41 protein-coding genes (1 of these 41 running past the window's edge) are annotated in these 57,671 nt (G+C 53.0%); 16 read left to right on the top strand and 25 right to left on the bottom strand.

What is annotated here, in order from left to right:
* Positions 1-359, bottom strand: the start of a protein-coding gene (locus ACN0YN_RS27885; RefSeq protein ID WP_417388230.1) for a serine hydrolase domain-containing protein. 769 nt of this gene lie to the left of the window's left edge; the window shows 359 of its 1,128 coding nt (coding positions 1-359); the start codon lies at positions 357-359; the stop codon falls past the left edge of the window.
* A gap of 145 nt (positions 360-504) precedes the next feature.
* On the opposite strand from ACN0YN_RS27885, the gene ACN0YN_RS27880 reads away from it, so the two are divergent.
* Complete coding sequence (locus tag ACN0YN_RS27880; RefSeq protein ID WP_417388229.1) at positions 505-1,572, top strand: DUF2920 family protein; 1,068 nt, start codon at positions 505-507, stop codon at positions 1,570-1,572.
* 32 nt (positions 1,573-1,604) lie between these two features.
* Here the strand turns inward: ACN0YN_RS27880 and ACN0YN_RS27875 are convergent, their stop codons facing one another.
* The 4 genes from ACN0YN_RS27875 to ACN0YN_RS27860 all read right to left on the bottom strand — a co-directional run bounded on the left by ACN0YN_RS27875 (position 1,605) and on the right by ACN0YN_RS27860 (position 7,923).
* Positions 1,605-3,506, bottom strand: coding sequence for a heavy metal translocating P-type ATPase (locus ACN0YN_RS27875; protein WP_417388228.1), 1,902 nt, complete (start codon positions 3,504-3,506; stop codon positions 1,605-1,607).
* Between the two features lie 125 nt (positions 3,507-3,631).
* Positions 3,632-4,348 carry a ZIP family metal transporter gene (locus ACN0YN_RS27870; protein WP_417388227.1) on the bottom strand — a complete coding sequence of 239 codons (717 nt, stop codon included), beginning with the start codon at positions 4,346-4,348 and terminating at the stop codon, positions 3,632-3,634.
* Positions 4,349-4,518: 170 nt separating this feature from the next.
* Positions 4,519-5,778, bottom strand: coding sequence for a cytochrome-c peroxidase (locus tag ACN0YN_RS27865; RefSeq protein WP_417388226.1), 1,260 nt, complete (start codon positions 5,776-5,778; stop codon positions 4,519-4,521).
* Positions 5,779-6,030: 252 nt separating this feature from the next.
* A complete protein-coding gene (locus tag ACN0YN_RS27860; RefSeq protein ID WP_417388225.1) occupies positions 6,031-7,923 on the bottom strand; it encodes an ABC transporter ATP-binding protein in 1,893 nt (630 codons plus the stop codon).
* 510 nt (positions 7,924-8,433) lie between these two features.
* Here ACN0YN_RS27860 and ACN0YN_RS27855 point away from each other — a divergent pair.
* Genes ACN0YN_RS27855 through ACN0YN_RS27845 form a run of 3 tightly spaced genes read left to right on the top strand, consistent with a single transcriptional unit; the run spans position 8,434 to position 13,899 of the window.
* A complete protein-coding gene (locus tag ACN0YN_RS27855; protein ID WP_417388224.1) occupies positions 8,434-11,514 on the top strand; it encodes a PSD1 and planctomycete cytochrome C domain-containing protein in 3,081 nt (1,026 codons plus the stop codon).
* The gene (locus ACN0YN_RS27850) at positions 11,507-12,964 is read left to right on the top strand and encodes a DUF1501 domain-containing protein (RefSeq protein ID WP_417388223.1); all 1,458 of its coding nucleotides are present in this window, start codon (positions 11,507-11,509) and stop codon (positions 12,962-12,964) included. The genes ACN0YN_RS27855 and ACN0YN_RS27850 overlap by 8 nt, the downstream gene beginning before the upstream one ends.
* Complete coding sequence (locus ACN0YN_RS27845) at positions 12,961-13,899, top strand: alpha/beta hydrolase (RefSeq protein WP_417388222.1); 939 nt, start codon at positions 12,961-12,963, stop codon at positions 13,897-13,899. The genes ACN0YN_RS27850 and ACN0YN_RS27845 overlap by 4 nt, the downstream gene beginning before the upstream one ends.
* Before the next feature lie 3 nt (positions 13,900-13,902).
* Here ACN0YN_RS27845 and ACN0YN_RS27840 read toward each other — a convergent pair whose 3' ends face one another.
* The 5 genes from ACN0YN_RS27840 to ACN0YN_RS27820 form a co-directional block, all read right to left on the bottom strand.
* Positions 13,903-15,018 carry a prenyltransferase/squalene oxidase repeat-containing protein gene (locus tag ACN0YN_RS27840; RefSeq protein ID WP_417388221.1) on the bottom strand — a complete coding sequence of 372 codons (1,116 nt, stop codon included), beginning with the start codon at positions 15,016-15,018 and terminating at the stop codon, positions 13,903-13,905.
* Positions 15,019-15,228: 210 nt separating this feature from the next.
* The gene (locus tag ACN0YN_RS27835) at positions 15,229-16,617 is read right to left on the bottom strand and encodes a DUF1501 domain-containing protein (RefSeq protein ID WP_417388220.1); all 1,389 of its coding nucleotides are present in this window, start codon (positions 16,615-16,617) and stop codon (positions 15,229-15,231) included.
* A gap of 39 nt (positions 16,618-16,656) precedes the next feature.
* A complete protein-coding gene (locus ACN0YN_RS27830) occupies positions 16,657-19,209 on the bottom strand; it encodes a DUF1553 domain-containing protein (RefSeq protein WP_417388219.1) in 2,553 nt (850 codons plus the stop codon).
* 35 nt (positions 19,210-19,244) lie between these two features.
* Positions 19,245-20,183, bottom strand: coding sequence for a sugar phosphate isomerase/epimerase family protein (locus ACN0YN_RS27825; RefSeq protein ID WP_417388218.1), 939 nt, complete (start codon positions 20,181-20,183; stop codon positions 19,245-19,247).
* Positions 20,184-20,218: 35 nt separating this feature from the next.
* A complete protein-coding gene (locus ACN0YN_RS27820) occupies positions 20,219-21,316 on the bottom strand; it encodes a LacI family DNA-binding transcriptional regulator (RefSeq protein ID WP_417388217.1) in 1,098 nt (365 codons plus the stop codon).
* A 441-nt stretch (positions 21,317-21,757) separates the two neighbouring features.
* Between ACN0YN_RS27820 and ACN0YN_RS27815 the strand changes: the two genes are divergently transcribed.
* Positions 21,758-22,234: an MgtC/SapB family protein gene (locus tag ACN0YN_RS27815; protein WP_417388216.1), complete on the top strand. Its 477-nt coding sequence runs from the start codon at positions 21,758-21,760 to the stop codon at positions 22,232-22,234.
* 62 nt (positions 22,235-22,296) lie between these two features.
* Here the strand turns inward: ACN0YN_RS27815 and ACN0YN_RS27810 are convergent, their stop codons facing one another.
* From ACN0YN_RS27810 to ACN0YN_RS27795, 4 genes are all read right to left on the bottom strand, one after another.
* Entirely contained in the window at positions 22,297-23,364 is a 1,068-nt protein-coding gene (locus tag ACN0YN_RS27810) for a sialidase family protein (RefSeq protein ID WP_417388215.1), read from the bottom strand.
* A 35-nt stretch (positions 23,365-23,399) separates the two neighbouring features.
* Positions 23,400-23,825: a hypothetical protein gene (locus tag ACN0YN_RS27805; protein WP_417388214.1), complete on the bottom strand. Its 426-nt coding sequence runs from the start codon at positions 23,823-23,825 to the stop codon at positions 23,400-23,402.
* A 150-nt stretch (positions 23,826-23,975) separates the two neighbouring features.
* Positions 23,976-24,887: a DUF1559 domain-containing protein gene (locus ACN0YN_RS27800; protein ID WP_417388213.1), complete on the bottom strand. Its 912-nt coding sequence runs from the start codon at positions 24,885-24,887 to the stop codon at positions 23,976-23,978.
* Positions 24,888-25,088: 201 nt separating this feature from the next.
* Positions 25,089-25,829 carry a FadR/GntR family transcriptional regulator gene (locus ACN0YN_RS27795; protein ID WP_417388212.1) on the bottom strand — a complete coding sequence of 247 codons (741 nt, stop codon included), beginning with the start codon at positions 25,827-25,829 and terminating at the stop codon, positions 25,089-25,091.
* Positions 25,830-26,147: 318 nt separating this feature from the next.
* On the opposite strand from ACN0YN_RS27795, the gene ACN0YN_RS27790 reads away from it, so the two are divergent.
* On the top strand, positions 26,148-27,200 hold the full coding sequence (locus tag ACN0YN_RS27790) for a threonine synthase (protein WP_417388211.1): 1,053 nt from the start codon (positions 26,148-26,150) through the stop codon (positions 27,198-27,200).
* Between the two features lie 24 nt (positions 27,201-27,224).
* Positions 27,225-28,139, top strand: a complete 915-nt coding sequence (locus ACN0YN_RS27785) for a dihydrodipicolinate synthase family protein (RefSeq protein WP_417388210.1) — start codon at positions 27,225-27,227, stop codon at positions 28,137-28,139.
* Positions 28,140-28,156: 17 nt separating this feature from the next.
* Here ACN0YN_RS27785 and ACN0YN_RS27780 read toward each other — a convergent pair whose 3' ends face one another.
* Positions 28,157-29,569, bottom strand: coding sequence for a neutral/alkaline non-lysosomal ceramidase N-terminal domain-containing protein (locus ACN0YN_RS27780; RefSeq protein WP_417388209.1), 1,413 nt, complete (start codon positions 29,567-29,569; stop codon positions 28,157-28,159).
* A gap of 541 nt (positions 29,570-30,110) precedes the next feature.
* On the opposite strand from ACN0YN_RS27780, the gene ACN0YN_RS27775 reads away from it, so the two are divergent.
* Together ACN0YN_RS27775 and ACN0YN_RS27770 are read left to right on the top strand one after the other, a co-directional pair.
* The gene (locus ACN0YN_RS27775) at positions 30,111-31,082 is read left to right on the top strand and encodes a DUF1559 domain-containing protein (RefSeq protein WP_417388208.1); all 972 of its coding nucleotides are present in this window, start codon (positions 30,111-30,113) and stop codon (positions 31,080-31,082) included.
* An 89-nt stretch (positions 31,083-31,171) separates the two neighbouring features.
* Positions 31,172-31,552 carry a hypothetical protein gene (locus ACN0YN_RS27770; protein ID WP_417388207.1) on the top strand — a complete coding sequence of 127 codons (381 nt, stop codon included), beginning with the start codon at positions 31,172-31,174 and terminating at the stop codon, positions 31,550-31,552.
* Positions 31,553-31,608: 56 nt separating this feature from the next.
* On the opposite strand, the gene ACN0YN_RS27765 is transcribed toward ACN0YN_RS27770, so the two are convergent.
* From ACN0YN_RS27765 to ACN0YN_RS27720, 10 genes are all read right to left on the bottom strand, one after another.
* Positions 31,609-32,514: a hypothetical protein gene (locus tag ACN0YN_RS27765; RefSeq protein ID WP_417388206.1), complete on the bottom strand. Its 906-nt coding sequence runs from the start codon at positions 32,512-32,514 to the stop codon at positions 31,609-31,611.
* A gap of 180 nt (positions 32,515-32,694) precedes the next feature.
* Positions 32,695-35,709: a PQQ-binding-like beta-propeller repeat protein gene (locus tag ACN0YN_RS27760; RefSeq protein WP_417388205.1), complete on the bottom strand. Its 3,015-nt coding sequence runs from the start codon at positions 35,707-35,709 to the stop codon at positions 32,695-32,697.
* Positions 35,710-37,169: 1,460 nt separating this feature from the next.
* On the bottom strand, positions 37,170-37,604 hold the full coding sequence (locus ACN0YN_RS27755) for a hypothetical protein (RefSeq protein ID WP_417388204.1): 435 nt from the start codon (positions 37,602-37,604) through the stop codon (positions 37,170-37,172).
* A gap of 397 nt (positions 37,605-38,001) precedes the next feature.
* Positions 38,002-39,105: a sialidase family protein gene (locus tag ACN0YN_RS27750; protein WP_417388203.1), complete on the bottom strand. Its 1,104-nt coding sequence runs from the start codon at positions 39,103-39,105 to the stop codon at positions 38,002-38,004.
* A gap of 12 nt (positions 39,106-39,117) precedes the next feature.
* Positions 39,118-39,534, bottom strand: coding sequence for a carboxypeptidase-like regulatory domain-containing protein (locus ACN0YN_RS27745; protein WP_417388202.1), 417 nt, complete (start codon positions 39,532-39,534; stop codon positions 39,118-39,120).
* A 67-nt stretch (positions 39,535-39,601) separates the two neighbouring features.
* The gene (locus ACN0YN_RS27740; RefSeq protein ID WP_417388201.1) at positions 39,602-40,510 is read right to left on the bottom strand and encodes a DUF1559 domain-containing protein; all 909 of its coding nucleotides are present in this window, start codon (positions 40,508-40,510) and stop codon (positions 39,602-39,604) included.
* A gap of 271 nt (positions 40,511-40,781) precedes the next feature.
* Positions 40,782-41,942, bottom strand: a complete 1,161-nt coding sequence (locus ACN0YN_RS27735; RefSeq protein ID WP_417388200.1) for a sialidase family protein — start codon at positions 41,940-41,942, stop codon at positions 40,782-40,784.
* Positions 41,932-42,651 (bottom strand): GntR family transcriptional regulator, encoded by a 720-nt coding sequence (locus tag ACN0YN_RS27730; protein WP_417388199.1) that lies wholly within the window; start codon positions 42,649-42,651, stop codon positions 41,932-41,934. The genes ACN0YN_RS27735 and ACN0YN_RS27730 overlap by 11 nt, the downstream gene beginning before the upstream one ends.
* A gap of 206 nt (positions 42,652-42,857) precedes the next feature.
* A complete protein-coding gene (locus ACN0YN_RS27725; protein ID WP_417388198.1) occupies positions 42,858-43,919 on the bottom strand; it encodes a hypothetical protein in 1,062 nt (353 codons plus the stop codon).
* A gap of 34 nt (positions 43,920-43,953) precedes the next feature.
* Entirely contained in the window at positions 43,954-44,667 is a 714-nt protein-coding gene (locus ACN0YN_RS27720; protein ID WP_417388197.1) for a FadR/GntR family transcriptional regulator, read from the bottom strand.
* Positions 44,668-44,768: 101 nt separating this feature from the next.
* Between ACN0YN_RS27720 and ACN0YN_RS27715 the strand changes: the two genes are divergently transcribed.
* The 7 genes from ACN0YN_RS27715 to ACN0YN_RS27685 all read left to right on the top strand — a co-directional run bounded on the left by ACN0YN_RS27715 (position 44,769) and on the right by ACN0YN_RS27685 (position 57,341).
* Entirely contained in the window at positions 44,769-46,652 is a 1,884-nt protein-coding gene (locus ACN0YN_RS27715) for an FAD-dependent oxidoreductase (protein ID WP_417388196.1), read from the top strand.
* Between the two features lie 69 nt (positions 46,653-46,721).
* Entirely contained in the window at positions 46,722-47,585 is an 864-nt protein-coding gene (locus ACN0YN_RS27710) for an alpha/beta hydrolase (RefSeq protein ID WP_417388195.1), read from the top strand.
* Positions 47,586-47,754: 169 nt separating this feature from the next.
* Positions 47,755-50,064 (top strand): SGNH/GDSL hydrolase family protein, encoded by a 2,310-nt coding sequence (locus ACN0YN_RS27705; RefSeq protein WP_417388194.1) that lies wholly within the window; start codon positions 47,755-47,757, stop codon positions 50,062-50,064.
* 435 nt (positions 50,065-50,499) lie between these two features.
* The gene (locus tag ACN0YN_RS27700; RefSeq protein ID WP_417388193.1) at positions 50,500-51,030 is read left to right on the top strand and encodes a sigma-70 family RNA polymerase sigma factor; all 531 of its coding nucleotides are present in this window, start codon (positions 50,500-50,502) and stop codon (positions 51,028-51,030) included.
* A complete protein-coding gene (locus ACN0YN_RS27695) occupies positions 51,027-52,766 on the top strand; it encodes a FecR domain-containing protein (protein WP_417388192.1) in 1,740 nt (579 codons plus the stop codon). Before ACN0YN_RS27700 ends, ACN0YN_RS27695 begins: the two co-directional genes overlap by 4 nt.
* Before the next feature lie 34 nt (positions 52,767-52,800).
* On the top strand, positions 52,801-55,875 hold the full coding sequence (locus tag ACN0YN_RS27690; RefSeq protein ID WP_417388191.1) for a PSD1 and planctomycete cytochrome C domain-containing protein: 3,075 nt from the start codon (positions 52,801-52,803) through the stop codon (positions 55,873-55,875).
* A 14-nt stretch (positions 55,876-55,889) separates the two neighbouring features.
* Positions 55,890-57,341: a DUF1501 domain-containing protein gene (locus ACN0YN_RS27685; protein ID WP_417388190.1), complete on the top strand. Its 1,452-nt coding sequence runs from the start codon at positions 55,890-55,892 to the stop codon at positions 57,339-57,341.
* Positions 57,342-57,671 lie beyond the last annotated feature (330 nt).

Raw genomic sequence — 57,671 nt, 5'->3', positions numbered from 1 at the left:
TGATGTACCAGGATGGATTCTTTATGGTGTGCTGCAAAGTCGGGGATATAGTGTGTGACGGGGAGTGAAAGAACCAGTTCGCCTCGCTCCACCAGTCGCAGTGCACTCATGTAAACAATCGGCTTGGTAATGGAAGCGAGCAGAAACATCCCGTCACTGCGAATCTCTTCCGCATTTATTTCAGGCCCCTGTTTTCCAAAGAATTGAGGCTCGACCATCTTTCCGTATCGCCCGACGACAATCGCGGCACCGGGAACACTGCCTTCTGCAGTCCACTCTTTCAGCAAACTTCCCGCCTGTTGCAGTCGTTGCGCGTCGAGTTTGATTTCCTCTGGTTTAGCGATCGGCAGCGAAGTCATAGGCTTGTTCCTGATCCGGTAATCTCAGTGTTGACTCTGCGAGGTTCATTTACCATGATCGATTGTCAAGGGAGCGTCAAGCGATCGATTGTTGAATTCTCCTGATTCTGTTTCTGTGTCGTTGTATTCAGTGAAGGCCCTGTACATGCATCGGTTTCTGTTGACTGTTTTGATCCTCGTTCTGTCCGGATTTATTTGTACGGTATCAAAGGGGGCAGAGCTGCCGGAACATGATGGCAGTTTTTCCATCCCCACACAGGAATGGCCGTTTCAACCCGGTCCACGGTCGGTCAAAGTCTATATTTATTATCCGGGAAAAACGCTGAAGAATGTGAATGCCGAAACCGGGCTCATGCTCAATCTGCATAACTGGGGAGGCACGAATACGACAGGAGCCGGAAATCCAGCGGTCCTCACAAAAGAGTTAAATGTGATTGCGATTTCTGTGGATTATGTGCAGAGCGGGTCCTGGAAAGATCAGTCGGGGGCTCCCTATGATTTTGGATATCTGCAGGCGATTGATGCGTTGCGGGCACTTTCCTATGTTTTCCAGGCTTTAAAGGAACAGAAGATCTCTTTTAATTCGCGTCGTATTTATTCCACCGGCGGTTCGGGTGGGGGAAACGTGACGCTGATGTGTAATAAGTTTGCGCCACATACCTTTACCTGTGTCGTTGATATTTGCGGGATGCCACTCCTGTCGGATGATATCGCCTTTGATCTGCCGGGAGGCAGCAGCCTGAATGCCCGTTACAGTCAGGATAAAAGTGCCCCCAATTATCTTTCACCGGGGGCACAGGAACTTCGTTTTATTGGTAATCCCGATCATCTGAAAGCCATGAAAACGATGGGGTATGCCGGGAAAATTGTGATCATTCACGGATCAGGTGATACAATCTGTGCTTATGAAGATGCACGCCAGATGTTTCAGAATATGCAGGCAGCGGAACTGGATGTCGACGCAAAATTTGTGACAGAAGCGGATCTGGATGGCGTGATATTCAAATCTACGGGACATTCACTGGGAGACCGGACGAAGATGATTGTTAAATATGGTGGTCCCTATATTATTCCCGGTAAAGAAAAATTTCGCCTGCGTCAGTCGCCGACCGATTTTGAATTACAACAGGATGTGGTCTACCCGACTTCCGATGGTCGCTATGTGATTTCCTATACAAACGGAATTCCTGCGGTACGATTTGAAGCGAAGTGACTCACTGCCCGGGTTTCGTTCCAATCATCACTTTAAGCCGGTCGTTCGGGGTTAAAATCGATGAGTGCTTGTGGCGGTATGGCAACGCGCAGTGCATTCAAAACAGCGAGCACATCGATCACTTCCTGCGACAGCGCACCAGCTACGGGAGGGAGAAATCCAAAGGCTGCCAGCAGCATGCCGAACATGCTTAATGCCATGCCTCCGATGGCGCTTTGCAAAGCGATGCGCCGCATGCGGCGGCTGATGTGCAGGAATTCATCGATCTTCTGCAGCGAACTGTCCATGACAATCACATCGGCGGCTTCGGTTGTGACATCGCTGTTTTGGCCAAATGCCATGCCGATCGTCGCAGCAACCAGGGCAGGCGCATCGTTGATACCATCTCCGACAAAGATGGTATTTGCCTGACTGGTTTCCGCATTCACTATATCCAGTTTCTGTTCGGGGCTTTGACTGTAATAGACATTTTCGATTCCGACCTGCTCAGCCAGGTAACGTACTTCTGATTCCCGGTCGCCGGAAACCAGCATCGTTTTCTGAATCTGATGGCGTGGGGACAGGTGTGAAATGAAAGACTGGCCGTCGGTTCGCGGGGTATCTCGAAATCGATAAATGCCGGCATATTGATCGTCAATCAGGATCACACATTCCAGGCCTCCCGCCTGCGGGGGAAGCAGTGTTTCCAGCTCGGGTTGTTGTTTGAGCAGCTTTTTACGACTGGTGATCTGTACCGAATGTCCGTCGACAGTCCCCTGCATGCCCTGTCCGGGGGGCTCACTGATTTCCGTTGCATCATGCTTGACCGCATTTTCTTTTTGCATCGTCTTCAGAATTGCGACGGCGAGAGGATGCTTGGAAAAACGTTCCAGGCTGCCGACGAGAGAGAGGACTTCATGAGGATTGAAACCCGGTGCGCAGAGTTGATCGGTGAGATGCGGTTCCCCATAGGTCAGAGTTCCCGTTTTATCGAAGATAATCACGCGACAGGTATCTGCTGTTTCCAGAGCGGTGGGATCACGAACAATGATGGCTCTCCGCGCGGCCAGAGAGATGGACCCGATGATGGCGACCGGAATGGCAATCAGTAGCGGACAGGGAGTGGCGACTACCATTACCGCCAGGAAGCGAACGGGATCGCCGGACAGGCCCCAGGCAGCCAGTCCAATCAGCACTGCCAAAGGCGTGTACCAGGCACCAAGTCTGTCTGCCAGTCGTCGCATGTGCGGGCGATGCTGTTCGGAAGTCTGCATCACCTGCATGATTTTGGCATAGCGGGAGTCGACAGCGCGCTTTTCTGCGCGGATGACCAGAGCCGCTTCGCCGTTGATGGCACCAGAGAGAACCTGGGAACCTGGCGTTTTAGACATCATGTAGGGTTCGCCGGTGAGATAGGATTCGTCCATGACGCCATGCCCTTCGACTACGATTCCATCGACGGGACAGATTTCATGCGGGAAGACGGCTATCGTATCCCCGATGGCGATCTGATCCAGAGTGATATCTTCGATGTCGGAGTCTGTCTTTTTATGAGCGACAGCAGGCATGCGATTACTGAGTGCCTGCAGGACAGAAGAGGCGCTGCGGACAGCATACGCTTCCAGGGCTTCTCCCCCAGACAGCATCAGCACGACGAGTGAACCTGCCAGGTATTCGTCGAGAAGTACGGAAACGACAATGGAGATTCCTGCCAGCAGGTCGGAACCAAACTCCCGATGAACCATTTTGACCAGCAGTCCCCAGACCAGCGGTGTCCCGCCCAGAGCCAGTACGGCCCAGAGGGGCAGATTTTGAACGAATTCAGAACAGTCTGTTCCATAGCGCAGGAATAAATGGGCTGTGATCATGATGACCGTAAAAACGGCAATCAATGTTTCCAGAGATTTCCAGACAGCGGAACCCGGTCTCGATGGATTGGAGTTCGACACACTCATCCCTTAATTTTTACTGATCCAGTAACAGTTGTATGTAGATGCTGACAATCCACTATAGATTGGAAATTCAAAGAGTAAACAGTTGGAATCCCGGAAGCGGCACATACAGGGAGATTCGCCGCTGGTCAGGCAATGATCATTTGAGCAACCAGACCGAACACAAAACCGATCACGGCCCCCAGTGAGGGGGCCCAGCGTTGTTCAATTTGTGCCTGTGGCGCGATGTCCTGAAATGTCAGGTAGAGAATGCCTCCCGCTGCGAAGAGCATGATCAGGCCGACCAGTCTGGGGAATAACGCCAGTACGAAATAACCAGTCAGGCCTGAAACCGGTCCCAGGATCACCAGCAGGCAAAAACCAGGCAGGATGACGGACTTTCTCATCGTTGACGAACTGGCGAGTTCGCGATAGGCATTAAAGCCTTCGGGCAGGTTTTGTAAGCCGATCAGGATAGCCAGGAGCAGGCCGACTGACTGGCCGTCTGTGGCAAAGGATGCTCCTAACGCCATCGATTCAGGAACAAAGTCAAGCAGCATCGCGAGCAGCTGCGCAGCAGAACTGCGATGGGTGGCCAGGAAAATGTCGCAAAACATAAAACAGATGCCGCCCGTCAGAATGGCGAGGGAGGCAATCCAGGGGGGCTGTTCGGTAATGCCTTCCGGCACCAGCACCAGAGCGACCGCAGCCAGTAATACACCACCACCAAAGGCGATGACGGAGTGTCGGAACTCGTCTTCCAGCCACTGGGGATGTATATGTTCGATCTTAGCAAGAAAGCCACCCAGAGGAATAGTGATCCCCGCGAGTGTGGTCAGTACAACGACTTCCAATACACCTGACAAAGCGAATCTTTCTCAACAAGAGCAAAGCGATGAACTACAAACGATTGCGTTCAAGGATAACAGACTTGAGGAAAACGAAACATACAACAGGAGCTGTCAAATACCTGGGATGTAAAAAAAACAGCCCGGTATGGAAACCGGGCTGTAAAGCAATTGTTAATTCAGTCGATTTATTGAGGCAGGCGTCCCGATTCCACTTTCGTAAAGGGACCACTGCAGGCTTTCATAAAAGCAACCAGGTCTTTTTTGTCCTGGTCAGAAAGGTTCAGCTTAATGATCTTTTCGCTCAAATAAGGATTAGGGTCACCGCCCTTATTGTAGTGCTCGACAACTTCTTCGAGTGTATTCAGAGAGCCGTCGTGCATGTAAGGGGCACTGAATTCAACGTTACGAATGGTCGGCGTTTTGAAAGCACCTTTGTCTTTTTCTTTTTTCGTCACTTCATAACGTCCCAGGTCTGGTTTTTTGGCAGACATTCCGATTCCCAGGTTATGATATTTTTCATCAGCCAGGTTAGGCCCCAGGTGACAGGCGGCACAGTTGACCTTCTCGCTGAAAAAGAGTTCGCGCCCCCGTTTGGCACTTTCTGACATCGGGTGTGCTTCAGCCAGCGACAGAGCAGCCGTATATTCTTCTTTGAAGTCTTCCAAGTCTTCTTTGTCCAGTTTCAGGTATGGAAGTAACTGCTCGTAATAATCAAAGGGAGAAGGGCCGGAGACCAGAGTGCGTTCGAAAGCAGCAATGGCTTTACCGATGTTGTCGATGTTGACTCCATCGTTAAAAATTTTATGGAATTGAAGTCGGTAGCCGGGGATCTCTTTAATCGATTTGACAACCGCTTCATGAGTATGTCCCATCTCAATCGGGTTGGCAATCGGACCAACGGCCTGTTCTTCCAGTGTGGCAGCACGACCGTCCCAGAACTGCGGACCACTCAGAATCCGGTTATAGCTGACGGGAGAGTTACGTCCCCCTTCGAGGTCTCTGATCCCAATACCGAATTGGGTGTGTCGACCAAATCCTTCGTCGGGATGATGACAGCTGGCACAGCTGACGGTGTTATCAGCCGAGAGACGCGTGTCGAAATACAACTGTCGTCCCAGTTCGATTTTTGCGCGTGTGAGCGGATTTTCTATGAGTCCTACCATCTGGGCCGCCCCGGCGTTTAATCCCAGTGGGAGTGTGATTTCCAGTACTTCATGGTTTGCAGGATCACTCAGCCAGGTTTTGATCTCTGTTTCTGTCAAAGGCCCTTTTCCAGGAATTCCAGCTGTCAGCTCTGCTGTTCCCAGCATGACTTTGTTTGATTTTTCAGCAGTTTGTTTTTCTGCAGATTGCAGATTGTTCTGTGGAAGGATGCCGGCCAGCATTCCGCACAGGATGCTGAATTTGAGGATCGAGTGACAGTGTCGGAGGACCATAGGTTTCATTGGGCTGTGTTCCTTTCCGGGATCGTCCCGGGATTATCTCACAAAATGATTCAGGTAATTGAATTGTTGATTTTAGATGAACGTGTTTGAACCGAGGTTATCGCATTCTTTTCGCGTCTGGTGGGATCGTGTTGTTATCACGATACAGGTGTGATACATAAAATTGTAAACATGCGAGAAGGCGATTTCAATTTGGAAAAGTGATCTCGATGTCCAGAATTCAAAAAAATGGATCTGACTTACAAACGCTTCTCAGGGAACTCCCGCCGGACTGGTTTGCAGCAGCACCATCTCTTTATATTTTCCACCGGTTTCCATTAATGCTTCGTGTGTGCCACTCTCGGTAATGCGTCCCCCTTCGAAAACGATGATGCGGCTGGCATGCGTGATCGTGCTCAGGCGGTGTGCAATGACAAAACAGGTGCGATTCTGCATCAGCGTTGTGAGGCTGTCCTGAATGAGGCGTTCGCTTTCCGTATCCAGATTGCTGGTGGCTTCATCGAGAATTAATATTTTGGGATCGGCAAGAATGGCGCGGGCGATTGCCAGTCGTTGGCGTTGTCCACCACTCAGTTTGACGCCGCGTTCCCCGATGAGAGTCTGATACCCGTTCGGTAATGTTCTGATGAATTCGTCCGCGTTTGCAATTTCTGCCGCGTATTGAATCTGTTCGATGGTTGCTTTTCTGTCTCCGTATCCGATGTTATCGGCGATTGATCCATCAAATAGAAATACATCCTGTTCGACGACGCCGATATGATTCCGATAGCTTTCCACATCGAGATCGATCAGATTTCGACCATCGAGCAGAACATGCCCCGAAGTGGGATCGTAAAAGCGGGCGACCAGATTGCAGAATGTCGTTTTACCCGCGCCACTTGGACCGACCAGTGCGATGGTTTCACCGGGAGCAATATCGAGTGAGACTTCCTGTAACGCATATTGGGTTGAGTTCGGATATTGAAAGCTGACATTTTCAAATATAATCTGCCCTTCAATTTCCTCTTTTGTGATGGTACGCGCGGTGGCCGATTCCATCTCGCGCGGTTCAGCCAGTAGATCGAGCACGCGATCAAAGCCGGACAGACTGTTCTGGAACTGGGCTGCACTCTGTGCGAGTACCGCGAGGGGGCCCAGCAACATCAGCAGGTAGGCCAGAAACATGACCAGGTCTCCGAGTGTTAACTGACCCTGCAGCACCTGCCAGCCGCCGTATAACAGCAGGCAGGCGGAAGCGACGGGTATCAGTGTTTCCCAGACGATTTCAATAAAACGCGACCACCACCAGGCGTAAAGTTCCTGTCGCCCCATTAAATGATTTCCGCGTAAGACGCGACTGGTTTCTGAACGCTGGCGTCCGAATGCGCGGACGACGCGCATCCCGCCAAAAGATTCTGTTGCCAGTGCGTCAACGGCGACACGTTGCGCCCGGATTTTTCGATGTTGCGGACGAATGCGGCTGATCCAGGTCCGGTGTGACAAGTAAACCAGCGGGACGAGAAACAGCGCGCCCAGCAGCAGACGCCAGTCGACCCAGGCCAGGATCATCAGGCTGCCCAGCAACTGGATGATGGCACGACAGGGATTGTAGAGCATACCGAAAACAAGTTCACCCACGCTGCCGGCATCTTCGCGTAAAATACTGGCGGCGCCTCCCGATTTGAGTTCCTGTACGCGATGCAGAGGCAGTCGGACTGCTTGCGCGAACACATCTTTGCGAACTTTCATCTGAATCATCTTAGTCACGCGTGTCGCGTGCCAGCGCCCCCAGATCTGTAATCCGATCCGTACCAGTGAAATCAGGATGACGATGATCGTGATCGTCACGAGCAGAGGCCACGGTTCGTGCGGTACCCATTTCGGTAAAGAGGCGGGTAGCGGCTTTTTGTCGAGTACATAATCGACGACAAATTTGGTTGCCGCTGGTGGAATCAAAGCGAGTAACGTTGCGAAGGTCAGTGTCATCAGTGACAGGATCACAGACCAGCGATGAACTTTGAGCAATCCCAGAAAATTTTTTACCAGTTCCCACGATGAACGGTCTCGTTTTGAAGCAGGTTTTCCCTGAGCGGAATTTTGTGATTCCAGGAATTCTTCCTTATACTCTTCAAACTGTTGGCGACTGGATGTCGGATTTTTGCTCATGAAGGTTCTTTTGTATGGGATCTTAAAAAGGCGCGTATTTAATGAAGGGGGATTGGATGGTTGACTACCTGCTCACTGTCATTATAGAGCATTTATTATGGTGACAAGTAACGTTTGAATTATATTGAGGTCTCTGGGGGATAGCGACTCGAAACAGAGCTTTCGTCGAAAACAGCTTATTTCAAAGGCGAATCCAATCTGGAGCCCGGCAAAAATTCTTAGACAGTTATATGATGAACTGAGTGAAAGATAAGTTGATTTCTACTGGACATCAGACAGATAAGGCGTGAGATCCTTTTATAGGGAGTCCAGTGTACATTGAGTTGACGTTATTGAATTCGATTTAACTACATCTGAATCAATGTCAGAAGACACCGGTTTATCACCCTCCACCAGTGGTTTCTCTGGACTTCGCCTGGATCCATAAGTAACATTGAAATTGAGTGTATATTGATAATGTATACTCCTCCCCGCGGATTTCTTTCCTTCAGAAAAATCTTTTGATTCCTCATGCGCGACCTGTCCAGGCTGATCATTCTGTTATTGTGCTTTATCTTCGCGAATGAAGTATGCGCAGCGGATAAGATCAACTTCAGTCATGATATTCTGCCGATTCTTTCAGATCGTTGTTTTCATTGTCATGGTCCCGATCCGACGCATCGGGAAGCTGATCTCAGACTGGATCTGGTCGAAGCGGCGACAGAGAATCGGGATGGGACATTTGCGATTGCACCAGGCAAGCCCGAGTTGAGTGAAGTTCTGACGAGGATTACGACTTCCGATGCGGATCTGGTGATGCCGCCTGCAGACTCGCATCGCAAGCCACTCACTAAAAAACAGATTGCAACTATCCGTCAATGGATCGCAGAAGGGGCACAATGGGGGAAGCACTGGTCGTTCGAGCCACCCGTTAAAGTCGCGTTGAATGAAAAGGAATCAAAGCTCAATCCCATCGATGTTCTGGTTCAGCGAAAGCTGTCTGAAGAGCGACTGACGTTTTCAGAACCCGCGTCCCGGCGCACTCTGATTCGTCGACTCTCCTTTGATATAACGGGGCTGCCGCCGACGGCTGAGGAAGTGGAAGCCTTCGTCAACGACGAAACATCTGATGCAGACCGAAAACTGGTTGACCGCCTGCTCAAGTCAAAACATTATGGCGAGCGGATGGCCATGTGGTGGCTGGATCTCGCGCGGTATTCGGATACCGATGGTTTTCAGCAGGACTCCACCCGAACCAACTGGCCGTGGCGGGACTGGGTGATCCAGTCATTCAATGAGAACAAACCTTTTGATCAGTTTACGATTGAGCAGTTTGCCGGCGATCTGTTACCGAATGCAACGGATGAGCAGAAACTGGCGACCTGTTTTCACCGCAATCATATGACCAACGGAGAAGGGGGCCGCGATCCCGAAGAGTCGCGCGTCGATTATGTGATTGACCGGGTCAATACAACGGGGACGGTCTGGCTTGGATTGACGCTGGGCTGCTGTCAGTGTCATTCTCATAAATTCGATCCGATCTCTCAGACCGACTACTACAGTCTGTACGCGTTCTTCAACAGTATCGATGAGGATGGTAAAGCCGGCAGTCGGGCGAAGCCTTATTTAAAATATCAATCGCCACTGGTGGAGCGTGCTGTGAAAGAAGCACAGCAGGTCGTTGACCAGCGCAAACCACGGGAAGCAGTGGCGCTGCAGCAGGCGAAACAGGAATTTGAACCGTGGCTGGTTGAGCGGATCCAGCAGGTACACAACGGGTTTACCGCGTGGCGTCTGCCGGAACTGCGCTCCGTCAAATCGGTTGAAGGAACCGTGTTGACCACAGAGAAATCAGGTGTGATTCAAAGCAGCGGTCCCCGACTCAGGCAGGATGATTATCGACTGGTGGCTGCCACAGACTTACCGCGCGTGACCGGGTTACGGCTGGAAGTTTTTCCACATGAATCGCATACGGCAGGCAAGTTGAGTCGTGGCGACAGTGGCGAATTTATCCTGACCGATGTGAAACTGCAGGTCCGCCGTCAGGGGAGTTCCCAACTGAAAGACATTGATTTCGTCTCCGCGATTGCCGATGTCGAAAAAGATGTCAAAGGCCGCAACTATGGCAAAATCAAAGACACGCTTGATGACGATCCCCGCAACGGCTGGACGACCGAGTCTCATGATCCATTGAAAAAACATGTCGCTGTCTTCGAACTGGCAGAGCCATTAATCCTGGATGAAAACGAAGAGCTGATCTTTGTGATGCTGCATCGATCCACAGAAGGCGACGCCAATATTGGTCGTTTTCGAGTCATGCTGACCGATCAGCCAGGCCCGGCTGTTCGTTCGCTGGAGCCCATGCCATTAGAAGCACTCGCATCTGCAAAGGTGACAGAACCTGAAAAGCTTGATCCGAAATTGAAGCAGCGACTGCTGGATCAGTTTCTGGTCGATCACGAGATTTATCAGCAGCGCAAAGCAGAGCTGGACCAGGCGAATGCGCAACTTGCTCAAGTCAAAAAAGCGGCCGGCGAACTGAATGTGATGGTACTGGCAGAACGCAAGGAACCCCGTAAAACATTTGTGCTGGAACGGGGCGTCTGGGACAAGCATGGCAATGAAGTTTCCCGGGCTGTCCCCGCTGCGGTGCTCGCATCTCCTGCCGAGAAGACGAAAGACCGGTTGGATCTGGCAAAGTGGCTGGTCGCACGTGAAAATCCCTTAACGGCGCGGGTTGTCGTGAATCACTTATGGCAGAACTGTTTTGGAACAGGACTGGTTCGCACCCCTGGAGACTTTGGTTTACAGGGGGAGTTACCCACACATCCAGCTGTCCTTGACTGGCTGGCAGTTGAGTTAATGGAACATGACTGGAACCTGCAGCACATACTCAGGCTGATTGTCACCAGTCGTACCTATCAGCAGCAGAGCAAAGTTACTGCGGAACTGCTGGAACGCGATCCGGAAAATCGGTTGCTGGCACGCGGGGCCCGTTTCCGGCTACCCAGCTGGATGATTCGCGATGCAGCGCTGCAGGCGAGCGGGCTGCTTAACCCGGCGCTGGGAGGACCTCCTGTCATGCCTTATCAGCCCCCCGGTGTCTGGACCGAAATGTTTATGGGCCGTTTTCGCTACGAACCCAGCCAGGGAGCCGCCCAGTATCGACGCAGCCTGTATGCCTTCTGGCGTCGTTCGAGTGCACCGACATTCCTGTTTGACAGTGCCCAGCGGCGTGTGTGTGAAGTACAGCCCCGACGAACCAACACTCCTTTGCAGGCGCTGACGCTGCTCAATGATCAGAGCATTCTGGAATCTGCGCGGGAACTGGCACGCACGGCGATTCAGCAGAAGAAAACCGTGGAGGAACGCCTGGATTTCATCGCACAGCACATTCTGTCACGGACATTACAGGCGCGGGAGTCGGACGTTCTAAAAGGGGAACAGCAGAAGTCGTTGGCTTATTATCACCAGAAACAGGATGAGGCTTTGAAACTGATTTCCAGTGGACAGCCTCCGGCGGAAAACCAGGTTTCGCCCGATGAGCTGGCCGCTTATATGGTCGTGGCCAGTATGGTCTTTAATCTGGATGAGGCGATCACCCATGAATAATCCACTTGAAAATGTTGCTCTGCAGGAGACCCGCCGCTATTTTCTGGGACGGGGCGCCGGTGTCAGTCTGGGGGCGATGGCCCTGGGGCTGCTGGAAAGCACCCGTCGTGCTGCTGCGAAACCAGATCAGACGATCGGGTTGCCTGATCTGCCTCACAAACCACCGCGGGCGAAGAATGTGATCTTTCTGACTCAGTCGGGAGGCCCTTCGCAGATTGAGTTGTTCGATCATAAGCCTGATCTGATGAAGTGGGCGGGAAAGGAACTGCCGGAGAGCGTGCGCGGCGGACAGCGGCTGACAACAATGACCGCCAATCAGAAGCAGTTAATCATGCCGTCCCGCACGAAGTTCAAACGGTACGGTGAAAGTGGCGCGACACTGGGCGAGTGGCTGCCTTTTCATGGAGAAGTGGCCGATGAACTCTGTTTCATCAAGTCGATGGTTACCGATCAGATCAACCATGCGCCCGCGATGACCAAATTTCTGACCGGACATCAACTGCCGGGTCGACCTTCGATTGGTGCCTGGAGCAGTTACGGACTGGGGAGCGAAAATCAGAATCTGCCGGACTACCTGGTGTTGATTTCAAAAATGAAACGCCCCAGCGATCAACCACTGTATGATCATTACTGGGGGAGCGGCTTTCTGCCGTCACGTTATCAGGGGGTTAAACTGAGGAATGCGAAAGAGCCGGTACTCTACCTGCGCGATCCGGATGGCATGCCTCGCAGCATCCGCCGGGGGATGTTGACCGGCATTTCCGAACTGAATCAGATGCGACTGGAACAGACGGGCGATCCGGAAATTGAAACGCGGATTCGTCAATACGAGATGGCGTGGCGGATGCAGTCCAGTATTCCCGAACTGAATGATCTGAGTGATGAACCGGAATCCACGTTCGAATTATACGGTCCCGATTCCAGGCGTCCCGGGAGTTATGCCGCGAATTGTGTGCAGGCCCGGAGGCTGATTGAACGGGGAGTGCGGTTCGTGCAGCTGTTTCACCCCGACTGGGATCATCACAGCCGTCTGAGCTCCTGGTGCGTGGCACGCTGTCGTGATACAGACCAGGCCAGTGCCGCGCTCGTCAAAGATCTTAAACAGCGTGGTCTTCTGGATGAGACACTGGTGATCTGGGGCGGTGAATTCGGACGCGGTGTTGCCGGACAGGGGAAGTGGGACAGTCCCGAAGGGGGCCGCGACCATCATCCACGCTGCTTCACCACCTGGCTGGCGGGAGGTGGTGTCGAAGCAGGGCTGACCTACGGAGCCACCGATGAATTCAGTTATAACGTTGCCGAAAATCCAGTGCATGTAAGCGACCTGCATGCGACCGTCTTGCATCTGCTGGGCATCGATCATGAGCGATTCACTTATCGACATCAGGGATTAGATTTCAAACTGACGGGCGTCGAACCGTCAAGCATCATCAAGGAGATACTGGCATGAGACGGTTCCACAAAACATGGTTGTACTTATTAATAACAGGCTTGAGTTTCAGTTCACTGGCCGAAGCGCGCGAGCCGGACGCCGTGATTGATCTCTGGGATCAGAACGCACCGGGAGAAACGACCCGTGAAACAGGTGTGAAACTGGATCGCCGGGCGAACGAAAATCCGCCAGCGACTCGTATCAAAGAGATCACGCGACCTCAGTTGCATCTGTTTCAGCCACCGGCAGAGAAACGAAACGGGACCGCAGTCCTGATTTTTCCAGGCGGTGCCTACAATTACGTGGTGGCTGACAAAGAAGGATCTGAAACAGCAGAGTGGTTGAATTCTCTGGGGATCACCGCATTTGTTGCGCATTATCGCACGAAAGAACCAAAGCCGCGCGCGCAGACGGATGCCAAATTGCCTCCGTTTTCGGAGCGACCTTTACAGGATGGGCAACGCGCTGTCAGCCTGGTGCGGAAACGGGCAGCGGAATGGGGGATTAAACCCGACCAGATCGGCGTGATCGGTTTTTCTGCCGGTGGTCAGGCTGCGGCTCTGATTACAACCCGTTTCAATGAACGTGCCTATGAAGCCAATGACGATGTGGATCAGGTTTCGTGCCGCCCCGATTTCAGTCTGCTGATTTATCCCTGGCGACTGGTCGATGAAAAAACTGGGGAGCTGAACGAGGTATTGACGATCAATAAGACCACGCCGCCGACACTGATGATTCATGCTCACAATGACCATGCAACGCCGATCAGCAGTATTCTATTTTATACGGCTTTAAAGAAAAATGGTGTGCCCGGCGAGCTGCATATTTATGAGAATGGCGGTCATGGCTATGGGATGCGACCCGTGGATGATTCGTACGTTGATACCTGGCCGGATCGCGCCGCAGACTGGTTGCGACAGCGATCGCTGGCAAATCCGGATAAAAAGGACTAAGCGTCAGTCTGCCTCCGGTGTGGGCTCACAATTCTTTAATGCAAGCAGAGTGTAAGCGGTAACGAGATTCGGGTCTCCTTCAAACCAGCGATTGGATTTGGAGTTGACCCAGCTGCCGTTATCCTGCTGGATTTTAAACAGATGATTGGCCAGTTCCTTGCGCCAGTCGTGTTCCTCCCCTTTGCTGTCTTTCACCTGTTTCAAATCCGCGGTGTCGAGGGCTTTGGCAAACAGCTGGTAATAGTAGTAGAGGCCGTTATCGCCCATTCCGGGATTGTTTTCGACGGTGTAGTTTTTCTGAATCCAGTCGAGGGCAGCTTTCACACGCGGATCTTTGGGAGTCAGTCCTGCGTAGATCATGCTTTTGAGACCGGCGTAAGTCATACTGCCGTAGGAGCGGAGACCGCCGTCTTTATTTTTTCCGGAAGGTGATGCACCACCGGCTGAGACATTATAGTAGAAACCTCCATCATTGACTTTGGCGGCGGCAGGTGACGTGTTGAATTCACTTTCGAGATTCTGGCAGCGGGAAACGAAAGTAAGTGCTTTCTGAATATCAGGGTCATCTGCTTTAGCGCCGGCTGCTTTGAGGGCCTCAATCATGAACACGGTATTGGACAGGTCGGGACGGCCTCCATCGGGTCCGTAACCTGCACCGCCATATTCCAAATCGCTGGGTTTCACATCTTTGCTTTCGTCAAACTGCAGGCTGCGCAGGAACTGTTCCGCTTTTTTGATCTGAGGTGTGTACTTGCCTGACTGGTTGGCATCTTGTAATGCCATCAATGCCACGGCGGTTTCGTAACCGGAGTGCTGACTGTGGGCAGAACAGATCCGGCCATCTTCCTGACAGAACGAGACGAGTTTTTTTAAAGCCTTGTCCACGGTCGGGTCAGTCACAGGGACACCTGATTCAATCAATGCCGATGTCACCAGAGCCGAAATCCCGGCCGCTTCGTTGAAGGTCCAGGTGCCATCGTCGTTCTGTGAGTTTTTCAGGAAGTTGATGGCCTTGTCGCGGGACGCTTTCAACTCTGCTGCATCCGGACCCGCTGCAGAGAGAGAAGTGACGTTCCAGCAGAGACAGCCGATGATCATCAGGCGTAGAATCCAGTTCATTTTAAATCGCTCCTGAATAGGTATACTGAGAGGCTTGTTGTCGATAAGAAGTCGCAAAAGCGGTACCGCTTTATGATGTGCGAGCACCTGTTTCAGTATAGGCAGGTTTGCTTAAAAAGTCTGTGAATTTGTTGTAGAAGAGGCGTTGAAAAAAACACCAGTGCTGTCGAAAAAATCGCCAGTCTCTGCCTGATTTGCTGAAATGAGGCTTTATGTGTAGAGGATTTCTTTGACGACGTGTCCATGCACATCGGTCAGTCGAAAATCCCGTCCTGCATGGCGGTAAGTCAGTTTTTCGTGGTCGAGGCCCATGATATGCAGGATTGTGGCGTGAAAATCGTGTACGTGAACCAGATCTTTTACGACATAGTTGCCGATGTCGTCGGTCTGACCGTGAATCACGCCGCCGCGCACATTGCCGCCGGCCAGCCAGCAGGAGAACGCATCGGGATGATGAGTGCGCGATTTGGTTCCTTTGCCATCCTGTGCCCAGGGAGAGCGTCCGAATTCAGTGCAGAAGACCAATAGGGTATCCTGCAGCAAGCCGCGCTGTTTCAGATCCTGCAGTAAAGCAGCAACCGGTTGATCGACACGGCGGGCGTATTTTTCGTGGGACGCGATATCGCGGTGTGCGGCATCCCAGTTATCGCGGCAGGCACCGACGGCGTCGATGATCTCGACAAAGCGGACTCCCCGTTCCACCAGTCGACGGGCCATAATACATTGAGCCGCGTAGCTGGACTGGTCTTTTTTGTCAGCACCATACAGCTTGAGTGTGGCTTCGCTCTCCTTTGACAGGTCGAGTGCTTCGGGAGCCTGTTTCTGCAGACCGGCGGCTGCGGTAAACGTCGACATGCGGCCTGCGAGTTGGGCGTCCCGGTTGCGCTGGCTGAAGTGACGTTGATTCATTTTGTTTAACAGCGCAAGTTCCAGCTGCTGCCGCGATTGAGAAGTGGGAGACTTGAGAAACGGGATTGGATCATCGCCGGGAACAACGCGGACACCTGTGTTGGCGGCAGGCAGGAAGTTGGAATCCCAGAGCTGAGGGCCGTTATAGGGACGATGTTCTGAAATCACGACGTGCGAAGGCAGGTTCGGATTGAATGATTTCAGCCCGTAGCTTAACCAGGCGCCGATGCCCGGCATGGCGGCTGTGGTGCTACCTGTGTGCAACTGCAACGTGGCTTCCCCATGATCGCGGTGATCGCAGTTCATCGAGCGGATGAGAGCCGTTTCATGCATGATCGTGCGAATGTGGGGAAACAGATCGCTGACTTCAGTGCCGCATTCCTGATTAGGGCGAAACTTCCAGAGAGGGGCTTTCAGGTAACGTTCGACGATCGGCTGTCCGGAGACTGCTGCTTTGCTTTCATCACCGATTGACTGGTCGTGCCGTCGTGTTAACTCGGGTTTGGGATCGAACGTATCGACGTGTGAATATCCGCCCGACATGTAAAGCATGATAACATGTTTGGCAGCCGGTCGGTGATGGGGCAGATCGAGACCCGCGGGAAGTGCTTTCGGCAGAGCAAGTCCGGCGGCTGTTCCGAGTCCAGCCTGCAGAAGCTGACGACGTGAGAATAAGGATGAGTCGTGCATAGGTTTGAACCTGATTGTTTGCATTCCAGACGTTTAATGTTAATCGATAAAAAAGAACTCGTTGCTGGTGAGCAGAACTTTCGCTAATCCAGACCAGGCAAGCTGGTTCGTGTCCCTGTCTTTATCTGATTGTTCTGTTTTCAATTCTTCACGATAATATTCCAGAAACTGAGAGGCATCTGAGAGCTCTTCTGCCGTCGGATTGCGACAGAATGCGAGCTGGTATGCCTGGATAATCTGGTCTTCTTCCGTCGTTGCGGACTGTTGAATCCGTTTGCCAAAGGCTGCTGCCAGTTCGGGAACCAGGGGTGCATTCATCAGGTACAGCGCCTGTGTGGGGAGATGGGAGCTGTCACGGGTGCCCGAAGTTTCGTTGGTTTCCGGGCCATTGAATCGACCCAGGAACGGGTGTTTATAAAGTCTCTGCGTCATCAGATAGACACTGCGTTTATTGGTCGGGTAGTCCTGGTGAAAGGGAGCGTTCAGGCTATACCCTTTTTTGTGCCAGGGGATAAACGGATGCGGTCCCCCCTGTTCGCGGTCCAGTTCGCCGGAAACAAACAACAGGGCGTCGCGAATGGATTCGGCATCAAGGCGTCTGCGGGAATATTTCCAGAGAAACACGTTGTCCGGATCACGGTTGGTGTTCTCTGCAATCTCCTGGCTGTCGAGCCGATAGACGCGGCTTAACATGATCTGGCGATGCAGGGCTTTGAGCGACCATCGCTGTTCGATCAATTGACCGGCCAGATAGTCGAGCAGTTGCGGATGTGAAGGAGTATCTCCGAGTACGCCGAAGTTGTCGACCGTTTTGACGAGTCCCTGACCGAAGTGATGGTACCAGAGTCGATTGACAATGACGCGTGAGGTCAGGGGGTGAGCCGGGTCGGTGAGCCAGTCGGCCAGTTCTAAGCGACCGGATTCGGTTTTGTCGATCTCCGGCTTTGATTTTGAGATCACGTTGATGAACTGTCGCGGGACGATGTCTCCCGGATTTTCCGGATTGCCGCGTCGATGCAGTCGGGAGTGGTGAGGCTTGCCATCAATGACGGCATACAGCATTTCTGCCGGAGGCTCTTCTACCAGTCGGGCTTTTTCGGCTTTGAGCCAGGGTAAACCATGCAGCATGAGTTCCCGGAATTTCCCTTTGTGTGCTGCCAGCAGTTTCTGGCGTCGCTTTTCGAGTTTGTCGGTCGGTTTTCCGTTTTTCTTCGCTGCTTCGATTTTGGCGGTGATTTCTTTAAATTCTGCGAGCGTCGGCTTCAACCAGGGACGGAAGTGATTTCGAATCTGATGCTGGTAATAACTGAGCAGGTCCCAGTATTCGTTGATTTTCTGCTGAGAATCCGGATTGTTTTCTGCAGAGACGAGTTGTGCGGGTGAGGGTTGATTGGATGCTCCCATACTGGGATAGAGGGTGCTCTCAAAAATCCCGTAGAGGCCGTAGTAATCGGTGGCCAGCATCGGATCAAATTTATGATCGTGGCAGCGGGCACATTTTAAAGTGACGCCCATAATGCCTCGCCCGACGGTGTCGATGGTATCGTCGATAGTCAGGTTCTGGTCTTCATAACGCGTGTTACCGAAGCGTCGAGATAAAGCAATGAAGCCGGTGGCGATTTTAAGTTGCCGTGCCTGTTCCGGATCGGCTTCACGTTCCGCCAGGATGTCCCCGGCAAGCTGTGCTTTCAGGAACTGGTCATAGGGGAGATCGGCATTGAGTGCATCGATAACCCAGTTGCGGTAGAGATAAGCTCCCGGAATGGGAAAATCTCCGACGTCACCCTGGGTGTCTGCATAACGAGCGACGTCGAGCCAGTGCCGACCCCAGCGCTCGCCATATGCGGGGGAAGCCAGCAGTCGATCAATCACTTTAGCAAAAGCGACCTCATCCGTTGCCGGATCGTCCTGGAACGCTTTGACTTCCTCTGGAGTTGGAGGCAGTCCTGTGAGGTCGAAGGTGGCGCGGCGGATTAAGGTTCGCCTGGGAGCGAGACCGACAGGTTTGAGTTGTTCCTTTTGCAGTCGTGCGTAGACAAAGCGATCGATGGGAGAAGACGACCAGTGGGGATTGTCGACGGCAGGGGGAGTGACTGCGGTTCGCGGCAGAAAACACCAGTGTGAGGTTGTCAGTTTTTGTGCTTTGTTTTTTTGTGATGTCGCGACCGGCCTGGATTTTTCAACAGGCCAGGGGGCGCCCCATTCAATCCAGCGTTTGAAATGGGCGACGGTTTCCGGTTTGAGTTTGTCATCCGCATCAGGGGGCATTTTCAATTCTTTGTGAGTTCGCAGAATGGACTGATACAACAGACTCTGTTCCGCGTTACCGGGAAGTATTGCTGGTCCATAATCGCCGCCTTTAATGAGGGCAGCACGGGAATGGACGGCAAGGGGGCTTTCGGCATCAGTATCACCGGAGTGGCAGTCGGCACATTTTTCAATCAGCACGGGTCGGATATGCTCTTCGAAAAATTCGAGCTGGCTGGCATCCGGGCTGGCTGGTTCTGCTGCGCGCAGGGACTCGGGCAGGTTGGATGATACGGCCAGCAGCAGGATCAGAACGAGTTGTGGGATTCGTTGGGATTGAGTCATTGGCGAATCAATTATGCTCGGGGTCTGAAAATGGTTTAACCTCGCTTGATTCCCGCTGCTTTGAAAGCAGGGGCCAGGTTCTGATAGCAGGTTTTGGCAGCAGCTACGGGATCGTAGCCTTTCTGGCGGAAGACCATGCTGCTGACTTCACAACAGATATCTCCCCGATAGCCGCCTGCAACTGCCAGTTTGAGCAATTGGACGTAGTCAATCTCGCCACTCTCACCGGGCAGAGCGAAACTGACTTTTCCGTTTTTCATTACGGTATCTTTGACCTGGATGAAACTGGTGTAAGGGAGCATGGTCTGCAGCGATTCTTTCAGTGAAATATCGCGATGGGTGAAATGGCTGTAGTCATAGTCGAGACGAATCCAGGGGCTGTTGACCTGTTCGACCAGCCAGACTCCCTGATCGGGATGATCTACCACGCCCCCCCGATGCGGTTTGACAGCGATGACCGTTTTCGTGCTGGCAGCGACTTTGGCCCATTCTCCCAGGTTGTCGCGCATTTCGTTTTTGAGGGCATCCCATTTCCCACTTCCGGCGACTGTTTCGATCAGTGGAGGATGGTCGGGGCGCAGATCGTGTCCCAGTTCGGCGGCCTGTTTGAGGCGTTCGAGCACTTTCTGTTGACTGGCTTTCGAGCCGGTCAGGTTACAGTGTTCCATTAAAGAAGTCAGTTTCAAGCCGGTCTCGTCCAGTGTTCTGGAAACCGCTGTGCGACGTTCGGCATTCAGTTTGGCAGGTGTGGCGTCCCAGTCATCCATCAGAGTCAGTTCCACCGAGTCGTAACCGATGTCGGCGACGATGCGAAGGGCCTCTTCTGTTTTCATGTGAGGCATACCATACAGGCTGAAGCCGAGTGTGAGATCCGGCTCAGCTGATGTTTCTGCCTGCAGGCTGTTAAGCCCCAGCAGGCCGACTGTGCCGATACTGGCGGTGGTGAGAAACTGACGTCTGGTGAGCGACTGCATATCTGGTTTCCTATTCTGGTGGCGAGTGGTTCAGGCTAGTTGTTGATTTGGCGAACGGATTCACCCGGAGTCAAATGTGGTTCGAGGGTCAAGTCAACATTGGCAATGGCGTTGTTCATTGACAGGCGGGTTTCCAGTTGTCTGACGGCGAGCCGGCCGATGTCGTGGGCGTGAATGTCAAACGTGGTCAGCTGTGGGTAGAGGCCGGTGATAAATGCATGGTCGTTGTTGCCGGAGATGACGCTGATCTCTTCACCGACTTTGATCCCGCGACGAGCCAGCGATCCATAGACGACTGCCGCAACACTGTCTGCCCCTGCGAAAATGGCTGTCGGCCGTTTGTCGGCGTTTAATAACTGGTCGACCAGATGCTGCACGGCGTCTGTTGAAAGCGGGGGTTTGATCGGCAGCTTCCAGCCTCGGGAGGGAGGATCGACGAAACGTTGAATATCCAGACCGCGCCGCATCGCCTGCGAGACAAATCCGGTTTCGCGATTTGTCATGATCAGGTGATCGGGCTTCGGACTGAGGAAGGCGACACGCTGATGTCCGTGATCGGCGAGATAGTCGGCGGCCTTTTCGCCCAGGAGGACATCGTTCGCGCCGACGCAGTCCCCCCCACAACCTTGTGGTCGGCCGAGGAGCCAGACCGATGGAATGTGAGCAAGTCGTTCCATGAATGGTTTATTGGATTCGAGCAGCATCTTACCCTGCAGGGCACCGATGAGGAACAGGCCATCCATCTGATCGAAATCCAGATGGGCGGGGACCGCTTGCAGATCGGGGATGTGGGCAATTTGAAAACGGACACCCAGTTCGGAGAACGCATCTTCGACTCCGCTGATGGCAGAGCTGACGACCGGGAGTGAGATCAGCGATCGATCCAGTCCCAGGGAGAGAACGAGCAGTCGTTTTCCGGCCAGGATACTGCCTGGATTCTGGCTGCTGACTTTCCTGGGACGCCGACGTCTGAGGGGACGATAGTCTAATGATTCGGCGACCTGGCGAATTCGTTGTTTGGCTGCTTCGCTGATGGAAGGATCGTTCCGCAATGCGCGGCTGACTGTGCTGACTGCACAGTCGGCTGCTTCTGCGACGGTTTTTACTGTGACGAGTTCAGCAGTTTTACTCACAGCAGGCCTCGCTGGTGTCTGGCTCAGAGATACTGATTCAATGCAAGTCAATGCATATAAGTGTAAGTTGCATAATCGAGAGTGTATTGTTTGCTCACTCTATTCTTGTTGATAAACGATCAAGTGAAAGATGTAAAGCAGAATTAGTTTATATCTATTAAGTTTGATGAAAATCGAGAGAAGTGTGATTACACAGCATATGTTATGCAAATAGTTCTTATTTGCGTAATATTGAGATTGAGATGCCTGATTCATTCGTAGTTTGTTTCATAGAACTGGTAATTAATGTCTGAATGTAACTTCTGATATCCAGTTATATTTGACACTGTATAAACCTCCCGTTTTATTGATCTTATCGCAATATCGGCGACCCAATAAGATAGCTGTGCGATCTGAGTGAAGTTGTGGCATATCGTCAACACAAATCGTCAGGCAGGGAATATGGACTGGAAATTGGAATTGATGTTCGCAGTACGTGTACTCGTTGCTGCGGTCCTGGGTGGTTTTATCGGCTGGGAACGGGAATGGCATGGTCGGGAAGCCGGGATACGAACTTACGCCTCGGTCGCGCTGGGTTCATGTGTCTTTGCGCTGATCTCATCACATATTCCAGGCGCTGATCCGTCGCGTCTTGCTGCAAACATTGTGACCGGTGTCGGTTTTCTGGGGGCTGGTATCATTTTGCGGGATCGTGGTCGCACAGTCGGTCTGACGACTGCAGCGACGATCTGGGCGACTGCCGCGGTAGGGACTGCGGTCGGATTCGGAATGTATCTGCTGGCGACGCTCACATCTATCATTGTTTTCGGAGTGCTGGCCGCACATCATTTGACCGACTGGAAAAAGTTATCGGGAAAAGGTGTCGAAGATAACACGGCAAAGAATGAATTGAGCAGCAGAGAAGATTCAGACGATTAATAAACAGGGAATGTTAACCAGCGGGTAGAACCCGAGATTTTTTCTTTGATGTTGCAGGTGATTTATTTTGCGATGAAATCGGTTTCTTTCAAGCTGAGTCTGACGGGGCCCTGCATGGTGGTAATCCATAGTTCACCGGGAGTGATTTCCATCACATAAGGATAAGAGACACGATTTTCATGTTTCTTGCCAGCTGGTGTCAGGTCGCGGGCGATGACTGTCGGATCGCTCCAAGTCTTGCATTCATCGTCTGAAAAAGCGATTGACAGTTCTTCGCGTCGACCGAGTTTGCGTTCCGGGTCACGGAAGCGGTTCCAGAGCATCACAATCCGTCCGCTGTCGAGTCGTTGCAGAATCGCGGGTGAACTGCTGGCAGGAATCTCTGAAGGTTGGATGGTTCTCCAGGAGGCGCCTTCGTCGGTGGAGAAGGCTTCCCAGAAGCGTCCGAATTTTGTGCGGATCAAAGCATAAATGCGACCATCCTTCAGTTCCACGATTGTCCCTTCCATAGCGCCGTCATGATCGCCTGAGCCGCCGAGATCAATCATGTTGCTGTGGTTCCAGGTGGCCCCTTCATCATCGGAGTAATAGGTCAGCATGACGTGTCGACCCGGATTGGCAATCGCCTGAGAGACGACGACGATAATGCGACCGGACCGGGTCTGGATGATACTACGAACCGCGCCGCACCAGCCATGATCCTGCAGAATCTGCGGGGGGAGCCACGACTTTCCGTTATCGGTACTGCGGACAATGTAGACCGGCAGATAACAGTCTGACTGCGGCCCTCCCAGTTTATCGTTCCAGTTGAATTTCCGTTCCGCCAGGTTCATGAATGCCAGGATGATGGTTTCTTTTTTAGTTTGAATCAGTGCGCGTTCATTGCTGGTCTGAAACTTTGCAGGCTCCTGATACAGAGGCGTTGACGACCAGGTTTTACCCTGATCAGTGCTGATGAGAGACTGCTTTGCGTCTGGAGCCAGCAGGCTACCATCCTGAAGTTTGATGAAGGGGCCCAGATGCTGATGTGGGAGCTTTTTGGTCTGGGAATGATTCCACTCTGCCCGGGCAGTGGTGAAGGAAACTGTGAGAATAATGAAGAAGCAGGATATCGTGAAGCGCGTTAACATTTCTGTGGGCCTTGATTTAATATTTTCGTAGTGAATCAGTCTTTCAGTTCAAAGTCGACCTGAAACGGCTCGCTTCCCGCTTCGACTGTCGCTTCCAGTTGAGAGTCTTTGTAATATTTTTCGGGTACGTCGATGGCTGGTTTGGTTGCTGCATCGATTTCACCGAGAGACATACCGGTAGTGTCGTCAGGTAGAATGGGCGTGCCTTTGATTTCAACTTTGTGTTTTCCGAGAGGGACCCCTCCTTTATTTGTGACTTCGTATTTGCCATCACGAATTTTTCCCGCAGCAATGGGACCGGTGGGTTGGGGAAGAAAGCGTATGACGCCTCCCTCAAGCGGTGTGCCGTTGAGGGTGACGTTTCCCGTGACAACACGGCGGTCGGGAGCATCGCTGATTCCGCCACAGCCGACCAGCAGCAGGCTGGTCAGCATGCATAATATCATTTTCAGTTCAGGCATTTCTGCCTCCTTTCAATAGGGGGATCGATTCTGTTACTCCCTGCCTGAAAGTCTGCTAGAGAAGATCAAATCGCGGCTCCCTCAAAACGGGGCAGGCTGCGAATTGAACTGCCGATCAATCAAACTGCAGAAAGTAACCGTAGATTCGATTTAGAATTCGCCTACAACTTCACGTCCATTGCGGGTGGTGATTGCAGATAGTGTGCCCTGATCAATGTTTTCCGAGATGAAGCGGACGGATCCATCGCCGAGGACGAAGTGAGCACCACCAACGTGAAAACTGGAGAAGCCCTGTGGGCGAAAAGCGAATGACCCACCGCCGGGAACCGTATCGATGCTGTTGATCCCATTACTGGTGTCAAAAACATCGTAGCCCGTGTAGGAATTACCGTTAAGTCCGGATGAGGAGAGTGACCCTGTGACTTCTCCGACCATCAGGGTATTGCTGGCACCATCGATGATGTCCCGCATTTTGATACGCGAGATGGCAAACAGGATGCCATTCCCAACTGACGTGGGACGTACTCCTGCGCCACTGTTGCACTTCCAGCTGATCGAATCGGCAACCCCTCCCATATCGGTTCTCCCCATCCCATCCGGTAGTGCGCCGGCAAAAGCGCCTGCTTTGTTGACGATGGTATCGGGTTGGGGATTGCTGGGGCAGAGAAAAGGCATCACGGGAGCGAGGCAGGTGCTGGAACTGAAGTTCGCAGGTACGAATGGGGTCGATCCGGAAAAGTTGAGGTTGTTATAAATGTTGGTCTGATCAAGGTACGGGAGAATTCGTACGCCCCAGGAAAACATATGGGCTCCCGAGTATCCACTGCATCCTCCACTGATTCCAGCTCCAATCGGAAAGGCAGTGAACGTGTCATGGTAGTTGTGTAATGCCAGCCCGACCTGTTTGAAATTGTTTTTACAGGATGAGCGGCGGGCTGCTTCCCGAGCCTGCTGGACCGCTGGCAGTAAGAGAGCAATCAGGATGGCGATGATGGCTATCACCACCAGCAATTCAATCAGAGTAAATCCACGATGGCGTTTTTTGCTAGTATTCAGGAACATTGAACCGTCTCCATCAAACGAAACTCAGAAAATATAAACGATATAATCACCCTGGCACACAGGTGCATCTTCTAAAGCGGGACAGAACTTGAATCGTTCTGTCTAAGTTTTGCAGGAATCAAATTCATCAAACTGAAGTTGTTGTATTTGTTTCGATATCCGCGCCTGAGGTATCGTAGTTTTCGTTTCTGTATTCTGTTGTCAGAGCGACTCGTTCGTCTCTGTGGGAGCTTTTAATTGTGGTTTCAGGTGGTCCGTCAAATATCTGGTTGCCAGGTCGGTGTCCCGGTCGGCAATCGCGTTTGCAATTTGTTCATGTTGCCGGAGTCCTTTCGTCGTGGGGGGATGACCATACAGGTCACCTGCATGAAAGTAATCCAGCAGCACGCCATGAAACTGTTTGACAAAGTTGCCGTGTGAGGCTGCGAGAATCGTCTGGTGAAACAGGCAATCCATTTCTTTATATGCTTTACTGGCTCCCTTGGGATCCTGCTTTATTTTTTTCATCACGCGCTTCATTTCAGAGACAATGGTCTGCAGGCGAATGATTTCTTCTGAGGTAATCGATTCGACGGCCAGAGCAATGGAGCCGATTTCGATCACCGCGCGTAACTGCTGCAGTTCCCTCCAGCCCTGGGGACTGGCAACCTGGGGGACCAGCGCTTTTCTGAGAACATCTGAAAAATTATCTGCTTCCGCGACACAGAGCCCGCGTCCCTGTCGACCAACGACGACACCCAGCCCTCTGAGTGAACCGACGGCTTCACGTACAACCGTTCGAGAGACACCAAACTGGTCAGCCAGTTCCGCTTCGGTTCCCAGTCGATCGCCAGGAGCCAGGCGTTTGCTGCGAATGCGTTCACAAAGATGGTCAGCGAGTTCAGCGCTCAAAGTTCGTGATTCCGTTGAAGAAATCGAGATATCGTCACGCGATACTTCCATTGATTCACTGCTTTCCTGCGAGCGCCATAGATGGCAGTTGAAATGCGGTTCAGAGTGAAAGCCGGCGGCCAGATTAAATTTGGCATGAATTTCCAGAAGAGGAGTTCATTGTCGCTGCATTCACATTATATTATAAATCAATAGATTGTATGACAATCTGGTTTATTATCATATAACCGCTTATTTAGTCGTCAAGATAATTCATGAAGTTTTGCTGAAGATTGCTGATGTTGAGAACGGGATTGTGATCTAATGTCTGATCATGGAGTCTGTCATTCAGGCCGAATCTCAATGGAAATCTCTGGTAGAGGAAGCGTTATGGAGTCGGCGTATTTCACGCTGGGAGAAGGGCATACGCCTTTAATCAAATCACGTCGGATTGGTCCTGAAGCGGGGCTGTCTCATTTATATTTCAAGCTGGAAACGGTGAATCCCACCGGTTCTTACAAAGACCGTTTTGCAGCCGCTGCCATCACAGACATGCTGGCACAGGGAAAGAAGAGGGTTGTCACCTGTTCGAGTGGAAACGCAGGTTCTGCGTTGGCAGCTTACTGTGCAGCAGCAGGAATGAGTTGTCAGGTTGCTGTGTTTATTGGCGCTCCTGAAAATAAACTGAAACAGATGCTGGCTTATGGCGCGGCCGTGTGGCGAATTGAGGGGTTTGGTGCCGATCCGGAAATTTCAGGAAAAGTATTCAAGTATCTGAAGCAACTGGGATCTGCTGCTGATACGGAGTTGCAGGTCAGCAGCTATCAGTTCAATCCGATCGGGATGGCGGGAGTTGAATTCATCGGACGGGAACTGGTTGAACAGATTTCCGAAGAGCAGGGGAGGATCGATCATCTGTTCTGCTGTGCCGGCGGAGGCGGATTGTTACTGGCCGTTTATCGTGGCTTTCAGTCAGCCTGCCAGGAAGAGAAGATCGACCGACTGCCGGCATTTCACTGTGTACAGCCGGCGGGAAACAATACGATCGCCGGCCCGTTACAGGCGGGGACCGATCGCGCGCAGACCTGTCAAAGTACGACGAAAATTGGTGGCCTGCAGGTAGCCAGTGTGCTGGATGGAAATGATGTGATCGCCGCCTGCCGGGAAACCGGTGGGAATGGATATCTGGTGGAAGACGAATATGTATATGAAGTCCAGGCGCTGCTCGCGCGTCAGGAAGGCATTTTTTGTGAACCTGCTGCCGCAGTTTCGCTGGCAGGAGTGTTACAGGCAGCCGCCGAGGGAAAAATTCAAAGTGAGGAGACTGTTGTCTGTGTGATCACAGGCAGCGGATTTAAGGATCAGGGGTCGGTTGATCGCATGCTAGCGGATACAACCTGTCCGGTGATTTCCTTCGCTGAATTTATTGACCAGACGGCTTAAACCCATTTTTAGAAAGTAAACAGCATGGCCCACTCGTTGAAAATGATTACGGCATTGGGAACTCCACTGACAGTGGAGGAAGATCTGCATTCAGCAGGACTGGAAGCACAGATTCAAGACCAGCTGACGCACGGGATCAATGGTTTTCTGATCGCCGGTACGATGGGGCTGATGCAGCTGTTGAAAGACTCGACGTATCGTGAGCTGGTCGAGCAGAGCGTACAGTTCAACGCGGGAAAAGCCGAGCTGCTGGTAGGAGTGGGGGATACCAGTTTCGTGCGGACTCGCGAAAGAATCCGCATGGTAGAAGATTGTGACATTGATGGGGTGGTCGTGATCTCACCCTACTTTCTGAAGTACAGTCAGAGTGATCTGGTCGATTATTTTGAGGCACTGGCGGACCTGAGTTCCAGGCCTTTATTTCTCTATGATCTTCCACAGACGACTGGCACGAAACTGGAAGTAGAGACGGTACTGCGGCTGGCAAAGCATCCCAATATCCAGGGGATTAAGTGCTCGGATCATTTTACGACGATTCGTCCCGTCATTGATGTTGTGGGGGATGAGTTTCGTGTGATCGTTGCGCAACCGAATCTGATGGATGTCTTATTGCAGGCGGGAGTACGAGAACATCTGGATGGAATTTATATTGTTGTACCGGAATGGATTGAAGCCATGGTAGAGGCGACTTTGGCAGAAGACTGGAGTCGGCTCGCGTTGGTGCAACAGGATCTGTCAGCATTGCTGAGATTACTGACGACGTTTTCAGCACCACTGTTTTCGACGGTGACCACACTGATGAATCTGAGAGGGATTCCCGGCAACTTTGCGCCGCAGCCGATGCGACCTGTGACCGCTGCCGAGCGGGAAGAACTGCTGGCTCACCCGCTGGTACAAAAAGTACTGGCAGGGAAACCGGTCACTTCTCTCGAAGCATAAACTGGAACCGGATCTGTTCAGTCGGATGTGTGCTCAACCTGTTTGACGAGTTTGTCAACGGTGTCTGAGATCAATGTTTCCGTATCCGGTCCCCAGCGGTATGCAGGACGCCCGTATTCATACAGATTGTAGCCTCCCTCATAACCCCCTTCGAGCCAGACCCGTTTGGAGGGGATGTAGGAGATCATGTCGTCGGCATAACCACAGACCCAGGTACCTGGACCGAACTCGCGTTTGAATTTTAATGCATAGTCAACGACGGTTTCGGCACCCATGCCGATCATCAGCATTTCACTGCCCAGTCGCCAGGCATGCAGGGGGTAGGGATAGCTTGAAGGAAAAGTCTCGCCGGCGTCCAGCTTTTTCAGCAGCCGTTCCGCCCAGCGTTTTTTGATGGCACTGCCGCTTTTCAGGTCAGCTTCCAGATCGGCACGTGTGACGGTTTTCAGGTAGGGGAGGTCGACATAATCAAATGCAGTAGTTAAACCGTCCGAAATGGGCTGAAGCGGTTTCTGTAAGACTTCCTCTACCGCGACGGCCAGCATGTGTCCGTATTTTTCACAGAGTTCGACTTTGCGGCGGGGGAGCGGGTTCTGGTCGCCACCACAGGTGTTGACGAACATGGCGGTAACGCCGGGATGTTTTTCTTCGAGTTCCAGCTGGGCAAAGCCGGGGTAATCGCCGCAAACTTTGGTAAAGCTGAGTGTCGTAGGATGGCAGGCATATCCAAACAGAACAGCATCCAGTTTGCCATCGGGTCGTGTGACGGTCATCACGGGCACATCGTGGTCGACTGGTCCCACCAGTTCTTTACCCGCTTTGAGGAGATTGGGGATATCCGCTTCACGATTATTGCGACGGTTGACGGCAAAGGTGGTGTGACCGGTTCCCATCTGCAGTTGGGCTGGTGCCAGGTTTTTCAGTGACTTGCCGATCATGTCTACGGTTTTGACAACCATGCGGTCGGTGTATTCGTCGACCAGTTTGACCTGCATGGGATCGACGGGATAGTAATCATAAAGATCATCGCCAAGTCTGGGTCCACAATGGTTATGTGAAAAGGTAAACATGATCTGATGGCGTTCCAGCTGAAACTTCTGTTTGATCTCAGCGAAGACACGATCGCTCATACTGCGGGGGACTCCCTGGAAATCACTGGTGATCAGCACGGCGCGGTGACCTTTGTTATCTTCCAGGGCCAGCGCTTTCATCCAGATATCATGTAGCTTTCCATCAGGCAGTCGCTTGGAGCCATAGCCTGCCAGCCAGACACCGGTTTGAGGTGTGATGACTGCTTTCGCAATTCCTGCTTTCCATTCTGTTTCAGCATGGACTTCAGGTAGTCTGCCTGAAATAAAACTGACAAATAAAATACAGGACCAAAGCACAAATCGATTACTTGATTTCAGTGATGTGATCGACTTTTTCATGAAGGTTTCCTTGTTTGCTGGTCCTGATGATTTAGTGCCATGTGGTGTGCGACAGTCGAGTATTCTAATGTAAGTTAAGAAAGGTGGTATCGCAAGCAGGAAGAGATCTTTCGCGAAGAAACTCATGCCAGACAGGTGATCAGATATTATTTTGACTGGCGAGAATTGATCATGAGAGGTGTTTCTTAATGATACGTAAGAGTATAATTCATGTATAAAATATAATTTAGTTTTGTTGAATAAAGCGTGTTCAGTGTTAATTCACTGTACGTGTTTTATTATTTTCAACTACTCTGTGAATTAAAGAAATCTACTTGTTGCCTGCGCTCAAGAAAAACATAAAATTCATGCGAGATTAATGAAAGAAGAGTGCTGCTTTACTCGACTTGGTTTTGAGTATGTTGGTGTTCCCTCCAATTATTAAGCCATTCTTATCCGCCCTGCTTTAATCTACTAAAGCGATTGACCCGGGCTCTCATTTCAATGCCAGTTTTTCCGGTATTGTTCACATTCATATTTCTATCGTTAAAGGGTTGAATTCATGCGATCGAAGAACGTATCTCTCAAGCGAGGTTTTACCTTGATCGAATTGCTGGTGGTGATTGCCATCATTGCAATTCTGATTGCTCTGTTACTTCCTGCAGTGCAACAGGCGCGCGAAGCTGCTCGTCGCAGCACCTGTAAAAATGCTTTGAAGCAGGTCGGACTGGCGTTACACAACTATCACGATTCCCATCGCACGTTTCCTCCGGGGGCAGTGTGGTATGGAAACGGTTCTGCTCCAGCCGACGGACGTAATGCCAACTGGGGAACCACCTGGGTCGTGCAGGTTCTGCCATTCATGGATCAGGCACCGTTATACAATCAGTACAACATGTCATTGAATGCACGCAGCGCGAACGCCAGTTCCGGTACGAGTGTATTGCGGGCGAAGATTCCCGTTTTGCGCTGCCCCTCTCAAACCGGGGTCGATCGTGCTCTGCTGACACAGGACTTCACCGGCTTCTCCCGAATCACTTATGCCGGTTCCGTGGGAGCAGGTACAAGTCTGAATATTTCTGATTACAACGGTACCCGCCGCGGAATTTTCAGCCCGATTGCCCAGAATGGCGCTATGATCCGGGATATTTCAGACGGTACTTCGAATGCCATCATGCTCGGTGAAATTGTAGTGGGAACTGCAACATCAGATGACAAAGGTGCGTGGGGCTGGTGTACGGGAGCCCTGTTCAGTGGTAGAAACAGTAACGGTATTCTGACTCCCAATACGACGAAAGTTACAGATGGAACGCCGTATGCTGCGAATAATACCTCTGACCAGAATTTTAACCGTCGTAACAACCCCGACATCACAGGTGCCGGAGCAGGTCAGGGACTGCGCAGTTTTCACGTGGGTGGGGCTCATGTGACACTGGCTGATGGTTCTGTACGGTTCATCTCGGAAAATGTGGATCAGAATACTTATCTGAATCTGTTGTCAATTGGCGATGGAAATATTCTTGGTGAGTATTAATCGATCAGTGAGAACGAAACCATAACTTGAATCTGCAGCTCCTGTGTTTTGCATCGGAGCTGCTTTTTTTTAAATACAGGATAAATGAAATGAAAAAAAATAACTCAGTATTCAGGGGGCAACTGCTTTGTATGGCAGTGTTGCTTCTATTCTCGTCAGTATTGACTGGCTGTGGTGCGCCTTCATCCCCGCCACCTACGGAAACACAGAAAAGTGACGTTGCGAAAAAGTCGGTTGATGAATTTGTCGCAGCAGCAAAGAAAAAACCGAAAGAGGCTGCCCAGAACCTGACGATTCTGATGGAGTCTCTGGACGCCTATGCGAACGAATACGAAGGGCCTTACATCGAACTGCGGGATGCTGCGAAAGAACTGTTGTCTCTGTATCAGAGCTCGGCGGCGAAAGATAAGATTGATGCCCAGCTGGAAGTGCTGCAGCAAAAAGCGAATGCCCTGGCGTCAGCCAACTGAATCGGAAACCAGTGATGGCACGTACTATCACGGGCGTGCCATCACCGATGGCGTTCTTACTTTACAATCTTCAGTGATTTGATGCTGCCGTTCTTTTTAAAGTCCTGGCTGAATTCGAGCGTGGCCTGAACCTGCACTTCCTCATGACCCGAGATTGTCACTGTGGGAGGCGTCAGGTAGCCCGAACCTGCGTTGATGATTTTCAGGCCGGTCACTTTTCCGTCTTTGATGATCGCCTTTGCCGTGGCAGGCGTATGTTTCCAGAGCCCTCCGCGTTCAGGCTGGTATCGATAGTAATTCGAAACCGTATCCAGTCGGTCGTTAGTGATACCATGCTTGCCCAGTGCCGACATTAGAACTTCTTTATTAGCGCGAGCCCGTGCCGGTGTCGGATCGCCGCCGCGCGCCGGTTTCACATTGCTGAATGCCTGGCGAAAGACTTCGGGTTTCACACCCAGCGCTGCGGCGATCAGAGCGACTGGGCGTCCGTGATCCCGCGGGTCAGTTTCGTATCCACCGGCGAATTGAACAGTGTCAGCAGGAGAATTAGTGGAGACAGCTTTTTTACGTTCTGGTTCTGGCATTGGTTCGAATCCCGGTCGAGGAGGCCGCTCCGCATCTGGACGATGATCCCGGTCTCTGTGAGGTCGATCTCCGTGGTGAGGGTGTCGGTCTCCCTGCTCATAGTGGTCTCGGGGAGGATGAGGTGGGCGTGGCATTTCATCACGTGTCAATGTACCACTCTGATCACGATCCAGATTCTTGAGTACCACGCCTGACTGTTCGATTTCCTCTTGAGAAATCTCACCACTTTGATCGGTATCGAACAGCTTCATGAAAGGATCAGGCGGAGGCCCGCCGGGTCGCTGGCAATCATGATCTTGGTTTCCACGAGGCGGATGAGCAGAGATTCCAGTAGCAATCAGTACGGCAACCGCAGCGAACGCAATCAGATATTTCATCAGCATCGATCTCCCTGTTGGGGGCCCATTAGTGCAATTTATCACTGTACCACATGATTGATTTGGCGGTACCAGTGATCTGACAGAAAACCTAACGCATGTTTCGTCGAAGCACTACCAGATAATTATCGATTTGGAGCGAATAATCTGGTTTTTTCTGATTTGTGATCATCCGTCTGCTTACTCACTTCCCTCCAATGCGAACCAGGCCTGCATCTGGTAGGAGCAGTTGCACTGGGACGAGCCGTCGGGAACGAGGACCAGGCCCCCGGCCGGGATGGCGTTGATGTAACAGCCAAGGCGGATACCGCCGAAGTTTTCGACGCCGGCTTTGCGGGTCAGGTCGACGTACCCAAGCGTGGCGGAGCGGAAGACCATCAGGTGTTTGCTGGCCGAGATCTGACCGCAGCCATAGGAACGTTCGAAAGTGAAGGGGATCGGTTTTCCGGATTTCAGTTCCCAGGCACCCCCCTGTGCAAAGATTTTGTCACCGTTGATGACCGGGTGTGATTGATACTCGGCTGCGATATCCCAGATCCGTTTTCCGGTTTTCGTATCCACGGCAGCCAGCCGCCCGCCGACTTCGGAAGGGAGCCGGAAGAATTTGTGCCGGATGCCCTGGTAGAACATCAGCAGGATGTCATTCTCTTCAGAGACCGCCAGTTGTGTTCCGAAGATGTCCTCTTTGTCTTCCCAGAGATCAGCCCCCGTTTTCGCCTGGAAGGCTTTCAGCTTGCCTTTGCGGTGTGCGTCTTCCGGTGAGGGAGGATTGGGGCGACCGTTACGGCGGGCCTGTTTGATGTGGTCGGCTTTGGCAATTTCCCGATCGACGAGAAAGACGCTGTCGTTGCCAATGGTGATCGCGTTGTTACGGATCGAATACTCGGGCTGGTAGGTCCAGAGAATGTTCCCGGTTTTGGCATCGGCGGCGAAAAACAGAACCGATTCATTGCGGAGGCTGATGCCTTGATAGCGGGGACTGGTGTGATGCGCGTCGTTACTGACGGTGCCATAGATCACGCCATCATGGTACGCGAGGTAGCCCCAGTTCTGGTTGGGATCGTCGCGACTGACAGGGGTGGAGATTTTGCGGACCAGCTTCCCGGTCTTCAGTTCGATCTGATGGCAGAAGGTGTCTTTATAGACGAAGGCATAGTCGCCCCCGAGGCAGAAGTTGCTGCCGACTTCGGCCGTGCTGACATCGTGATGAATTCCGTTCATGTCGGTCAGGTTGTTCCTGAGCTGATATTTCCAGAGCGTATGCCCGTTGTAGGCGTCGAGTCCACACAGACCGTGCAGACCGCCGACAACCATGACGCCGCGATTCACCAGCGGGGCCGGACCCTGTCCGTGCCGGTTGGGAATTTGAAAATCGACATCACGATACCAGTACATCCGCAGCGGGCCTTTGACGATTTCATCGTTGGAATTCACCGTGTTGGTGGAATTGGAGTACTGGTGCGTCCAGCTGCCGGCCCCTTTGAGATCGTCTTTGGTTTCCAGCTGCAGGTTTTCAACGGGACCCCAGCAGAATTGACCTCCGAAGGGACGTTGAATCCGGCGGGCTTCTTTGAGAATCCCCGGAGAGACATCTTGAGTCAGCGAAGCCGAGCAGATTACGAGGTTCGCGAAGTTCTTTGAGTAGGGCAGGTGTTCGGGATCAGCGACATGCACGGCGACCCGCGAACCGTAGACGTCTGCTGCCGCGAGGCGTTCGCGGGCCTGCTGAACTTGGTCGGGATCCGCCATGACGACATAGATCTGAAAGTCGGACTGGCGGGCCAGTTCGAGGGCAAGGTCCACATTGGTGGCGCCCAGTTCGACACAGATCCCGGTGGAGACGTCGGTCTTCTCACAGATGGCTCGCGCTGCCTGCTGGTAGAGCGGGCTGGTGGTGACGGGCGATTGTGGCTTTGCCTCGACCGTTTCTGGTGGATGTGCATTGGCGAAACAGCAGATGACTCCCTGGTCGGTGCTGGCGATGAGGCATTCATCTGAGGCTGCCAGACCGCGGACGGTGCCTTCGATTTCATGCGACCACCAGGTATTGGCCTGGCCTTTGAAGTCGACGCCGGTGACCTTGTTGTGCGAACCACAGTACGCATCGTTGCCGGCGATGATGACATCGGTGATCGTATAATCCAGGGGGATGAGCCGCTTTTCTTTGAGGCTTCTGATCGAGATCGGTTTCCCTTTACGGTCGTTGGTTCTGGTGTCGATCCACGTGCTGTAAACCAGTGACTGCCCACTGCCGCGGAGAACGCCTTGAGGAGTTGCCGCGAGGGGACCGGTGCCGGTCTGTTGTGACAGGTCGCCTGTCAGCTGGTCGAACAGGCAGCCTGCGTTTGCGAAGAACTGGTCGGCCAGCATGACTTCCGAGCCGCCGCGCTGCTGATTTTTCTGCAGATGGTAATAGCGAAATGCGCCGGTCGCCCGATTAAAGGCGGCGGGGACGGCGCGTCCGGTGGGCATGAAGATCTGGTCCGGACTGGCAGCGAGATAGCCTTGTGATGAAACACCACTCTTGGCACTCGCACCCCCGTGCGGCTGATTCATGAGGCGTTGTCCGGAGTTCTGATTGCTCCAGGTGACGTCTCCGGTTTCCGCGTCGAGGGCATACAGGTAAACGCCATCAGAAGGCCAGACCCCGGCTGCGAAGTAGACCTGATCGCCGAGAACGACCGGGCCGCCTCGTGCGGGCCAGTGTGAGATCAGTCGATCATTGCCCATGATGAATTTGCGATCGGGGCCGCCCCGTTTCTTCCAGAGCAGTGAACCATCTTCGATTTTCAACGCATACAGGCAGCCATCATCACTGGCCACAAAGACGCGATCTTTCCAGGCAGCGGGGGCAAAGCGAATCGGCCCTTCGGTAAAGAATTTCCATTTGAGCTGACCGGTTTTCAGATCGAGGGCGTACAACTGGTCGTCGGTGGAACTGCCGAACAGGACCGTCTGTTTAACCACGATTGGCTGAAAGACTTCGTCAAAGGTAATGCGGGTGTGCGTGGGCCAGGCGGGAGTGGGGGGCTGGGGAGTGCGAAACGTCCACTGCAGCTCCATGCGATTGGGGAGCGGTTCCTCTGTCGATCCACTGCGGGCGGCATCACCGCGATACTGGGGCCAGTCGGCAAGAATGAAATCGGAGGTGAATGCAAAAATAAACAGGAACAGGAAAACCGGCGGGAATTTCATGGAGCGCCTCTGAAGGTCAGTTTTTCGGACAGGAATACGAATCAGGAATTATTGATCTGTTATGCTAATCCATGTAAGGGGACTTGTCACCGATAACAGTCAAAAAACAGCTGTTGGAAGTTCAATCTCCCCATTGCCAATAGCCCAACCACCCTGATTGGCAGGGAAAAAAACGCCCCCCGCAAAGTTGGGCATAATCTCTGCGCATGACATACTCATTTTTTAGAAAGGACTCCAGAACGATGCACCCGGCATCACGCTGCACGCGGGCAACAAAGGGTTCATTATTCACGTCGCCATTCGCCTGTAAACTATATTTTTCTCATCTGCTACTACACAATTCCGCACTCTCACTGCATAAAATGAACTTGACCGCTGCGCGCCACCCGCGATAAACGTAGACCTGTGTCGCGCGCGTGACCAGTTTACAGTGCACCAGAACACGGGCCACCAGTTCCCGGTATTCACTATAAAACAGCCTGTTTTTTCCAGATTTGCACTGCCTGCAACCACACTGGTTCGCAAAGTGCGCGTGCGGGTCGCCGCACATCGCAGACCCTCGCCCCGGCACCGCTCCGGTTCCCCCAGACATCGCCCCGGTATCAACCTGTATCGCCACAGCATTTTCAAAATCCCCTTGCTCCCCTCAAGCCATTTCCTAAGATGTTCCTCGCACAGGAAAACAAACCCGATTTCCCAAATCCCAAACATCACTCCCTCCCTATCGTGTTGTTTCATGTTTTTCGTGGTAGCATAAAATCCGGACCCAGTTCAGCCGACACCGTACACCGTCCGTTTGTCATAGGAAACCGACAGATCGACGGTCAAAAGTGAAAACCACTCACCGACCAGCCAGCAAAAATCGTAGGGGCTGACTCATGTCTCAGCCCGCGGCACCCACATCGTTTTCCCAATCAAAGCCCACCCCGTCTAACAGATTCTACCCGATCTCACAGCCGCCGACGGAGATGAAAATCCCGTACCACTGCTAACAGACAATCAGAAAGCCTCCGCGAGCTGCCCTTCATTAGCCGCAGAGCGTTAGCTCCGGTTGTATCCCGAACTGTAAAACCGCAACGAACCCCGAACAGCTGACATAAAACAAAGGGTGCCCCCGGATACACTCTGAGGTTGTCGCAGACTACAGGAAACCGTCAGCGAAATCGTACCACAAAGTAACACATCACCAGCCTGCCGCGTCGTAAGGACGGCCCCCAGATGCCAGCCCGCCGCGCTCCGAACCAGTTTCAGCCTGTGATGGAAACCGATGAAATTCTTGAAGTGGATTTTTCTACCACGAAAAACACAAAATGACAATGAAGTGAAAGTGGGTGAGCCCGGATGCACATCCGGGCCGAGCGCAGCGAGCAGGAGGTCGCAGCTACCGCGTTCGTTCCAGAACCGAGCGTCCTATACTCGCCTGTTACAGCCTGCAAAAATCGTGATGCAGAAGCCGGGTGTCAAGACTTGAAATCCAAGTGCGACTCTACCGCTGTCCTCAACATCCCCGCCTCTTTTTTCGCCTTCAAGTTGGCGATCATCTCAATCGGGCAGAACTCTATCGAATGCGTTGAATAGCCGGAAATGACAGGCAGCTTGAAATACATGTATCTTGGATTCTTGAGACACAACTCCCATTTGCCGCCTACGAGTTTTCGGAAGACTTCGCCAAGGTAACGTGCGGCCCTGTTGTCAAATGAACTGTCAGAGTGTTCGCTGTTCGCAGTGATGAACCGTTCCAAATCGGCAAGGCTATCGATCGAGTAGTTGAGGTTGAAGCCAGCTTGAGAAGCTGTCAATACGAACTCCTCAAGAACATCGTCCATCTCAAAGAGAAAATGCTCAAACTTCTCCAATTCTTCATCCGTGGCGAGAGTCTTCTTTGTATTGCTCATTGATAAAAGAGTCTTGACCTGCTCTGTAGAAAACTGATCTCTGATTGCTGTTTTCCTAACTACCGAGTCATATTACACAATACTTCATGACACAGACAACCAGGTCTCCACGGATGGTCTTGGCTGCTGCTTTCAAGATTGCCAGGTAATCACCTCCCGCGTAGGCGCAGCGCTGCATCTCCAGGAAGTTTTCGCAGTACCAACTGTTTGCCTGCCTGGTTCTACAGCAGTTTTTTCAGCTCGATTTCCGGAAACGGCAGACGTTTCTACTCGAACTCCCTGTCTGACTGCTCTGATTGAACTGAAAATGATACCAGACATTACAACATTCCAGAAAGCGTCCTGCGATCAGAAACGTGTCCAGACCAGAGCCTTAAATTCCTTCGCGTGTCTTGTCTCAATCCTGCAGCAATTCTTTGACCGGAATTGACTGATACCGCAGCCCCCCTGGTCCATAGTAGACCAGATGCAGTGTATCGTCGCGGAAGTCCATGCTGGCATAGCAGTAGGAACCTTGGGAGTTTTCTTCGATGTTGATCAGCTTCTCCCAGGTGACGCCATCATCATAAGACAGTCCGAGTGTGAGAGGCGTACGTGGTCCCTGGTGGTCGGCTCCAGGAACCACGGCGTTATTCCAGATCAGAATCAGCGGTGCCTTCTCCCCGGGGGCACGCTGCAGCAGCATGGGGGCTTCGGGATGCACAATGTCGGTCTTTTCAGCCGGACCCCAGGTCTGTCCGCCATCCTGGCTGTAGGAACGATACATGCGGGTCGTCTGCGTGCGGATCAGCATCAGAATCCGTCCGTCAGAAAGTTGTTCAATCTCCGGTTCCATTGCGCCCCGCAGCGGGCAGTCAACCTGGTTGCCAGAGCGATGCCAGGTCTGCCCTTCGTCATCAGAATAGTAGCTGAAAGAAACAAAATGCTCGTCCTTCTGCCAGGCGCTGGGAGAACCATAGGCGGCCAGCAGGATACGACCTGATTTCAGTCGGATCGCTGCAGAGTTTACTGCAAAAATCAAACCCTGTTTTCCATGCGAGAGTTGCTTAGGTTCACTCCACGAAGCACCCTGGTCTGTCGATTCTTTAAACCAGAGATTGGCAAACCGATTGCTGTCGATGCGGATATAGATCAACAGGATTTTGCCACTTTTGGTTTTGACGAGGCTGGCTGACATCACATTCATTTTGCCGATGTTTTCCTGTACGGTTTGCGGTGTGGACCAGGTTTTGCCGCCGTCATCCGAATGAATCTGGACGAGTCGGGCAGGATCGTGATCGTTACCGGTAGCACCATACCATTGAGTGTAAACGAGTAGCAGTCGCCCGTTGTCGAGCGTCAGCAGACTGCCTTCCCCGTGTCGCGGGAGTTCACTGGTCGCTTTGACCAGCAGTCGCGATTCGGCCTGACAGTGTCGCTGGTTTACTGTCGTTACCGCAGCCATTAGCAGCAGGATGAATCCCGCTTGATTGAGCGGAGAGCGATTCAAATACGATTTCATGGGAGGACCTCTTTATTTCAGATTAAAATCATGCTGGACCGAATCACTGTCGGGCGGGATGATGAGTGGCGCGATTGTCGACTTTGTATTAAATTGTTCTGGCAGGTATTGTTTACGGCTGGTGGAACTGCCTCCGGGTTGATCTCCGGGGAGTCCGGTTTCCCCCTGGTAGGCGCTGATCTCTACCTGGTACGTGCCCGGTTTGACTGCGGAGCGTTCACTGAACTCATAGTTGCCGGCGTTGATTTGTGTCGTTCTGACCGGTGCAGAGCTTCCTGACTGCGGGACGAGTCGAATCACTCCTTCCGCTATGGGGGTTCCCTGGTAGGTGATGGTTCCACTTACGGGAGTGAGCGCCATTTCGTCGGTTGACTGACCGCAGCCAGTCAATAGCAGCAGGCAACTGCAGAGGATTTGTAGTTTGCTCATTTTCTGAAACCTGTGAAATGAAGTGCCTGTAGGATATGGATAAACAATGAGTCGTGTTTAACGTGCTTTAGAATTCTCCAATCACTTCACGACCGGCGCGGGTGGTCAGATCCTGTAAGGTACCCAGGTCAATATTTTCGGAGATGAACCGGACGGCACCGTCGGCCATCAGGAAATGGCAGCCTCCCGTGTGGTAGCTGGCCGGTCCGGTAAAGTCGTCCCCGTTCCAGCTCCAGCCGGAGAGCAGGGGGAAATTCGCATTGATACCGCTGCGAACACCAATGCCACCGCCGCCGTAGGCACCCCAGGTAAACAGTTCGTGTGAGCCGGGCGTATCTCCTACGGTTTCCGCAAAGGCCAGAGTTGTACTGGAACCATCCAGGATATCGCGGAAACGGGTTGTTGAATTGCGATAAAAGACCCCATCTTTATTGAAGCCAACGGCGTCCTGTCCATCTCGTGCCGGGTTCCCGTCACGACCACTGTGTGCCACCGGTTGATAGTGGCTGCCCCAGGAATCGTCGGGTCCGCCTGCGCCTGTCCAGTTCTGTCCCTCATCCTGTGGGTTACTGGGGCAGAGGAAGACCGTGATTTTGTGTTGAGTGATCGGAACGTTGGAAGCGTGATTAAAGGCGGCCAGGAAATTGAACTGATTGTAGACGTTCGTCTGATCCAGAAAGGGGAGCAGCATGGTGGAACACATCTGAGATCCAAAGTTCTGCGGGGCCGAAGTTGAATTATCGGTAAAGCTGCGTCCAAAGGGAAACATGCTGTGCGATTCGTGGTAGTTATGCAGCGCGAGTCCAATCTGTTTGAGATTGTTTTTGCAGGTGCTGCGCCGCGCTGATTCCCGGGCCTGTTGCACTGCGGGCAGCAGCAGGGCAATCAGGATCGCGATGATGGCGATTACGACCAGAAGTTCGATCAGGGTAAAGCCTCTGGTGGCAGTTTCTGTTTCTCGATGTCGCATCATCATTTCCAGGTCTCCCGTAGAGTGAGGTGTATAAAAAAAGAATAGACAGGCCTCTGGTTGAGAAATTTCATGTTACGGATTTGTTATATATCATGATATATCATTGTGTGATTTAGAAATATTGTCAACGGAAAAATAGAGAATTGGAAAAAACGCAGGGTTTCAGTAGGATCGAGCCTGGGCGGAGATCGACTCCAGAAGAGGGGCCTGATGGAAATCAGGACCACATTTTTAGTTAGAGAAAGAGACGCGAATGACTCTCAGGCAGCAGTTTTTAAACATTGACGGCGGTTTTCCGGCCTTGCTCCACTGTCTGCTGTTCGACCTGAAAGCGGAACCAGCGAATTACGCTGACGCATTGTTCGTAACACCAGAAAGTGACAAACAGTTCGCCGTCAGGCAGGCGGATAATATTGGGGGCCCCGAATTTGAGTGCAGCGAAATTTTCTGACATGTTTTCGCCGGTTGATGTCAAACCTTCCAGCAGATTGTGTCCCCAGAGTGGCTGCTGATCTTCGTTGGTCCAGTTCCCTTCATCATCGATTCGAGACAGACAGGCCCAGAGACCGGGTTGATCCATGCGACGGTAGATGTTAAGCAGGCTGCCGTCTTCGAGCAGGCAGGGGGTCAGGGTCTGGCCTTGTATCTGTGTGGAAGCGGGTTGCGACCAGGTGTTTCCTCCATCTTCACTGATCGAATAATGATTGGGAAGATCCGTCTGCGTGGCTTCGTCGTAACACCAGGCCACGGCCAGCAGGCGCCCGTCCGGATATTCAACCACTTTGGATTCCCAGAAGATCAGGTTGTTTTCCTCACTGTGCATGATGTCGAGGTACTCATTCCAGGAGTGCCCCTGATCGGTGGAGACCAGCGACAGCATGCGGTTTCCATTAGGCAGAAAACCGTTCCAGTCACGCCAGGTGGAAGTCGGCCAGATCCAGCAGCCATCATTAAGGAACGTGATCGGGCTGCACATTTCAAATTCAGGACCTTCCAGCGGAGGCGCGACGAGTTCTGGTTCTGACCAGGTCTGACCCAGGTCAAGCGAGCGAATCAGTAATAATTCAGAGGGGACCATGCCCAGTGTCAGAGGATTGCACAATCCTTCATCGGGAAAATCGGTGCGGTCAAAACGGACCAGATTCGCGATCAGTTCGCCTGATGCAGTGACCGTCAGTCGCCCGAAGGTCGATGTCTGACGCCCGGTGACGCTGGTGTCGATGGGCCCCTGGTATTCCCAGGTCTGTCCCTGATCTTGCGAACGCGACAGGTGCAGTTTCAGGTCAACCGCTTCAAAGGCTTCGCCCAGCATATACATGGCGAGCAATGATCCATCGGGGAGCGTCGCGACCGAGGGGAAGTAGGCATGCACGCTTTTCACATGCGGCTTAGGATTTATGAACAGGATACCGGTTTCCAGCTGTTTAAGTTGCATTACGACCTCGTTCCTGTTTTCTCATAAAAGCCAGGACGTCGCGACGGCCTGCCTGGATCTGTTCGCTCATGATCTGACGGGCGAGGTCCGCATCACGGTTGCGGAACGCTGCCAGGATCTGTTCTTTACCCGCGCAGGTTTCTTCTGCACTCTCGGGGGTGATGATTTTATGCTTCAACTGACGCAGGGCATAAAAGACATCGGTAATCGCGCGCTGCTCCTGGATGACTTTTTTCAGCAGTCGATTCCGGGAGGCTTCGATCAGAATTTCATGGAACTCGGTTTCGCAGTCGACCCAGCGATTGAACTGGGCCGGCGTGGTATGTTTCGCGTTCCGTTCATTCATCAAGGTAGTGATTTCGCGCATCTCGTCGATGATAAACTGCAGATCGTCCAGCTGTTGTGGCGTGATATACAAAGCTGCTTCACCGGCGGCGAAGCTTTCGAGCAGATCACGCAGTACGTAAAGTTCATCCAGATCTTCCCGCCCGATTTCCCGGACAAAGGCACCTGATCCCTGGATGTGTTCCACAAAGCCTTCAGATGCCAGGCGGCAGATCGCCTCGCGCACAGGAATGGCGCTCACTCCCAGTTCGGCTGCCAGTTTGCGATTCACCAGACGGGAACCCGGTGCGAGCACATTCTGCTCCATCTGCTGTTTGATATATTGATACGAATATTCGGTGAGGTTTTTTGAGGTATCTTCCATCAGCGTCCACTGTCAGCGCGTTTAAGATCGGGTTTATTAACTGCATTAATATATCGTGATATATCAGCTGCGTCAAGTTTTGCAGTCTCTGCTGATGATCTGATAAGGTTGGTTGGTCGGTTGATTGCCCTGTGTTGACTGCATAAAAAAAGGGAAAGACGCTGGCAGGGCGCTTTCCCTTAAGTGAAACTGTCGAATTGTTATTATTAATTCTTCAGTTTCAGATCGGCCATATAGATTGCAGTGATCGGCTTTCCGTCTTTGTCTTTTTCGTGACTGGAATAATACGAGATCAAGGCGTGGTCGGGGCTCAGGACCAGAATGCCGGGGTATGAGTTGTCGCCGCCACTGGGGAGCGAAGCGAATTCGTGCAGTTGATTGTCTTTGAACCAGTAGAGCGAGGTGACATATTTTCCGTTCTTACGCTGACGTCCGCCGACAAGATAGCGGTCGCCCCATTTGGCAAGTAAAGGGCCGCCGATATAGCGGTCGAGCTGTTTCCGATCCCAGTGGTCAAAGGGGGGCCGGGAACGCATGACCCAGGCGGGGTTGGATCCGCTGCGACCGATGGCCAGCAGGTCGCCGTTCTTTTCGAACAGGAACGCGGTTTCGTCTCCCTGGCGTTCGTTGAACAGGCTGGCGGTTTTCCAGACCAGTCCATCGTCACTTTCCAGAATGGCTGTTTCGATCAGTTCGCGTCCCTGGTCGTCTTTGGCAAAGTGACGGATGCGGCGGCCGCAGAGATAAGCTTTGTCCTTATAAGCAGCAGCACGCCAGATGTAATGGCCGTAGGTGCCTTCAAGCATGATCGGCTTCGACCATTTTTCTCCGTCGGCAGACCAGACGGCGTAGCCCAGGTGTTCGTTGATGGTGCGGGTTTTGGGAGCAGAATCACCACAGTACCAGGTGCCTGTATAGACGAAGAGCTTGTCTTTGAAAATCAGAAAATGCGGATCACGGACATCCCGTTTAGCGACCGAAAACTCATCGACCTGTTTCCAGGTTTTCGCGTCGTCGCTCTGCATGATCAGAATGCGGGAGGTGGGAAACAGCATGTGGCCGCCCGGGCAGGTGCGGAAGGTGAGGTAGTATTTGCCTTTGAATTCGATCATGTCGGTGAAGGCATTATGTTCGCCGTTATCGAAGACCTGGTGGACATTGCTGACTTCCACAGCAGGCAGGTCACTGTTTTCACCTGCAGTGATGGATGAGAATGTCGTGACGCTGAAACAAAGCAGTGTCAGCAGGCAGGGGAATACTTTCTTCATGGTGATACGCTTTCTGAGTTAAGGTGTCGGTTCTTCAGTCGAATTCCTGTTCCGGCATCAACAGATATTTCAAGTGAGCCCGCATGACTGAGCGTGCCCGTTCTACATCGCGATCCTGGATCGCGCTGACCAGTTCAAAATGCTGCCAGATGATACGTTCGTTGACATCATCATCCAGCATCGGAGATTTTCGCGCGGGGTAGGATGTTTCAAACAGTGCTGCCAGAAGTTTCTGCATGTCGGCGATCAGAGGGACTCCCGACATCTCCAGGATCAATCCATGGAACTGTCGCTCGACTTCAATCCGTCGTGGACGGTCTTTTTTCTGGCGGGCGATCTGTTTGAACTCTTCTGCGAGTTCGGTCAACGCTTCGATTTGTGCTTCACTGGCATTTTTGATGGCGAGTTCGACCGCACCGACTTCCAGTGCGTAACGAAACGACGCGAGTTCGGCCAGCTTCTCCTGCGATCGTGCCAGTGAAGGAAGGCAGTTTGCCCAGACTTCAACCGGATCGGGATGGCGGACGATCAGACCTTTTCGTTTGCGACCTTCCAGCAGACCCAGGGCGCACAGGCGATTGACGGCCTCACGGGCAATCCGCCGCGAAACCTGATATTCCTCCGCCAGTTCGGCTTCTGTCAGAAAAAAATCACCATCCGTAAACTCCGCCGACTGGATCCGGTGTCGAATCCGTTCGGAGAGTTCCAGTGCCAGCGAATGAGATGGTTCTTTTTGAATAAGTGTCATTATATGTTGTAAAATCTATTGTAAATGTTAAATAATGTATTCGATTTGTTATTATATGGCATTTAAATTAGGTGTCAAACATAAAAAGGTGTGAATCCCAAATGACGATTCTGGAAGACCATATCCTCAATACAGAGGTTCTTATCGCCGGCGGAGGGATGTCGGGCTGTTGTGCGGCACTGGCGGCGGCGCGCTGCGGTGCCAAGGTGATTTTGTGTCAGGATCGATCGGTACTCGGTGGCAACGCCTCGAGTGAAGTCCGCATGCACATCGTCGGTGCGAATGGGACAGGGCGCTTTGATCGGGGGCGCGAGCTGGAGACAGAAGCCCGCGAAGGGGGCATCATCGAAGAGTTGCGGCTGGAGAATTGTGTCCGCAATCCCCAACGGTCGGCTTCCATGTTCGATCTGATCCTGTATGAGAAATGCCAGGCGGAACCCGGTCTGACGCTCCTGCTCAATACCTGTGTGACGGCAGTTCAATTACAGGGAGAGCGGATCGAAAGTGCGACCGCGGAACGACAGAGCACCGAGGACCGCTTCACGATCAACGCGAACATCTTCATTGACTGTACCGGCGATGGTCGACTGGCGGCGGAAGCGGGTGCCCGGTTCATGGAAGGGCGTGAAAGTCAGAAACAGTTCAATGAAAGTCTGGCACCGGAGTCGGCCGACACGCATCGACTCGGTTCGACGATTCTGATGCAGGCACGTCGTCATGAGCGGCCGATGCCTTTTGTGGCTCCCGCATGGGCGCGAAAATTTGACCCCGCGGAATTGAGGCTGCGGCTGTATGCGACACCGGGGGAAGAGGAGCCGACACACGAGTATGGTTACTGGTGGGCCGAGTGGGGGGGCGTGCTCGATACGATCAAAGAAAATGAAACGATCCGCGATGAACTGCTGGCGATTGTGCTGGGAATCTGGGATCACGTGAAGAACGGACCAGAGGGAACGCCAGCCGGGGAAGATCCGTTTCAGGCGGCACACTGGGCGCTCGACTGGTTCGGTTTTCTCCCAGGGAAGCGGGAGAGCCGCCGATTCATCGGGCAGCACATTCTGACCGAACACGATCTGCTCTCATCACGCGAGTTTCCGGATGCGATTGCCTTTGGTGGCTGGTCGCTGGATCTGCATCCGCCGGAAGGCATCGATGCGCCGGAGCTGGAGCCCTGCGTACAGCATCCGGTTCCGCATTTGTATAATGTGCCCTTATCGGCCTGTGTCTCTGAGAACCGTACGAATCTGATGTTTGCGGGACGCAATATTTCTGCGACGCATGTGGCGTTTTCGTCAACGCGTGTGATGGCAACCTGTGCGGCGATCGGGCAGGGAGTGGGAACCGCGGCTGCTATTGCGATTCAACAGCAACAGGAACCTGCTGAGCTGAGTACGAATCCGCAAATCATGTCGCAGATTCAACAGCAACTGTTAAAAGATGATGCGTATCTTGTGGGGATTTCCAATGCAGATCCGGTTGATCTCGCGCGATCTGCCAGAGTGACTGCCAGCAGCGAACAGGCGGGATATGCGGCGTGTAATGTAATCTCGGGACAGACGCGGAGTGTGCATGGTGCAGCCGGCGCACCTGAGGAACGCGCGTTTGCCGGAGGGCATCGCTGGATGTCGGGTCCTGCTGAAGGTCTGCCGGCGACGCTGCTGCTGGAGTGGGAGGCGCCGACGAACGTCAGTGAGATTCAGCTGATTTTCGATACGGGTCTGCATCGGCATCTGACACTGAGTCATCATGACGGTTATACTGAGAAGATGCTGTGGGGCAGGCCACAACCGGAAACGGTGAGTGATTACCAGATCGAAGTGAACGACGGATCGAACTGGAAACCGGTTGTGAATGTCACGGGGAATTATCAGCGACGGCGTGTGCATCGGCTGGAGTCGGAGTATGTTGTGAAGCAGTTACGCATTGTGGTGACTGGGACGAATGGTGTCGATCAGGCCCGGATCTGTGAGGTACGGGTGTATTAACTTAGGAATTGAGAATTGGATGTGGTACCGGATGCAATCCGATATTGCCTCAGGCAGCAGGAAACTGTGATGTTATTGAAACGGTTTATGAGTTCACTGATGCGGGTTGGTCTGATCGTGGGAGTCTGGCTGTCTGTCGTTGACGTGAGTTCTGCAGAGTTGAAAACTGAAGAAATCTTTCCGCGGATTGAAGCGGTTTCGTTTGCGAGCGCGAGTCTCAAAAAACGGAAGCGGGCGGTGGTCGTGTTACCTGAAGCGTGGCGGTCGATCAAGCCGGCAGACCGACGTGTGCTGGTCATTCTGCATGGACGGGGGCGGCATGAGCGGTCGCTGGTGGATGATGAGGCGATCCGCAGGCAGTTGCTCGATTCCGGGCTGTTTGTCATTCTGCCGGACGGTGATGATGGCTGGTACATCAATTCGCCGGTACGCAAACAGGATGTATATGAGACGTATCTGGAAGAGGTGCTGTCTAAGGTCGCGATCAAATATGACTTGCCAGAGAACGGGAAGCAGTGGGCCATCGCGGGCTGGTCGATGGGGGGCTTTGGCTGTGTCAACTTCGCCGAACGGCATCCCGATCGGTTTGCGGCGGTGAGTCCGATCATCGGGCTGCTGGATTTTCCGCGTAATGGTCTGCCTGAAGGGCAGTCGTATAAAGTGCCTGTCGAACGTTTCGGTACTGAGGAAGCAGAGTGGGCTGCGTTCAATCCGCTCACTGGTGCAGCGCAGCTCAAGGGAATGTCCGTGCTGATCATCACCGCAGACCAGGCGTTTGACCGGACGATGAACGAACATTTTCGCGATCGGCTGACTGCGCTGGAGCTTCCTCATGAATATGTAGAACTCAAAGGGGGGCACACCTTTCCCGTGGTGCGGGCAGCGATACCGCTGGTGCTGGCGTTTACGCAACGCGTGCTGACGCGGAATTAATGCTACCACGAAAGGCACGAAAGACCACGAAAAATATTTTTGTGTATGATCTGTTTTCTGAGTTGGGGTGACCTGGTTTTGTTGTGATCTGGATGCGGTCTCCGGTATGATCGAAGGATGATTCTTTTCTGATTTCTACATCCTGAATTCCCTGCCTGTGAGTCCTGCCGTGAAAAAAGTGATTTTATTATTTCTGTCTGTTGTTGTCTGTACTCTGGTTACCATTGTTCGTGCTGAGGAATCGGAATCGAAGCAGAATCTGCTGCAGAATCCTGAGTTTGGATTGCGCAAGACGGCTGATCCGGAACCGGGGCGTTCGATACTCTACTGGAATACGGATCGCTGGGGAGATGTGATCGGTGGAAACGGAGAAGGAAAGTTCAGACATCAATCCACTGCGAAAGTGGTGGAGATTCTGCCGGGCAAACGGATCTGGCAGTTTGCGACACTGCCCGAACTGGGACTGAAAGCTGGGGACGCGGTCAGTCTGTCGGTCAACGGGTATCAGGAACAGAGTGGGGCACTCAAGGCGCGGCTCTGTCTGATGCTGATTGAAAGTGCCGACGGGCAGTGGTCGCCGGCTGATTTCGGGATGCCTGACAAGCGGACGTTTGCAAGACACGGGCGGGGGGAACTTGTCCGCTCGCCGCAGAAAGAGACTTCGTCACAAGAGACGGAAAAAGAATTTCAGTTGCAGTTGAACGGGCTCAAGATCGATCCCCGATTCAAAGAACAGCGTGAGTCGGATGCTGACTTCCGCAATGTGGTGGGCGTGCTGGTGGAATTCGTGAACGATTCTGACAAGCGGGTCTGGGTGAACTCCCCCACGTTAGTCAAAGGGGAAACTGCAGCGAAGACAGCACCAACTTCATCTCGCTCACTGCCGGCCCTGTATCAGAAGATACCCCGTACGATGCAGAAGCTGACAACGGGAAAGCCGATAACGATTCTGACGCTGGGTTCGAGTATCGACCGGGGGAGTGCGAATCCCCGTCTTTATTTTTATGATGAGAATCCCGATAGCTCCCACTTTAAAGAACCGCTGACCGAAGCCCGACCGGGAAAGCCGGCCGCGATGAAACAACTGATCGCAGAGCGTATGGGGCGACCCGATCTGCAGGATTATGTGGGCTGGTCTCAGCACTATTTCATGTATACGGGACGACTGCGGCGGGAACTGCTGCGGAAGTTTGATTATCCGGTTGAGAACATGCTGCTCAACGTGATGGCCTGCGATGGTTCGTCGATCGGCGAGTCACACAGCGGCTTCAAAGCATATGCGGAACTGGAGCTGCCGCCCAACCCGAATGACAACGGACATCCGACCGGGAAGTCCTGGCAGGAACTCTATCCATCACTGTTTGAGAACGGGAAGAAACCGGGGCCGGACCTGGTAATCTTCGGACACGGGCATAACGAGCATATTGATCGGCCGGATGAAATTGCCGCCTATGAAGGGGCGATCCGCTGGTTTCAGCGTCATTATCCCGGCGTGGAGTTTGTGTCGTGCATGTGGATTCGGGATAAGGGACAGCCGAATTCGATGACGGAACCGATGCAGAAACTGTGCGCCTATTACAAAATTCCGTTCGTGGATCTGGGGCAGCTGATCATCGATCTCAAAGCGACGACCAATTACTATGCGATGGCCCCTGATGGCGGGCATCCTGCTGCGGGCAGTCATTATCTGTGGTTCAAACAGCTGGAGCAGGTATTCGAAATGCCGGCGGAAGCGACACTGCCTGGAGTGCCACAAAAACAGTTGCCACCGCGGATGAATGCGTATGCGCGGAACTGGGAAGGGACCATGATTCGCTTCGAGAAAGACGACACGCGGATTGTAGACGGGCGGATGATGATCCTGGAAGACGCCGCGTTCAATCTCTGGGCGGATAATAAACGGGAGATGATGCAGCTGTTGATCGACGGTCAGCCGGCAGAGCATGCGGGGCATGGTCGCAACAGTTTCGCGAGTCCGAATCCACGGAATTCAACGTTTGTGCATGGACGACTGACACGCGGGGATCGACACATCATCGAGATTCCGAATAAGAGTGCGCGGCTGAGTGCCGTGGATTGTAAGGTGGGATTGAAGCGTCAGTTCTATGGCGTGGATGCGAAGGGCTGGCAGGGGAAATCTACGGTGCAGGAGTTCGAGTCAAAGTGGGGAGCACCGTATGGGGAGCGGGCATTCCAACTGCAGCCGGGAGAGACGCTGGAGATTGAAGTAGAAGCAGATGAGCTGTCGATCGCCTGGCTGGATGATCCGGCAGGAGGGACGCTGGTCGTGGAGGTGGACGACAAGCCGGCCTGGTCACAGCCGACGAATCAGCCGTTTACCGATTCGCAGGGACGGACCCATTTTATTGAGAACCGTCGCGGCGTGCTGGGGCTGCCGTTCGCGAAGCATCGGACTCGGTTACAGGCGGAAGGGAAGCCGGTGCGGGTGATCGGCGTGTTTGGTTATGACGGGCGGTAGGGACCACGCAGGGCTCGAAATATTTTCTACCACGATCAGCACGAAAAAATATTGATGGGGATTTTGGGTGAAAATGTGGGTGGTATCGGATGCGATCCGATATTGCCGGAGGCAACAGGATGTTGCAGGGGATTGTTATGTGGTGAGTGGACGTACCTCATTCAGGTGCTATTCGAGTTGGTTGCTCTGTTGTGGATTGATCTGGTGAGCTGCAACCTCCTGCTCGCTGCGCTCGGCCCGAATTGCATTCGGGCCCACCAAAGGATGTTTTTTTAAGTGATTGTTTTAAAATAACTTATGTGAATTCTGCGAGTTTCTTCTTATCTAAAAAATAACTTTTTCCCGAAATCTTCGTTAGATTAAACCGGATAGATCTAAGAAGATATAGAGGACGAATTGAATTGATCTGATCTTCTGCGCAGAAGGGCCCTGATTTTGTCGGACTGTGATCTGGATGAGGAATATGTTGCGTTGATTGCCGGTAGTCAGCCTGCGCTGCGGGGACTGTTGAGGGCATTGATTCGTCGTATTCCCGATGTGGATGATGTGCTGCAGGAGACGAATACCGTGCTCTGGCGGAAGCGGCATGAATATGATCGGGACCGTCCGTTTCTTCCCTGGGCCTGCCGCATCGCGCAATTACAGACGCTGGCATTTTTCAAACGGGTGCGCCAACACGGACAGTCGATTGTGGACGATCAGACGCTGGACCAGATTGCCGCCGTCGCGACAAGCCGGGCCGTGGAGACACACGCTCACAGTGCCGCACTGACGCATTGCATGGAAAAGCTGCCTGCCGAGCATCGAAAACTGGTGGAGCGCCGTTACTGCGATGCGACGCCAGTGAATCAGATTGCGTCACAGGCAGGGCGCTCGGCGGATGCGGTTTCAATGACGTTATATCGAATTCGTAAAGTGCTCATGGAATGTATTCAAAAGCAGGTGGCCCGGGAGGGACAGTTATGAATTCATCATACGAGGCAATTCAAAAAGAACTTGCAGAGCTGACCTGTCGGGTTCTGGATCACAGTCTGACCAATGAAGAAGACGCGAGGCTGACGGAAATTCTGACCGAATATCCCGAGTTGATTGAAGACTATACGAATCAGATTCAGGTCGACGCGGTGCTGACGGCTGACCTGTATGCCGCGTTGCCGGAAGGAGTCGATCTGGAGACTCTGGATACGGTTGACTATCCGACGGTTGTCTCAGAAGAAGGCGAGACCGAAGCAGGACGGAGCGTCTCGTTGTGGCAAGCGGTTGCTGTGATGGCAGCCGTCCTGCTGGTGGGTTTCGCTTTATGGCTGAATGCGGGCTGGTGGGATGGTGAACCGGTCAACCAGGTCGCTGCGATTCCTGAGCCGGCTCCACTTGCGATGAACTATGTGGGGATGCTGCTGGATACCGAGGATGCCGTCTGGGCAGATGAGGAACTGGGAGACGACATTGCCTACGGGACCCGGTTTGCCGCGGGAAAGCAGTTGTGGTTGAAGTCGGGGATTGCCCGGATTCGCTTTGAAAGCGGGGCGGGGGTGGTGCTGGAAGGTCCTGCACAGATCAAGCTGAATTCATCCATGAATGCGAAGTTGAACTATGGCAAGCTGGCCGCTTATGTGCCTGACGAAGCGCATGGGTTTACCGTCGATACGCCGAAGATAGAGATTGTCGATCAGGGGACGCGGTTCGGGACAGTCGTCGATCCGTTCGGGAAGGCCGAAGTGCATGTGTTTGAGGGGGAGGTTGATATCAAACCCAAGGCCCAGGCAGAGCTGCATCGTAATCTGAAAGCGAGCCAGGCGGTGCTGTTCACAAAAGGGAATTCTAAAGGAGCCGACATCCGCGTGACGCCGGCCAAGTTTGCGGATGTGCCGACGCCGGAACAGCTGGTCGCGGCGAAATCAGGAAACTATCCGCCGTTGGAAACAGTGCCTTTTGAACCGGAAGCACCACTTAGTGAATTTGCTCTACTTCATATTAATACGGCATTACCCAAAAACATTCTGGCAGGGGAAGCATTCGAGTACCGGGCGACTTCGTTGTCAGAACAGACGGGGGGCGTGGGCTTCAGTCATGAGGGCTGGTGGGCCGATCCGAATTTTACGCGGCTGATGGTTCCCGAACAGCGGCTGCAATGGGGCGAACTGGAGGGGGGGCCGATGGTCTTGCAGTCCCGCGGTCATCATCATGCCTATCCATCGCTGGCACATCGGATGGCCCGCGAACTGGCAGAACCGCTCACCGAAGATTTTTATTTCAGTCTGCTGGTGAAGTATGAAGGGCTGGACAAGAACGATTTCTTTGCCCTCTGGTTTGACGATGTGGCGGGGGGCAAGGGGAGCAGTCATTCACGGGTCCCCAATTTCGGCTTGAAAGAGAAACAGTTCTTTGCCCGGTTCGAGGTGAACCAGGAAGGGTTCTCCACGGAACTGATCGACGGAGAATGTTTTCTGCTGGTGGGGCGGGTGATGAAAGAGGAGTCGTCTGATTTCAATCGCCTGGAATTCTGGGTGAATCCGGACGGTGATCGGAGTGCGACTCCCGATGCAGTAGTGCAGCAGGAAACAGGGGCGAAGCAGCTGAAAGCGATCAACTTTGTGGGAATGCGAATTGGACAGTACACGGAAGTTTCTGATTCCCTGTTCGTGGATCGACTGGTGATTGGGAAGACGTTTGAATCAGTGACACAACCTGTAGAGAATTGAACGCGGATTTTGACTCAAGAGGATTGAAGACAGGATGATTAATCGGGCTGAGACATTGAATCGAGCAGGCAGGCACCTGGTAATGGCGCTGTTGGTAGGCGGGCTGCTGTTCTGTTCCACGCGGACGTTTGCCGGGGAAGCTTCGCGGCTGGCGCACGGGCTGGTCAACCCGCAGATGGATTCTGTCAAACGGGATCAGAAAGGATTTGGCTGGAACGGGGGCTGGGTGCTTTCGAATCGTCACCCGGCACTGTTTGTAGATGTGAAGCCGCAGCAGACCTCCGGTTCCGCGATTCAGCATGAAGCATTGATTCAGGGATCGGTGGAGCGGAACAACCCGTTACGGCGGGAGCTCTCGGAGACGTATCAGGACCAGGAGTTGTTTCTGCGGTTTCGTTTCCGGTATGCGGCGGATCAGAAGCCGCGCGATGAAGGGGAGTTCTTTGTCTTCTGGCTGGATCGCTACGAAGGTTCGGACAAAGCCGTGCATGCGAACCATGTCCCGAATATCGGCGTGCATATTGCATCGAACGGTCCCCAGAAGGGGAAGGTCGTGTTCATGGTAAGAATTGGTGCACAGAAGACGGCCTGGAGTTCGGTGGAACTGGAACGCGATCGGGATTACGTGGTTGTGGGGCGGCTGTCGAAGCCGGAGAAATCGTTGCGGGCGGGGTTCACGCGATTTGATTTATGGGTCGACCCGAAGCCGGGCGATCGGGAACAGCCGGTCGCGACAACGGTGAACCCGCAGAGTGTCAATGCCGTACGGTGGGTCGGTTTCGCGACCGGGTACAAAACGGAACTGGACGACCGGATCTATGTGAGTGACCTGGTACTGAGTCGGACATGGAGTGATGTGCTGGATGTTTCGCCTGGACAGATTCCCGTCGGTGGTGCACCAACAGAAACGGCGTGGCACAGACCGGTGCATTTCAAGGATGAGATTGTTCCTTTGCTCAAGCAGAAATGTTTCAGCTGTCACGCCGGGGAGAATCCGGATTCGGGATACAGGCTGGATGTGTACGATGAACTGCTGGGCTTCAGCACCGGCGAAAAACTGATTGTGCCGGGACAGAGCGGACAGAGTAAGCTGATTGAACTGGTGAGTTCGCAGGTCGCGGAAGAACGGATGCCTCCCGCTGATTCTGCCGCAGCGCTGACTAAAGATGAGATCGCGTTGTTGCGTGCGTGGATCGATCAGGGGGCGAAATGGAATTTTGCCGTGTTACCGACGCCGCGAACGGAATCACAGCACTGGGCGTTTCAGACCATCAAACGACCAGAAGTTCCCAAGGTGAGCGGTCCGAAACCGATTCGGACTCCCGTGGATGCCTTCATCACCCGAATGTGGCAACAACAGAAAATCAAGCCAGCAGAAGAAGCGGACAAAGCAACGCTGATCCGGAGACTGTCTCTCGATCTGATCGGTCTGCCTCCCACGCTGGCGGAAGTTGAAGCATTTGAAAACGACACCGATCCCCGGGCCTACGAAAAGCTGGTGGAGCGTCTGCTGGCATCTCCGCATTACGGCGAACGCTGGGCGCGTTACTGGCTGGATCTGACACGTTGGGCCGAGAGTCACGGGTATCAGCACGATCTGCCTCGACCTTTTGCGTGGCGGTATCGGGATTATGTGATCGAGAGTTTCAATGCGGACAAGCCTTATGATGTCTTTCTCAAGGAGCAGCTGGCGGGGGATGAGCTGACGCCTTACGCGGATGAGCATGTGATTGCGACCGGCTTTCTGGCTTCGGCCCGAATCAGCGGTAACAATATGGACAAGGCGGCGCAGCGGAACGACGTGCTGGTGGACATTGTGAATGTGACGAGCAGTGCGCTGCTGGGGCTGACGCTGGAATGTGCGCAGTGCCATAATCATAAGTTCGATCCCTTGACGCAGCGGGACTACTATCGGCTGCAGGGTTTCTTTGTGAATGGCCAGCTGGGGAACCTGTCGCTGCAGGGAGATCGTCTGCCTAACCCGACTGATTTGAAGTCATGGATGACCAAAGGGACGTATGATTTTTATCAGCGCGAAGCCAAGAAGCTGATCAACCGCAAGCGGTTCGCACATACCAAGGAGCCACATACGTGGGGTTATTTTTCTCCGTTAACAGGGCACAATAAGATCGAACGGTTGCCGGTCGTGAACCGGGATCCGATTCCCTATTCCGCGGAACGGTTGAAGCAGACGAAGTCGCAGATTCTGATTCGCGGCGATGTGCATAAGCCAGGACTGGAAGTCGGGAAAGGCTGGCCTGCCGTCCTGGGAGCGACGAACGTCGATGCGGAGAAACTGTCGCGGACGGTGCTGGCAGAGTGGATGGGCGATCGAAAAAATCCGCTGGTTTCTCGTGTGTGGGTGAACCGGTTGTGGCAGTATCACTTCGGTCGGGGACTGGTCTCGACGCCCAGTGACTTCGGCGTGCAGGGAGAACCACCATCACATCCGGAACTGCTGGACTGGCTGGCGATGGAACTGATGGAAGAGGGTTGGAGTACCAAACATATTCATCGGCTGATTGTCCTGTCTTCAGCGTATCGTCAGTCGCGTACATTTGATGAAGCGAACTTCAGAAAAGACCCGGAGAATCAGTATCTGTGGAGCTGGCCGCGTCGGCGACTGGAAGCAGAGGCGATTCGCGATTCCATTCTATGTGCGACGGGGGAACTGAAACAGGAACTGGGCGGGCCAAGCGTTCCACAAGAGCGGGAAGAAGAAAATCTCAGGCGCACCATCTATCTGTTTCAACGTCGGAGTGAAATGCCGTCAGTGATGGCGATGTTTGATGCGCCGGACAGTATCACCAGCTGTTCGCGTCGGCAGGTTTCGACGGTGGCACTGCAGCCTTTATTCATGTTGAACAGCCAGTTCATGGATCGGCGGGCACAGGTACTCGCGAAAAAGATTATGGAAGCGTCGAGCGATGATGCTGATTTGCAGGTGGAGACCGCGTTTTTGAGAGTTCTCGGTCGCAAACCAAATGCGGAAGAACAGGGGCGATCTGTGTCCCTGCTGCAGAGTGGTTCAGGCGAAGAAGCAGAGCGGCGGTTGTCGATGTTGTGCCATGCGTTACTGAATCTGAATGAGTTCGTTTATATCCCTTAAATCAGAGGGTCTGCATGTTATTTGATGTCAACCAGAAAAACGGTTTTGTGTTCCCGCAGTGCAGTCGGCGATCCATGCTGAAAGAGAGTGTACTGGGCTTTGGTGCGGTCGGCCTGATGTCATTACTGGCTGAAGAGGGACTGCTGTGTGCCGACGATGGCTCACCGGTACACGCTGGTCAAAGTCATTTTCCCGCGACGGCGAAGAGCGTGATCTTTCTGTTCATGTCGGGCGGGCCGAGCCAGGTGGATACGTTCGATCCCAAGCCTATGCTGACGAAGCTGGAAGGACAGGCGGTGCCCGATGACATTGCAGCCCGGGTTCCCAATATTCCACGGGCCGGACTGGGTTCGAAACTGATGGCGTCTCCTTTTACGTTTCAGCAATACGGCGAGAGCGGGATTCCGGTATCGAACCTGTTTCCGGCGACAGCGGAGATGGTGGATGAACTGTGTCTGCTGCGATCGGTCAATCATCGTGTGCCCGTGCATGGGCCGGGGGAATGTATTGCGCTGACCGGTTCGGCAGTCGGAGACCGACCCAGTCTGGGAGCGTGGATGACCTATGGCCTGGGGAGTGAAAGCCGTGACCTGCCTGCTTTTATTTCCCTGCTGTCAAACAGTACCGGTCCGGCTCCACAGACTCCCGGCTGGGGGGCTGGCTTTCTGCCTTCGCGTTACCAGGGGACTCTGGTGGATGGGAAGCGGGGCATTCCCTATACCAAAATGCCGGCCGGCTATTCGAATGAGAACCGCCGCGAACAGCTGGATTTCATCAAGTGGATGAACGAGAAGCATCTGAATCAGCTGGGTGAGGATTCGGAACTGGAAGCGCGGATTGCTTCGTACGAGCTTGGCTTTCGTCTGCAGACTTCCGCACCGGAAGTCTTCGACCTGGAAAGTGAAACAGCGGAGACCGCGAAATTATACGGTCTGGATGACAAGCCGACCGCAGAGTTTGGCAGGCATTGTCTGATAGCACGAAGGCTGGTTGAGCGCGGCGTGCGGGTGGTGCAGCTGCGAAACGGAGGCTGGGACGCGCATGGTTCACTGAAAGGGAATCATGTGAAACAGGCGCGGGCCACGGATGTGCCGATTGCGGGATTACTCAGAGATCTGAAGCAGCGCGGACTGCTGGATGAAACGCTGGTGATCTGGGGAGGCGAGTTTGGACGCACGCCGACGACGGAAGGGAATGTGAAAGGAGATCGCCGGGGCCGCGATCATCTGCCCACGACGTATTGCATGTGGATGGCCGGCGGTGGCGTGAAGGGGGGACAGGTTATCGGTCAAACGGATGAGCTGGGTTATACGCCGGTGGAACGTCCGGTTTCCCCTGCAGATCTGCATGCGACGCTGTTACACGCTTTGGGGCTGGATCAGCACAAGCTGTTCTACCGGCATAACAATCGAAAAGAGATCGCGACGGTGCTGGGCGGGGAAGTGGTCAGCGAGGTGTTTGGGTAAACCGCGAATTGCATGAAATTTTCTACCACGAAAGTTACGAAAAGACACGAAAAATTTTACTGGGAAGTGTGCGGTAGAGAAGGTGGGTGGTATCGGATCTAATCCGATATTGCCGGAGGCAACAGGAGGTAGCAGGGTGATTGTTATATGCTGAGGGGACGTACCTCATTTGGGGATAACCGAGTTGGTGGGTCTGTTATGAATTGTTCTGGTGAGCTGGGACCTCTTGCTCGCTGCGCTCGGCCCGAATGTGCATTCGGGCTTATCTATGAAGAGCATCTTGTCAAGTGGTTTTATTCTTCGCGCATGGGTACCTTTCTGAGACTGAAT

This window comes from Gimesia sp. (genome assembly GCF_048260065.1).
Lineage (GTDB): Bacteria > Planctomycetota > Planctomycetia > Planctomycetales > Planctomycetaceae > Gimesia.
This window is presented reverse-complemented; position numbering and strand designations above follow the sequence as displayed.

Bases quoted from the DNA above. Each gene is read 5' to 3' on its own strand.
- ACN0YN_RS27880 (WP_417388229.1), top strand. From the start codon at position 505: ATGCATCGGTTTCTGTTGACTGTTTTGATCCTCGTTCTGTCCGGATTT.
- ACN0YN_RS27875 (WP_417388228.1), bottom strand. From the start codon at position 3,506: ATGAGTGTGTCGAACTCCAATCCATCGAGACCGGGTTCCGCTGTCTGG.
- ACN0YN_RS27865 (WP_417388226.1), bottom strand. From the start codon at position 5,778: ATGAAACCTATGGTCCTCCGACACTGTCACTCGATCCTCAAATTCAGC.
- ACN0YN_RS27860 (WP_417388225.1), bottom strand. From the start codon at position 7,923: ATGAGCAAAAATCCGACATCCAGTCGCCAACAGTTTGAAGAGTATAAG.
- ACN0YN_RS27855 (WP_417388224.1), top strand. From the start codon at position 8,434: ATGCGCGACCTGTCCAGGCTGATCATTCTGTTATTGTGCTTTATCTTC.
- ACN0YN_RS27850 (WP_417388223.1), top strand. From the start codon at position 11,507: ATGAATAATCCACTTGAAAATGTTGCTCTGCAGGAGACCCGCCGCTAT.
- ACN0YN_RS27845 (WP_417388222.1), top strand. From the start codon at position 12,961: ATGAGACGGTTCCACAAAACATGGTTGTACTTATTAATAACAGGCTTG.
- ACN0YN_RS27840 (WP_417388221.1), bottom strand. From the start codon at position 15,018: ATGAACTGGATTCTACGCCTGATGATCATCGGCTGTCTCTGCTGGAAC.
- ACN0YN_RS27835 (WP_417388220.1), bottom strand. From the start codon at position 16,617: ATGCACGACTCATCCTTATTCTCACGTCGTCAGCTTCTGCAGGCTGGA.
- ACN0YN_RS27830 (WP_417388219.1), bottom strand. From the start codon at position 19,209: ATGACTCAATCCCAACGAATCCCACAACTCGTTCTGATCCTGCTGCTG.
- ACN0YN_RS27825 (WP_417388218.1), bottom strand. From the start codon at position 20,183: ATGCAGTCGCTCACCAGACGTCAGTTTCTCACCACCGCCAGTATCGGC.
- ACN0YN_RS27815 (WP_417388216.1), top strand. From the start codon at position 21,758: ATGGACTGGAAATTGGAATTGATGTTCGCAGTACGTGTACTCGTTGCT.
- ACN0YN_RS27810 (WP_417388215.1), bottom strand. From the start codon at position 23,364: ATGTTAACGCGCTTCACGATATCCTGCTTCTTCATTATTCTCACAGTT.
- ACN0YN_RS27805 (WP_417388214.1), bottom strand. From the start codon at position 23,825: ATGCCTGAACTGAAAATGATATTATGCATGCTGACCAGCCTGCTGCTG.
- ACN0YN_RS27800 (WP_417388213.1), bottom strand. From the start codon at position 24,887: ATGTTCCTGAATACTAGCAAAAAACGCCATCGTGGATTTACTCTGATT.
- ACN0YN_RS27795 (WP_417388212.1), bottom strand. From the start codon at position 25,829: ATGGAAGTATCGCGTGACGATATCTCGATTTCTTCAACGGAATCACGA.
- ACN0YN_RS27790 (WP_417388211.1), top strand. From the start codon at position 26,148: ATGGAGTCGGCGTATTTCACGCTGGGAGAAGGGCATACGCCTTTAATC.
- ACN0YN_RS27785 (WP_417388210.1), top strand. From the start codon at position 27,225: ATGGCCCACTCGTTGAAAATGATTACGGCATTGGGAACTCCACTGACA.
- ACN0YN_RS27780 (WP_417388209.1), bottom strand. From the start codon at position 29,569: ATGAAAAAGTCGATCACATCACTGAAATCAAGTAATCGATTTGTGCTT.
- ACN0YN_RS27775 (WP_417388208.1), top strand. From the start codon at position 30,111: ATGCGATCGAAGAACGTATCTCTCAAGCGAGGTTTTACCTTGATCGAA.
- ACN0YN_RS27770 (WP_417388207.1), top strand. From the start codon at position 31,172: ATGAAAAAAAATAACTCAGTATTCAGGGGGCAACTGCTTTGTATGGCA.
- ACN0YN_RS27765 (WP_417388206.1), bottom strand. From the start codon at position 32,514: ATGAAATATCTGATTGCGTTCGCTGCGGTTGCCGTACTGATTGCTACT.
- ACN0YN_RS27760 (WP_417388205.1), bottom strand. From the start codon at position 35,709: ATGAAATTCCCGCCGGTTTTCCTGTTCCTGTTTATTTTTGCATTCACC.
- ACN0YN_RS27755 (WP_417388204.1), bottom strand. From the start codon at position 37,604: ATGAGCAATACAAAGAAGACTCTCGCCACGGATGAAGAATTGGAGAAG.
- ACN0YN_RS27750 (WP_417388203.1), bottom strand. From the start codon at position 39,105: ATGAAATCGTATTTGAATCGCTCTCCGCTCAATCAAGCGGGATTCATC.
- ACN0YN_RS27745 (WP_417388202.1), bottom strand. From the start codon at position 39,534: ATGAGCAAACTACAAATCCTCTGCAGTTGCCTGCTGCTATTGACTGGC.
- ACN0YN_RS27740 (WP_417388201.1), bottom strand. From the start codon at position 40,510: ATGATGATGCGACATCGAGAAACAGAAACTGCCACCAGAGGCTTTACC.
- ACN0YN_RS27735 (WP_417388200.1), bottom strand. From the start codon at position 41,942: ATGCAACTTAAACAGCTGGAAACCGGTATCCTGTTCATAAATCCTAAG.
- ACN0YN_RS27730 (WP_417388199.1), bottom strand. From the start codon at position 42,651: ATGGAAGATACCTCAAAAAACCTCACCGAATATTCGTATCAATATATC.
- ACN0YN_RS27725 (WP_417388198.1), bottom strand. From the start codon at position 43,919: ATGAAGAAAGTATTCCCCTGCCTGCTGACACTGCTTTGTTTCAGCGTC.
- ACN0YN_RS27720 (WP_417388197.1), bottom strand. From the start codon at position 44,667: ATGACACTTATTCAAAAAGAACCATCTCATTCGCTGGCACTGGAACTC.
- ACN0YN_RS27715 (WP_417388196.1), top strand. From the start codon at position 44,769: ATGACGATTCTGGAAGACCATATCCTCAATACAGAGGTTCTTATCGCC.
- ACN0YN_RS27710 (WP_417388195.1), top strand. From the start codon at position 46,722: ATGTTATTGAAACGGTTTATGAGTTCACTGATGCGGGTTGGTCTGATC.
- ACN0YN_RS27695 (WP_417388192.1), top strand. From the start codon at position 51,027: ATGAATTCATCATACGAGGCAATTCAAAAAGAACTTGCAGAGCTGACC.
- ACN0YN_RS27690 (WP_417388191.1), top strand. From the start codon at position 52,801: ATGATTAATCGGGCTGAGACATTGAATCGAGCAGGCAGGCACCTGGTA.
- ACN0YN_RS27685 (WP_417388190.1), top strand. From the start codon at position 55,890: ATGTTATTTGATGTCAACCAGAAAAACGGTTTTGTGTTCCCGCAGTGC.